Origin of the sequence: Microcoleus sp. B3-D2, from assembly GCF_036705345.1 — a bacterium.
In the GTDB taxonomy this organism is placed as follows: Bacteria; Cyanobacteriota; Cyanobacteriia; order Cyanobacteriales; family Microcoleaceae; genus Microcoleus.
Genome location: NZ_JAUBUG010000024.1, coordinates 1 through 57,671 on the forward strand (window position 1 = coordinate 1; position 57,671 = coordinate 57,671).

Here is a 57,671-nt window from a genome sequence, read left to right on the forward strand (position 1 = left end):
TGCCGCAAACACACAGATGGCGATTGAGCACTTGAGGCGCTCAATCGCCATCATAACGGGGGTGGCTAACCCGGATTGGGTATGAGTGCAGTTTTTTTTGCCATCATAACGGGGGTAGCTAACCCGGATTTGGTATTATTAATTACTACTCACCAATTCCCCGTTAGAGATAATTAAATCTAACTCTTAACTTTTTAGATAATATTGTTCTGCTTCCGACCAATTCAGTTTAAGCAACGAATCATTTCCCCAGGTCAGTTTGAGACTCGGCTTAATTGCTGTCACGCCCAAAGCGCTAATAATCTGCGCTGCTACAACTTTCGCCAGTAGGGGCGGTACAGAATTTCCGACTTGGCGAAAACCGTGCCATTTTGTAACGTGAAATCTAAACCAGTCAGGATAGGAATGCAGTCGCGCAGCTTCCCTGACAGTAATGCACCGAGGGGTGCTCGGGTGAATCGGTCTCGGCGAAGTATAAGCCCCCCTAGCCCGGTCGGTTCCAGCCCTGAGAGTGTTGCAAACTCCCTGGGGATGAAGCTTATAAAAACGGCTGATCGGCTCTTTTTCGCCGTGTTTAGCAGCATGAAATCTTTCTATACATTCCAGAGAGTGTTGAGTTCGCAAACTACAAGAGAGAATTTGCCGATCGTACTCGCGATCGTAGGAATAATCATCATCCAAACCATCCATTCCGCGCATTATACTCGCATAAGTGCTGCACTTTCCGTACTCCGCCATCACCCAATCTCGGTGCAGCAACTCGCTGTACTTTTCCACTTCCGGCAAATCTCCGATCGCATCCCAAACTGTAGGGACAGCAGGTAAATTAACTTTTTTATAGCGTTTAGGAATTTTAACTTTCGGCAGTATAGTAGTTGGCTGAGGGTATTTTGGCAGCTCATAATCTTTTTTGCAGCCAATCAGAAATAAGCGTTTGCGAGCTTGCGGCACTCCGTAGTGAACCGCGTTGAGAACTTGATAGTTTTCTTCTACTTGATAGCCTGCTTCCAGGAAAGAGCTAATTAAAATATTCAGGAGTTCTTTGTGTTCTCCTGACGCAATTCCCGGAACATTTTCCATTACGAAAAACTTGGGTTTTAGCTCCAAAACTAAGCGCTGAAAGTGAAATATTAGAGAATTTCGCGGGTCGTCCACATCGCGCTTTCCCATCATCGAGAATCCTTGACAGGGCGAACCGCTGATTACTACGTCTATCTCGCGCCGCCCGATCGCCGATTTTTTCCTAATTTCCGAACCCGTAAGCTGTGCGACATCTTTGCACAGAATAGAACACAGGGGGAAATTAAACTGGTGTGTGGCGCAGTGAATTGGGTCAATTTCGACTGAGGCAAGTACATCAAAACCTGCTTGTTCAAAGCCCAGGGTCATGCCGCCCGCGCCTGCAAATAAATCAACAGCGATCGGTCGCTTTTTCCGATTGCTTGGCATAACATTTCAATAACAAAGTTGCTTTAAGATAAATTAAGGAAATTAACCGCGTTTCTGGCAATAAATCTGGGGTTTGTCAAGGAGCCATCTACAAAGAAACCGGGTTTATACATAACCTTTCAATACCAAAATTGCTTTAAGAAGCTGTATTTAATTTGACGTTTTTCATTATTTCCGCAGCGGCCCGATCGCACACACCCACATCTCCGAGACTTTCGCGCATTTCCCGATAACCTGCCAAAGTTTGCTGGCGTCGATCGGCATTTTGCAGCAATTCCAGTGCGTGGTTCACTATATTTTCCGCAGTAGCGTCGTCTTGCAGCAACTCAGGGACGATCGGCTTCATTTGCACCAAATTCGGCGGAGACATAAAAGGAATCGAAAATTTCAGCACGTGGCGAGCAATAATCGCCGTAATCGGACTGACGCGGTAGGCGACAACTTGCGGAACGTCGAGCAAAGCCAGCTCCAGATTAACAGTACCAGATTTAGCGATCGCCAGATCGGCAGCAGCCAAGATTTCCAGAGTTTGATTTTCTAACAAAGTAGCCCGCAAACCGTAATTCTCGATCGCCTGTGCGATTTTGCTGCGGAAAGCTTTGTTAGCAAGCGGAATCAAAAAATGAACTTCCGGCAATTTAGCTTGAATAATTTGAGCTGCCTCAAATATAACCGGCATCAGGTACTTCAGTTCTTGGTGTCTGGAAGCGGGAATTAGGGCGATCGACACCTGTTCCGGCCCAATTCCCAAAGTTTTGCGGGCAACTTCCCGGCTGGGCGCAGATTGCATTCTATCCACCAAAGGATGACCAACCCAACTCACTTGGGCTCCTTTTTTTCGATAATAACAAGCTTCTTCGGGGAAAATTGCCAAAAGTTGGTCGCTAATATTGACAATCAGATCGGTATTGCGACGAGAAATCGACCAAACCCATTCTTGAGGTGCGATGTACCAAACCACCGGCAAATCAGGCAAACAGCGGCGGATATAGCTGCCAATACCGAGATTTGGAGTCAAATAATCAATCAATACAACAGCATCGGGGCGGAAGTTTTTGAGATATTGTTTAGCTTTTTGCTGAACTTTGATCGTTGGCCAGATATACGGCACTGATTCTATCAGGCCCATAGAACCAATGCCCACAGTATCGCCTAAAATAGTAGCCCCAGCTTCTGCCATACGAGGGCCGCCCAATCCTGTTATTTCTAGCTCAAAACCAGCGGCGACAGCGTGACGTTTTAAGGCTGCAACTAACAAAGCTCCTTGCAAATCGCCAGAAACCTCACCAGTGCTGATAAAAATTTTCATAAAATCCTCGATATCATCAGTAAGGTGCCCCGGAGCAAAACTTTTTTAGCTGCGTCAAGGCTTGAAACTGACACACCCTACAGCTAACTGCTCATTGGTTTGTAGTGAGGACTTCAGTCCTCTCTGACGCGACTTTTAGCTAATAAGGACTAAAGTCCTTACTACAAACAATAGGTTTATTCTACCTCATTTACTTTTTGCCAGGAATCAAACCGCGCCGCCCTTTGGTTATAGACTGCTGCACAAATCTCCGCAGGTGCTGCAAGTGGGCGTTTTCTGGTAACAAATCCAACTGTTCCAAAGCTTGATTGAGAGTGTAGCCAGAATGGTATAAAATACGAAAAGTTTTCTTCAAAACTAGCAAATCTTCTTCTGTCAAACCAGCGCGTTGGAGACCGACTTTGTTGATTGCTCGCACTCTCGAAGGATTACCTTCGACTAGCATATAAGGAGGTACGTCTCGATCGATCCTGCTCAAGCCGCCCACCATAGACAAGCGGCCGATGTGGACAAACTGGTGAACGCCCAAAACACCGCTCAAGCGGGCTTGAGACTCGATTTTAACGTGTCCGGCTAAGGCTACAGCATTGGCGATAATTACTCGATCGGCGATCGCGCAATTGTGTCCCACATGAACATAAGCCATCAATAGATTATGATTGCCAATTGTCGTACTTTCCCCGGCTCCAGTAGCGCGGTTAATTGTCACGTATTCCCGAATTTGATTGCTGTCGCCAATTTTCACCCTAGTCGGAGAACCCTCGTATTTCAAATCTTGAGGTTCCAAACCAATCGCCGCACCGGGGAAAATTTGATTGCGAGCGCCTATTTCTGTTAGCCCGTCGATAATTGCATGAGCGCCAATCTTAGTATCCGGCCCGATTTTCACTCTTTCCCCAATTACAGCATAAGCTCCCACTTGTACAGTCGGGTGAAGTTCAGCGCCGGGATGAATCACAGCAGTTGGGTGAATCAAAGTAAGCATTTGTCAATTTTTTTGCTGGTAAGTGGGAAGGAAGTTCGGCTAAGCGCAGTGTAAGGAATTGAACGGATTTAACGGATGGATGTTGACAGAAGACGGAAGAAGGAAGAGGGAATTTTAGAAATTTTAAGATTGCGTCGTTCCGACGAACACTTAGCAGTTTTAATTTAAATTCAAAACTCACAAGTCACAATTACCCGCAAGCCCTCACCACTTCCCCAATTTAATCTACCATCGAAAACGTCAATTCTCCTTCACAAACTTTTTGTCCGTCTACTTCAGCCAGAGCCTGCATTTTTGCGAAGCGGCGGCGTTTTACCCACAGCAATTCTACAGTCATCCGCAACTGATCGCCCGGTAAAACCTGACGACGAAACTTCACTTGATCGATTCCGGTAAACATCCACAATCCTTGCTTGATGTCGGGCAACTGAGCGAGAACAATACCGCCAACTTGAGCCATAGCTTCAACAATTAATACCCCAGGCATAATTGGCCTTCCGGGAAAATGCCCTTGAAAATGTGGTTCGTTGAAAGTCACATTTTTAATTCCTATAGCCTTCTCCGACGGCACGTAATCAACAATCTTGTCAACCAGTGCAAAAGGATAGCGATGAGGCAAGAATTTCTGAATTTCTTCGAGAGTAAAAGTAGATTTAACCGCGGGAGAATCCTCACCGTTTTCAGTGGGGAGGGATTCAGAATTCGCAGTATTGAGGGTGTTAACTTCAGTCAGCGTGGACATTGCTTGAAGACTTTTGAGTGTAGTATGGCAGAAGGAATATGCAATCTTAACAGAGCACGTGTTTTTTCCTAACTTTTATCTAGCGTAGCTAGAGCTTCCGATTTCAGGGCTTGGGCGAGTTGGACGTGCAGATTGTGACTGGCTTTGTAAGCCAAGTAGTGAGCTTTTGGCCAAGTTCCGAGCAGACTGAGGTCGCCTACTAAGTCTAGGATTTTATGGCGCACCGGTTCGTTTGTAAATCTCAAAGGCGGGTTGAGCCACCCGGATCGATCGCAAACTAGGGCGTTCTCTAGGGTACCACCTTTGATCAAACCTGCTTGTCGCAATTGGTCAACTTGGCGAGCAAGTCCAAAAGTGCGGGCTGGGGCGATCGCCGTCGCAAAACTTTCTGCCTCTGGCGACCAACTGTACCATTGATTGCCGATCGCCTGTTCCTCAAAATCAATTCCGTAACTAAATCGAGTTTCGGCTGAGGGTAAAGCCGCTGCAAAAGCATCCCCGTGACGCACCCAAATAGGCTGTTCTAGGACGCAGGAGGAAGTGGGGTATTGCTTCGATTCTTGAGGAACTAAGCCGGTATGGGCGATCGCCTCTACCCAAACCAGAGCCGAACCGTCCAGCAGCGGCACTTCCGGCCCATCAACCTCTATTCGAGCATTATCCGCTCCCATCCCCGCCAAAGCGCCTAATAAATGCTCTACAGTGCGAATTCGATCGCCAGCAGCATTTGCCAGTTCAGTAGAAAGTGCAGTCTGACAAACCGCCTCAACTGTTGCAGGAATTCTGCGATCGGCCGACAAGTCAATTCTGACAAAATAGCGACCTTCTCCAACAGCAGCAGGCAAAACTCGGACGCGAGTTTGTTCGCCGCTGTGCAAACCAATTCCCGACAGTTCAAATTCAGATTTTAGGGTGTGAATAGTCATTTGGAAGAAGGAAGAAGGAACAAGGAAGTTAACCGTAGTTAACTCCTTAACCACATCCTAAGATGTGCTTAACGCCCTCGACTACAGCCACCACAGCCGCGATATCTAAAAGTGACTGGAATGGCACTATTATCGAGGTGATGCTAGCTCCAATTGCAAGACCTCCTAGAACCTTTGCTACTACGGCGGGTATTGTAATTAACATAGCTGGCACATTAGCTGTAGCAGCAAAGGTTAAAAGTCCCCCCATTAGAGCAATGATCGCGATTAACTCCGACGGTCCGACAGTATGACAAGAGCTAGTTTCTGCTATTTGAGTAAATTGCAATAACAGCATCGGAAAAAATGGATTCATATTGGGTTGGTGGTAATGCGTACTCTACGATTCTAGCAAACGCAAGAGCGTCAGAGTCCCCTAGCCACGCGAGGCAGAGCCTCTAGACATCGGTTCCCAAGCAGAGCCCGGGAACCAGTTCAATCACCAATTACCCATTACTCCTAACTAATGACTAATGACCACTGACTAATGACTCTTCGTTAATTAGAACCGCTCGCCAATCCCAAAGTGAATTTGATTGTCGCCGGTGTCGTTGATACCGTAATCGATCCGGATCGGTCCTAAAGGAGATTGAATCCGCACGCCGAGGCCGTAACCGTAACCGCTACCCGGCTTTCCGCGGATACCGGCAGGGTCGCCCGGGACATCTTTGCCCGTGCCCAAGTCGGTGCCAGCATCCAAAAATAGCGCTCCGCCGATAAACGAAATAATCGGGAAACGGTACTCAACGCTGGCTTCTAGGAAACTGCGACCAGCTCCCAGGTCGCCTTCGTCGTATCCGCGCACCGAGTTGGCGCCGCCTAAGGCGAAGGCTTCGTAGGGAGGCAAATCTCCGAATATGGTGCCGCCTCTAAAACTGAATGCCAGGGTTTGAGGGCCGGGGGTAAAGTTAGTGTACTTGACTGGTAGGTACAGGCTGTAGCTGGCCCGCAGGCGGTTTAACAGGATGCTGCCGGAACCTACAGGAATCGACTGTTCCATCCCAAACCTGAGCAGGGAACCGCTAGTGGGGCGGAGGGGGTCGTTGCGCCGATCGCGCACAGCGCCTGCTTGCAATGTTGTCAAGTCATCCGAACCCGAATTGCTAAAACTTAACAGGTTGCCGAGTTCGTCCCGGGATTCGCGCCTGCCTTTGCGATCGGTAATTGAGACTCGCTGGTACTGCAAGCCGACTGAAGCTGTCCACTCAGCATCGGCAAAAGGATTGCGCGACAGGGGACGGGTGAAATTGATGCCGGCACCGGTGCGATTGATGCGGGGTCGATCCTCGTTGGGCAATCTGACTTCCCGTTCGCCGCCGTCAAAAATCACGCTGATCGATCGTCTTCTAAACGCATTAATCGTATAAGAAGTCCGGTAAGGATCGCCCGCAATCCAGGGGTCAGTAAAACTCAGGTCAAACAGATTTTGGCGTTCCCCGATTTGTACTTCAGCGCCCAACTTCTGGTTCCTACCGCCCAAGTTTTGCTGCTGGTAACTCAGCGTACCGAACAAACCCGTCGCGGAACTCAAACCCGCACCAGCCGCCAGAGAACCGGTATTTTTCTCGATGACGTTGACAATTACCCTTGCCTTGCGGGGGTCAGTCGTTCCCGGTTCCAAGGCAAGTCGCACGTCTTCAAAAATTCCCAAACCAAACACCCGTCTCAAATCTCTTTCCGCCTTGGTGCGGTTAAAGATGTCTCCGGGCTTGAGTTCTACTTCGCGGGTGACGACAAAGCGACGGGTGTTGCCTCCGATCGGCTGACCCGTGGCATCTGTTGCCTCTCCCTCCTTGTTCAGGAAGCGGACATCAACCGATTCGATCTGGCCTTCTGCCACTACCAGGGTTACTGTGCCGTCGTCTCCTACTTGCGGGGCATCAGTGATTTGGCCCAAAACATAGCCGTTCTCTTGATACCACGCATTAATTTTTTTCACTCCCTCCTCAAAGCGGCGGAGGTTGAGAATTTTGCCGTATTGATCGCGGAAGCTTTCGTCAATTACGCTTTGGGGCAGCACTTGCTGACCGGTGATTGTCACTCCCCGCAGCACCGGATTTGGCTGCACAATAAAAGTCACCCGGACGCCCAATGGGGTGTCTTCGGGTACTGCCCGCACGTTTCTGAAAAAGCCTGTGGCAAAAATGGCGTTGATGTCTTGTTGCAGTTGGCTGCGGTTGGTCGTGCGTCCCGGTTGGGTGCTGATGACTCGGTAAATTTCGCTTTCCAGCTCGTCCGTCGCCCCGGTGACTGTCACTTCTGCAACTAGCACTTGCGGTTCTGCCGCCCCGGCGGGTGCGGGGGTTTGTCTGGGCTGCGGTGCTGGGCCAGGGGGTAATGGGGGAACGGTGTTAGCCGGCGGTCCCGTCGGGGCCGGTCTGGGGGTAACTTGGGCGTTTTGAGCGATCGCCCCTGATTCCTCTGGTTTCCCTAGCTCTGCTGCGATCCAGGCGGGCGTTACAGCCGATTCCTCGGGGGGGAGCGAGCTGTCCTGTTGCGCCTCTGGCAGGGCGTTTTGGCTGCTAGAGGCGGAGGAGGGGTTGGATGCTAGCTCGGGTTTGAGTTGAAGGATCAGAGGTGAAACCGGCGAAGGCGGTTCTGTGACTCGATCTGGGGGTTGGTCCTTGGGTTCTCCTCTGCCAGGGGCCTCAGCTATTTTTAGGGCTTCCCCTTTGCCGGTTTTAGCGGCTTTGCGGTTTTGAGGAGGGTTTTGGGTTAATTCTGGAATGGGGCGATCGGGTAATTCGATCGACGGGGCAGGCGGAACGGCAGCCAAAGCTTCCTCTGCTGATTCAGAGTAGGATGTTTGGCCGCTTGCCGAATTTGATAACCCGAATGTTGCTGAGGCAGTAAAAACTGCCACCAATACAGCAGATAAACGCATTTTTGTTCACTTTTTTGGGCAATCCACACACCACATTAGTCATTAGTCATTAGTCATTAGTCATTAGTTATATAAGTCGGTTGAATTTCGCGCTGACCGCTAATTGATGACTGTTGACCGCTGATTGCTGACATCGAAAGCAGAAGGGTGACAAACTGTGCAATTCTAGCGCATTACCAAGGCCTCTAGACTTTCTGAGCGAGAACGCGTTGGAGAACTTGTTGGTAAGCGGTTTCTACCGATCCTAAGTCGCGGCGGAATCGGTCTTTGTCCATAACACGGGCGTCGGGGTCGGCTTCTGCGTTGTCCCAGAGGCGGCAGGTGTCGGGACTGATTTCGTCGGCGAGGATCAGATTTTGATGTTGGTCGATACCGAATTCTAGTTTGAAGTCTACCAGGGTGATGCCGCACTGGCTGAAAAATTCTTTGAGTATTTCGTTAATTTCGCGGGCGGCGATTTCTAGTTGGTCTACTTGTTGGGGGGTGGCTAGCTGCATTAGCAGCAGCCTGTCGCGGGTCAGCAGCGGGTCTCCCAAATCGTCGTTTTTGTAATAAAACTCCACCAGCGGCGGATTGATAATTGTGCCGAGGGCGAGTCCGGTTTGCTTGCAAAGGCTGCCAGCGGCAATGTTTCTGACTACGACTTCCAACGGCAAGATTTGGACGCGACAGACTCGCATTTGGTTGGGGGCCGGCGTGTCGATGAAGTGGGTGGGGATGCCTTTGGCTTCTAGCATCCGAAACAGGTGGGCGGATACGGCGCAGTTGATTTCGCCTTTGCCGACGATGCTGCCGCGTTTCTGGGCGTTAAAGGCTGTAGCGTCGTCTTTGAAGTGGGTCAGCAAAATTTCGCTGTCTTCGGTGGAGTAGAGGATTTTGGCTTTGCCTTCGTAGAGTTTGCGATCGGCTGACATGGCGATTAATAATGTAGATGAGTTTTAGATTTTACCGTAGCTCGATCGGGCGTTATTGGCGAGTTTTTGGATCTCGGCTGCGCCCCTCAGAGCATGAGGGGCGAGTACACCTGCAGGTAGATCCCGCGAGCGGCCCAGGCATAAATGATTCTTGACAAAGGACAATAGAGATTAAACCTGCTGGGTTCGCGATCCGTGCGGGCTAAACCTCGCCAACGAGACTGGCGCTTAAAAAACATCTGCAAAGTGGCTCATTTATGGAAGACAAAAAAATTCATATTCTCTTGGTAGAAGATGATGAGGTTGATGTGATGAACGTCCGGCGAGCATTCAAAAAAAATAACATCGTCAACCCCCTCTACATTGCTGCCAATGGATTAGAAGCTCTATCTATATTGCGTGGAGAAGGAAAAATAGATCCTCCAATGCCTCAAGCGCGCCGGTTGATTTTGCTGGACTTGAATATGCCGAGAATGAGCGGGATCGAGTTTTTGCAAGAATTGCGACTGGATGAATGTTTGAGGTCGATTCCGGTAATCGTCCTCACGACTTCTAATGAAGATAGAGATAAAGTAAAAGCTTATAATTTGAATGTAGCTGGCTATATTCTTAAACCTGTTACTTTTTCTAACTTTGTGGAAGTGATGGCTACCCTAAACAGATACTGGATGCTGAGTGAAATTCCCTAAAATAGGGGAAATTTAATAAAAAATATATTTTTTAATGTGGCTTGGTGATTTTTCAGGAATGCAGTTGTTTTAATTCTTTTTTCCAGACTGCAGCTTTTTCGGAGTAATCCACAATTCGGTTGTTATGGACAAAATTCTCACAATTCTGATAGTTGATGACGATGCAGTCGATCGAATGGCGATCAAACGCTCGCTCAAGTCCGCTGGTGTTTCGGCAGAAGTTACTGAGGCAGAAGACTGCGCGGATGCCCTGACCAAACTCTCGGTTAGCAAAAATTCTACCCAGGCTACCGCAAAACTCTCCAAACACAATAAATCTCAACCTTTAAGGGAGGTTGAGGAGACAGAAAAGGGGCTGTTATTAAATCAAATATTTGAGTGCAAATTTGACTGCGTATTGCTAGACTACGGATTGCCGGACGGAGACGGACTGAGTTTGGTAAAACATCTACGAGAAGCTGGGCTGAAAGTTCCCTTAATTGTGCTCACAGGTCAAGGCGACGAACAAATCGCTGTGGAATTGATGAAGGCAGGAGCTTCTGATTATATTGCTAAAAATAAGCTTTCTCCCGAAAGTTTGTCCCGCAGTTTGTCCAATGCCATGCGCGTTTACCGCGCAGAATTTCAGGCGTTTCATACCAGTCAAAAACTCAAGGAAAGTGAAGAACGATACAGGTTAGTTTTAGAGGGAGTGAACGACGGAATTTGGGATTGGGATTTAAGTAAAAATGAGGTTTATTGGAACGATCGCCTTTTGGAAATTATCGGTTTGTCGCGAAAGCAATTTGGCAGGACTATGGACGCTCTATACAACCGCCTGCACCCCGATGACAAGGAGGGAATCGTCGCGGCGATCGCCGCTCACTTGGAACAAGAAATAGACTATAATGTAGAATTCCGGCTGCTACACTCGAACGGTCTTTACCGCTACTGCACTTCTCAGGGAAAAGCTCAACGGAATTCCCAAGGAAAACCGCTGCGGATGGCCGGTATGATTAGCGACATTACTGAGCGGAAACAGGCGGAAGATGCTCTGGAAAGGGAACGGCAGCAACTGAGACAAATTATTACTTGCGTGCCTGTAGCAATGGCGATGTTCGATACACAAATGCGCTATATGGCTAACTCTAAAAAATGGGTTAGTCAATTTAATTTGGACTTGCCGTCCCTGAATAATCTCAGCCATTACGAATTGTTTCCAGATACGCCGAATCGCTGGAAAGTAATGTACCAACAAGCGCTCAAAGGTCAGGTAGTTTCTGTGAGCGAAGATGCCTGGGAACGAGCAGACGGATCTGTTCTGTACCTGCGGTGGGCGGCTCACCCTTGGTACGATCCAGACGAGAAAGTCGGGGGAATTGTGATGGTTGCCGACAAGATTAATGAGTTGGTGGAAGGGCGGGAAACTGCCTTAGAAGCGAGCCGGGTGAAGTCGCAATTCTTGGCCAACATGAGTCACGAAATTCGCACTCCGATGAATGGGGTTTTGGCAATGGCTCAGTTGCTGCTGCGCGCTCCACTGGAACCGAAACAGCGGGATTGCGCTCAGACTATTTACCGCAGTGCTGAACATTTGCTGAACGTTATTAATGATATCCTCGATTTCTCTAAGATTGAAGCTGGAGAAATGCGGCTGGAAAAGGGTAATTTTGACTTGGATAGGTGCGTTGAGTCGGTGATAGAAATGGTAGCGCATTTGGCCGAAGAAAAAGGTATTGAATTGAATATTTTAGTTGACAGCTCGGTGCCGAGGAAGTTGGTGGGCGACTCGGGCAGATTGAAGCAAGTTTTGCTGAATTTGACGGGTAATGCGATAAAATTTACCGATCGCGGTCAAGTTCTAGTTCACGTAACTGTGAAACAGGGCAACCGACGGGCAGACGGTAGACAAGAAGCAAGATTGCTATTTTCGGTGCGGGATACTGGCATTGGAATTTCGGCAGAAGGGCAAACAAAGCTGTTCCAATCTTTTTCTCAGGTAGACGATTCTCCTACTAGGCCTTACGGCGGGACGGGTTTGGGGTTGGCTATTTGCAAGCAGTTAGTGGAGATGATGTCCGGCGAGATTGGAGTTCGCAGTTTGCTAGGCAGCGGTTCGACTTTTTGGTTTACTGTACCTTTGGAAAAACAGTTGCCAGTTGAGCCTCACGATCCTGAAGTTGCGGGCAAGAAACTGTTAGTAGTCTCTGGAAGCGCTTTAAGGAGGGCAGCGGTGCGATCGCTCGCTCAAAGTTGGGGTGCGCGCTGCGACGAGGCAGAAACTGCTGCTGAGGCTTTGAGTTGGTTGAACAATGCCCTGGGCGGGATTTCTCAGAATTCGGGAGAGGGGGGAAAAAGCTGGGATGTGGTGCTTGTGGACTTGCAAATGCCGGAGTTGGATGCGGAGGAATTTGCTAGGAAAGTGCGATCGACCTCTATAGTTGGTTCGTTAATCGCCATGACTGCTTTGCGGGAACAGCCGAAGGCTGAATCGCTTTGCCGTCAGGGCTTTAACAGATATTTGATCGAGCCAGTGCGGCCAAGCCACCTGCTTGAGGCAATGCTTGCGCCGGTGAAGGGAACGGGAGATTTTGGGAGAGTGGAGGCTGCTAATACTTGCAAGTTGCCACCAGTTAATTCTCAATATGTTACTTCCGATTCGCCGTCATCGCTGAGAATTTTGGTGGCGGAAGACCACCCGATCAATCAACAAGTTCTTGTTGAACAGTTGGCAGTTTTAGGCTATCAGGCTGACTGCGTGGTCAACGGTCAAGAAGCGCTGGAGTTGCTCGCAAAAAAAAGCTATGATTTAGTGCTGATGGACTGTCAAATGCCGGTACTTGACGGTTACAAAACGGCGCAAAAGCTGAGGGAGATCGAAGGAAGCGATCGGCATACTTTTGTGATGGCTTTAACTGCTCATGCTATGCCGGGGGAACGAGAAAAGTGTCTGGCGGCGGGGATGGATGATTATCTCAGCAAACCTGTAGATTTAGATGCTTTGGCGGCGGCCCTGAAAAAGTATGAAGCTCTAAATGTTCAGGGTGAAAATAAGTATGGAGTTAAAAGTATTAATTCGGAAAATAAATCTCAATTAGCAACAAATTATACAGAAGTTGTGGAAAAAGCGCAGGTTGTGGCTGGGCAGGCACCAAGGGCGATCGCACTTCAAACTTGGGAACATAGAGACTACGACGGACTGTTCGACAAGAGCAGATTGGAGCAACTCGGACGAGTTAATATTAAATTGCCCGAGCGGCTTTTGCAAGCTTTTGTGGCAGACGCCCAAGCTGATATGGCTGCTGCCAAAATAGCTGTAGAAGCTAAAGATTGGCAAGCTGTGGAATATCAAGCACACCGTCTCAAGGGAACTTCGGCTAATGTGGGAGTTGCTCTGATGTCGGATTTGGCCGCACAATTGGAGCATCAAGCGCGAGGCTTTCAATCTGAACCACCAGGGGGGGAATTGTTAAATATTGAGAGGGTTGAGAACATATTAGTGAGTTTGTCCAGTCATTTAGCCCGTGTTCAAGAATTTGTGGAAACTCGAATGTTTGGTTAATATCTTACTCGCTCGGAGTCGATATTAGTCGGCGATTAAAAGCCCCATTACAAAAACGAAGTCCCTCTCTAAGAGACTAAGAAATAAAGCGGTACGGTACGGAGTGTGCATCCTACATATAGAAATTCTACGAAAATTTTGTTTGTTTCTTTACTCCGTTTCCTCTGCGTTCTCTGCGGTTAATTAAAAAAATAATTAATTTAGCTATGAATTACGATACCAGTACAAACACTATTTTAGATAGCGATTCATTAGAAAATGATGAAAAACGGCTAACGCCTTTGATGATTTTTGCTCGGGAAGTTTTATTGTATGAAAATGAGGCTATCTCTGAGCAAGATTCGGCTGTAAATGCTGTGCCGTCCCCGCGCGATGAAATAACTAATTTATGTGTTGACAATCTCCTAGCAAAAGTGGCTCGCTGCTGTCGGGAAAGCAAGGTGGGAAAAAAATTACCGACGGCTTTTTACGTTCACGTTTCGGCTTTGCAGACACTCAACCCTGTCCTCGGAATCTACGAAAATTGTGCCAGACGCAATCTCGAAAATATTGATGAAGCAACTTTAGTTAAAATTTCACTTTATCAACCTAAAATATCTTATCTTTTTTACCCTGATTTCGATACAGATGCTCATCCTGCTTTGCAAACCAGCCTCCAAATTAATCTAGCAACAGGGGAAGTTAAATATTTCGATTACAGCAACAGCGAAAATCCCCCGGTTTTGCACCGTAAGGAAACTTTTGTAGCTGCAGATTATCCCAATTACGAAAAGTTTGCGCGGCTGACTCGCTGCGAGGAAAAGTGGGGGCTGCTTGACAATACTAGCGTTATCGGCACTCGCGAGGGTTGGCTCAAATATTTGGGATATTGCGGTGTAGAAATCCAAGATCATACTGTTGTCGAGCGTTTGAAACAGGAGAATAGCGAGGTATCAATTCCTAAGATCGAGCGGCACAAAGCTGCAATGGTACGCAATTCCCTTTCTAAACCCCTGCGTCTGGTTTTAGAAGCGGATTTAGCGATGGACGGGGCGACTTTTTTTGATTACGGTTGCGGTTACGGCGGGGATGTTAAATATATTGCACAAGAGGGTTATGCTATTTCTGGTTGGGACCCATACTATCAGCCGGATACTCCGCGAATTTGTGCTGATATTGTGAATATTGGTTATGTGATTAATGTCATTGAATCTTTGGCGGAACGACGAGAAGCTTTGCTGAATGCTTGGGGATTGACTAAAAAATTATTAGTGGTAGCAGCTCAGGTTTTGATTGACGATCGCCAACAAGGTCAAATTGCTTATGGGGATGGGGTGATTACTTCTCGAAATACTTTTCAAAAGTATTACGAACAGGAAGAGTTGAAGGTTTATATTGACCAAGTTTTGAGTGTGGATGCAATTCCTGTTGCTTTGGGGATTTATTTTGTGTTTCGGGATGCAGCGGAGGGTGAAGGTTTTCGCGCTTCTCGGTTTCGATCGCACTTATCGACTCCCAGAGTGCGATCGCAAGTTAAGCGGTTTGAGGATTATGCGGAAATGCTGGCTCCTTTGATGGCTTTTGTGAGCGATCGGGGCCGGCTTCCAGTTAAAGGCGAACTAGCGGAAGAATCGGCGATTAAGGAGGAATTTCACAGTTTTAATCGCGCTTGGAGAGTCATTTTGCAAGCAACGGATGCGGATGATTGGGAGAAAATTGCCGACAAGCGCCGCCAAGATTTGCTGGTATATCTCGCTCTCAACGGTTTGGGCGATCGACCTTCAATGCGCCGACTCCCGGCTCAAATCCGCCATGACATCAAAGGTTTGTTTGACAATTATCAAAAAGCTTGCACCTTGGCAGATTTAATGCTATATAGTCTGAGCAAACCTGATATTGTTGCGGATTGCTGCGAAGATAGTGCGATCGGCTACAAACAGCCCGGTTCCCTTTCAGTTCATGTCTCTGCATTAGAAGAACTAGACCCTTTACTCCGGCTCTACGAAGGCTGCGCCAACCGCACAATTGGCAGACTTGACGGCGCCACAATCATCAAATTTTACGCTCGCAAACCTCAAATTTCCTATTTATTTTATCCCGATTTTGACACTAACCCGCATCCAGCCCTCCACACGGCTATGCACATACATTTGCGCGACCTTTCTGTCAGCTATCAAGACTATTCAGATTTGTACAATCCGCCAATTTTAGTGAGAAAAGAAGCTTTTGTTAGTCCTAATTATCCCCATTACGAAAAGTTTGCGAAACTCACCCGCCAAGAGGAAAAGTTAGGCATTCTCGATAGTGGCGCAGTTAAGAAACATCGGGAGTGGGTTAAGTGTTTAGAGGAAAACTGCGTTAAAATTAAGGATCATAAGTTGTTTTGGCGATCGAATGCTGACCCAGAAAGGTTGAAAATGCTGCAAAAAGCTGCGGCGGAACGTCAGCAGAAAAAGATTGAGTTTAATGCAGGAAAGAGTGAACAAACCGCAGAGGACGCAGAGGAGGGAAAAGAAGATGGACAAAAGGTTCAGATTGAAGCAGTTGAGCGTGGTTAGAATTGCTATAATCACCGGAGCGATCGTTAGAGTCGATAAAAAGTAGCAGGCAAAGAGAGTCAGCACCCCGCTTTAATTTTAGGCGGTTAAGACCGCTATCTCGCTTTCCTCTGAACTCTCGCATAGACTGAGTTTCCAGCTTCGGAGGTTTTCTCATGAAAATAATTTGGGAAAGAATTGATAATTGGCTGGCAGCCAATGCACCTCAAGTGCTGAAAACTCTCAGACCTGGCGCTACTGATGAGGAGATTTATCGGGCAGAAGCATTCTTTGGTGTAGAGTTTCCCGAAGATTTCAAGCTGTCTTACCGCGTGCATAACGGTCAGGATGAAGAATCTTATTCCCTGTTCCCCCACTTGGAGTTCCTCTCTCTCCAAAGCGCGATCGAAATATCTGAAAAATGGCAGGATTGTTCAGACGATAATTTTAGGTGCGATCGTGACGACATTTTTGAAGGAATCTGGAACGGTTGGTGGAACCAGAATTGGATTCCATTCACAATGGAAGGCAATGGTGCTTGCGAATGCGTAGATTTAGCCCCAGCAGCAGGCGGAAATGTTGGACAAGTCATTATTGTAGAGTGGCAGGAGGCTACTAGAGGGCTTATTGCACCTAGTTTTCGAGTTTATCTGGAAACCTTTGCAGATGCACTAGAACGAGGAGAATATCGGTTCTCTGAGGATGGTTATGGGTTAGTCGATCTAGTTGACTTTGAAATACTCGATCGTGCAGTTGGTAATGGTTGATACCGCCCATAGACTGCACCCAATGTCCTCCAGAGAGGTAGGACTTACGCAGGTACACTACATATAGCGTGCCTGCGTAAGTTCTGTTAAGCAAACTTAATCTTCAAATAATCATCCTCCATCTTCGCTCCCGAAGGTTGCAGCGCCGCTAAAGCTTGCGGCAACACCAAATTACGGCGGTGATTCCCAATCCGAACATTCAACTCATCTCCCGTTTTGCTCAACTGGATCTGATCCTTAGCAATTCCGGGCAAATACAGCTCAAGACTATATTGATTGTTTTCCTGCACAATCTTAATCGTATTTTCTTTGTAATAAACTTGACTGGGATCTTCGTCTTTGTAAAGCGTTTCTTTCAACCGTTCCAAAGCTGCCAAACCGCACATTTCTTCTGAATAAAGTGGCACCTCCTTAACTGGCAGCGGCATGAAATCTGAGTGAATTTCCTGACGGTACTGTTCCTGGCTTTCTTTCCACCGTTTGAAAAATGGGTCAGTTACTTCTGCAGGAATAATCCGGTTAGCTACTACTAAATCTGTGGCTACATTGTACAAACTCAAATAGGCATGAGCCCGCAGAGACTCTTTAATTACCATTTTTTCGGGATTGGTAACTAACCTTACCGAAGTCACGGTATTGTCAGTTAAAACCTTTTCCAAAGCTTCAATTTGTTCGTAAAATTCGTAAGGTGCATCCATCACCTCTTTGTCTGGTAAAGAAAAACCCGCAATTGGTCTAAAAATAGGTTCAACTAAAGGCCGAAGGGCGGCTGATATGCCTTGCAGCGGTTTGTAAAATTTTCTCATGTACCAGCCGCCAACTTCCGGCAAACTTAGCAGTCTCAATGCTGTGCCCGTCGGAGCCGAATCGATAATTAAAACATCAAATTCGCCTTCGTCGTAATGCCGCTTCATTCGCACTAAACCGAAGATTTCATCCATTCCTGGCAAAATTGCCAATTCTTCAGCTTGCACTCCTTCGAGTCCCTGCGCTCGCAAAACTTGAGTAATGTAGCGCTTAACTGCTCCCCAATTGCCTTCTAATTCCCTGAGAGCGTCTAATTCTGCTCCCCACAAATTCGGTTTCACCAGCCGCGAATCGTGTCCGAGTTCCATGTCAAAGCTGTCAGCTAAGGAGTGAGCGGGATCTGTACTCAGCACTAGGGTTTTGTATCCCAATTCGGCACAGCGCAGCCCAGTCGCAGCGGCTACAGAGGTTTTGCCGACGCCGCCTTTTCCGGTCATTAATATTAAGCGCATTGATTGTTTAGCTCGCCTGAAAATTCTTTACTTCTTTATTGTAACGTTCTGTAACAGAGATTAATTTAGTGGGCGCTTAATTTTGGCGATCGCCCACCGCTGAACACAGCGCCTTTCCTGTGACTCACGAAATTGCTGCAAAGTCAAGATCAGTTAAAATTATTTATCTCAGATATCAATTGCAACAAATAAAAATCCATCAGCGTTCATCTGTGTTTATCTGCTAAAATCGGCGGTTAAAAAAGGGATCTCGCTCTTCAAACACTATTTTTTATTGCTAAAAAACCTAACAAAAATTCTCAAACATTAGTTTTCAGAGGAAATACAAGCTGTTTGAGCACATCCAACCGCGAACAGTCCCAGTAATCGATGTGAGAAACAATTAAACCGTCACTGTTGACTTTCAGTTCGCTCCTACCGGCGATCGCCATTTTCGGCTTCCAAGGTAGCGGTGCGATCCAGCTCAGAGTCCAGCGAGTGTCTATAGTATCTCCCGACTGCGAAATCCCGTGCAAATCGAGATTTACATCCTGAAAAAAAGTCCCCATAAACCCGATCATTTTGCGGTAGCGATCGACTCCTGTAAATCGATTCACCGGATCCTCAAAATAAACATCTTTTGCATAGATGCTGTAAGTCTGATTATCGGGAAATCTTTGATAATCGTCTTTGAGAATTTCAATAATGTCCATTTCGAGCGATCGTTATTCTTATATTATTAGAATATAATTTTAACACAAGAAAGCGAAAATCCGCAATTGTCGTCCAAATTGTGATAATATATCGGGTTATTTCCTGCCTTGCCAACTTTCAACTTAACATCACAACTATGATTGACCTCTACACTTTTACCACCCCGAACGGTCGCAAAGTCTCGATCATGCTCGAAGAAATAGGTTTACCCTACAACGTGCACGTCATCGACATCACAAAAAACGACCAATTTAGCCCAGAGTTCATCGCAATCAACCCCAACAGCAAAATTCCGGCGATAGTCGATCGAGATAACGGCATCACCGTCTTCGAGTCCGGCGCTATTCTAATCTATCTTGCCGAAAAAAGCGGCAGATTTCTGCCCACAGACAAACAAAAATACTTTCAAGTTATAGAGTGGCTGATGTTTCAAATGGCCAGCGTCGGCCCGATGTTTGGTCAGCTAAACCACTTCAAACGCTTTGCACCCGAACAAATTCCCTATGCGATTGGGCGCTACGAAAAAGAAACCTTGCGCCTCTACGGAGTATTAGACACTCAACTAGCAAAATATGAATATATCTGCGGCGACTATTCTATCGCCGACATTGCTACCTATCCCTGGGTTGCTATTTACGAATTTCAAGGATTAAGCCTCGACAATCATCCCCACCTTAAACGTTGGGTAGAAACCTTGCAGAAGCGTCCCGCAGTTGAGCGCGGAATGGCTGTTCCATCATTATAAACCCCCCATCTAAATTGTATTTTCGGGAGGGCGGGACACCCCACAAGCAAGTTGACTTTTGTGGAACGGGCTTCTAGCCCGTTCTTAATAAACAGCGGGCGGGCTAGAAGCCCACCCCACAAAGCAAGTTTACTGGTTGTGGAACGGGCTTCTAGCCCGTTCAAAAAAAGCCCTCAAACTCAATCCGCGAAATGCTTAATAATCGCCTCAGCAAACTCCGAACACTTCAACTCAGGCACCGGCGGCTCCATCAACCTCGCCAAATCGTAAGTAACTTCACCGTTAGAAATTGCCGCTCCCAAACCCTTCTTAATCAAGTCTGCTGCTTCCTGCCATCCCATGTATTCTAACATCATCACCCCGGACAAAATCAGGGAACCGGGATTGACTTTATCCAAACCAGCGTGTTTCGGTGCAGTGCCGTGAGTCGCCTCAAAAACTGCACATTCATCACCAATATTCGCACCAGGGCCCATACCCAATCCACCCACAATGGCGGCGGCTGCATCGGATAAATAATCCCCGTTCAGATTCATTGTCGCCAAAATCGAATACTCGGCCGGTCTGGTTTGAATTTGTTGGAAAATACTGTCAGCAATTCGGTCGTTGACCATGATTTTTTCTTTCCACTGACCGCTGCCGTGACTCTCCCAAATTGCAAACAGAACGTCGGCTACTTCTTGACGAATTTTGGCTTGTTTTTCTGGGGTCAAAGCATCGTATCCCGGGTCTATTTGGCGAGCATTATCTTCTAAGGTAATGTCTGGATTTTTTTCTTTGTTGCCCAGAATCCAAGACTCTCTTTCCGTTACGCACAGTTCTCGAAATTCGGTGGTTGCTAATTCATAACCCCAATCTCGGAAAGCTCCTTCAGTATATTTCATGATGTTGCCTTTGTGCACCAAAGTCACTTGCTGCTTATCTTTTGGCAACCGTAAAGCGTGGGTAAGGGCGCGCCGTACTAAACGCTGAGAACCTGTTTTGCTAATGGGTTTAATGCCGATTCCAGAATCGAGGCGAATTTGTTTTTTGCCATGTTCTGGTGTTGCTGGAATTAACTCATTATTGAGGAATTCAATCAATTTTTTGCCGATTTCGCTGCCTTTGGCCCATTCAATTCCGAGGTAAATATCTTCTGTATTTTCCCGGTAAATAATTACATCTAGGAGTTCAGGAGTTTTGTGTAGCGATGGTGTTCCAGCATAATATTTGCAGGGCCGCACGCAGGCGTAAAGGTCGAAGATTTGCCGCAAAGCTACGTTTAGCGATCGAATGCCGCCCCCTACCGGCGTTGTCAGCGGCCCTTTGATGGCGACTCCGTATTCTTTGATGGCGTTTAAGGAATCCTGGGGCAGATATTGGTAAGTACCATAGACATCGCAGGCTTCGTCGCCTACATAGATTTTAAACCAGTTGATTTTTCGATCGCCACCGTAAGCCTTTTCTACCGCAGCATCCATGACTTTCTGGGATGCTGGCCACAAGTCAACGCCGGTACCGTCGCCGCGAATGAAGGGAATAATCGGGTCATTGGGGACGATCGGCAAACCGTCTTTGAAAGTAATTTTAGAACCTGTTGTCGGGGCTACAATCTTTTCGTACATATCTTAACAGCGCGGATAGGAATGTTCCCTATTTTGCCACGATTATCTGCCTAAACCTCAACCAATCTTAAATATTTGTATAAATTTAAGTTGGATTTTTGGGCGATCGGCTGCCCGTCACTGTGACTTTTGGGCAATCACCAATTTAAAAGTTAATTTAAAAAAGTAGCAAAGATAGCAGAAGTTTCTATCAAATCTCCCTCTCTATCTTTCAGCGCTACGGTTGAGAATATACTGGAAAGAAGTCACTGGATTTTAGATTTTAGATTTACTCCACCGATGAATCTGGGAGGTTGAACCTTAGTCTAAAATTTTTGGCTGAACACGACTCCTGTGGGAAAGTTGTATCCGTTTTTGGGCGGGGTCAAAATGGTTATTGTAGCCGCCGATGAACGCAAATAAACGCCGATTATTTTCACAAAATTTGCATTTATTTGCGATATTTTTCCTTCTGCATATTCTTCTTCACAACCCACAATATAAACCAAATGACAATAATCACCACAACTATTTTGGAAACCGGGCCCAGATAATCCTCTACAACGGTATAATTTTCCCCTAGTTTATATCCGGCAAAAGTCAGGAAACTTACCCATAAAAGAGTGCCTCCTGTTGAGTATAGTAAAAAAGGAATTAAAGGCATATTATTGATGCCAGCGGGCAGGGAAATCAGGGTGCGAACTCCCGGTACGAGGCGACACAAAAACACGGCTTTGTTGCCGTGTCTGTTAAACCATCTATTTGCTTTGTCAATATCAGCGCCGGATACTGTGATCCACTTGCCGTATTTGTCGGCTAAATTCCTCAAGCGTTCTTCGCTCAATAACTTACCCGCATAGTACCAGGGAAGCGCGCCCAGAATTGTACCAATTACTCCTGCTGCGATCGCCGGCGCTAACTGCATATCATCACCCTTTGATGCCGTGAATCCTGCCAGCGGCATAATCAATTCTGAGGGTATGGGCGGGAAAAGATTTTCTAAAAACATCAACAGGCCAATTCCGAGATAGCCCATCGACTGCATTGTGTTAGTTATCCATTCAACCATTTTGATTTAATAATTTGGTAAGAAGAAGTCAGTAGTCATTAGTCATGGCTCGTTCCTAAACTCTGCCTGGGAACGCATATCTAGAGGCTCTGCCTCGACTCCCCATGAGGGAGGCAGAGCCTCCTTGTATTCATTCCCCGGCACAGCGTGGGAACGATAAACGATGATTAAGTACCCGAAGTCCAAGAGTTTGTGTACTCAATTTGTTCGGCCGTCAAGGTATCAATGTGAATACCCATTGCTTCCAATTTGAGACGGGCAATTTCTTTGTCAACTTCCACGGGGATTGAGTGAATACCAGGCTCTAGTTTGCCTTTGTTCGTAACCAGATATTCGCAGGCTAAAGCTTGGTTAGCAAAGCTCATATCCATCACGGCGCTGGGGTGTCCTTCGGCTGCTGCCAAGTTGATCAAACGACCTTCGCCCAATACAATAACCGACTTGCCATTATTGAGGTGATATTCTTGAGTGAAAGACCGGACCGTTTTCACGTCGGTGCTTTTTGCGCCCAGGGATTTGAGGTCAATTTCAATGTCGAAGTGACCGGAATTGCAAACAATTGCGCCGTCTTTCATTGTCTCGAAATGTTCGGCACGAATGACGTGTTTGTTGCCGGTAACGGTAATGAATATATCTCCGACTGTTGCTGCTTCGTCCATCGGCATGACGCGGAAACCGTCCATCACTGCTTCGATCGCCCGAATCGGATCGATTTCGGTGACAATTACGTTAGCACCCATACCGCGGGCGCGCAGTGCCGTGCCTTTGCCGCACCAACCGTAACCTGCAACCACAATATTTTTACCGGCTAACAAAATATTGGTAGCGCGGATAATGCCGTCTAGCGTAGATTGACCCGTGCCGTAGCGGTTGTCAAAGAAGTGCTTGGTGTCGGCGTCGTTGACGTTCATTGCGGGGAAAGTCAGCACGCCGTCTTTCAACATGGCCCGCAGGCGCACGATGCCTGTGGTAGTTTCTTCGGTAGTTCCGATTAAGTCGGAAATTTGGTCCGGGCGGTGCTGGATCAGTGCGGCTACCACGTCGCTGCCGTCGTCGATGATAATATTGGGGCGGTGGTCTAGGGCTGTGTAGACGTGACGTTCGTAGGTAGCCGCGTCTTCTCCTTTGAGGGCGAAGACGGAAATGCCGTAGTCTTCAACTAAGCAAGCCGCTACGTCATCTTGAGTGCTCAAGGGGTTGCTGGCGATCAGTACGGCGTCGCCACCGCCGAGTTTGATGGCGATCGCCAAATGAGCGGTTTCTGTGGTTACGTGGCAGCAAGCAGCCAAGCGAATGCCAGCGAAAGGCTTTTCTTTAGCGAAGCGTTCTTGAATTTGCCGCAAAACGGGCATTTCCCGGCCGGCCCACTCGATGCGTTGCTTTCCCAAGGGGGCGAGGGACAAGTCTTTGACTTCGTGTTTAATCTTGACGGATGTAGCAACCATGTATGTTATTTCTCAGAAATCATCAAACTTTGTTAGTTTTAGCAGATTAAGTCATCGGCGGGCAAGTGCTGTGATTTTACTCGCTCGGGCTCGGCGCTGCTAATCTTAAATTTTGATTGTGTTTTAATGATTAGCGAACGAGTCGATGGAGTCACCCCCACAGTGAGAGTCAAACATTCCTGTGGGCCGATCGAGCTCAATCTTTTGTGTTAGCGTGGCGTTCTGGAATTATTTGACACTCTCACTTGGGCTGCTGGCAGTTTGAGCGCCTGCGTGATTGCGTTCCCAGCTTGGCGGCCTGCAGATATCATCAGTTGGTTAGGACTTGGTTCAGTAGCGATTAGTTTCGCGTTCCAAGAAATCTTCAAATACTTTTTAGGGGAAATATTGTTGCTGTTGCACGAACCGTTTCAAGTAGGCGATCGGATGATTGTAGAAGGCTTTGAAGGTACTGTTGAAAAGATTTTGCGGCGTTCAACTCAAATTATTAGCGATCGGGGAGAGCGAGTTATGGTGCCGAAGGCGATCGTATTTACCAATTCAGTGCGGGTACTAACAATTATTCCACACAGGCGAACCAACCGGCGTTTAATTTTAGCCTACGAGATCGGCCTTCCTGAGCAATTAAAACCTTGGTTAAAGCTATTTCCGAAGTCGAAGGCGTTTTGTCCCAAACAACTCCAAAAGTTGATACTTCAGGCATTAACCAAGGTTCTTTGCATCTTATTGTCCCCTATTGGAAGCTGCGGGAACAAGCACAGGTGCGACGGACAAAAACCGTGGTTGTGGTGGCGATTAAAGTAGCGTGCGTCCGGGCGGACATTAAAATTCTTCAATCCGTAGCGGTGACTTTGTACGATCAAACACTTTACCGTGAGTGAGTTTTGAATTTTGAGTTGGGAGAGGGGGAGAGTGGGATAGTCGGAGAGTGGGAAAAATCCTGTTTCTCCCGTCGGACTTCTTCACTCTTGACTTGTTCCCTCCACATCCCTCAGTTAAATCTGTTAAATCCCGTACACTGCGGCGTGGTCGAACTTCCCTCTGACTTCTCCCTTCTGACTTTTCCAATCAAGCAAAAGGCGAGCCTATTTCTCATTAGCGCGCCTCCTAATTGAATTTTATTTTGTCAAACGTAATTGGGGAGATTGTTCCGGTTGAAAAATATCAGGAAGTAGTCTTGCTAGCGCGGCGGCGGCGCGCTGCAACCAAGCCACCCAAACCGAGAGCCAAACCAGTCATTGTCATCGGTTCTGGAACTGCTTCTGCAGTCACTGTGAAGTCTTGGAAGTCTGCGTCGCTGCCGTTACCGCGATCGTCGAAGCCAATTAGCGTGCCTCCGTTAAACAGAGAACCCAATCCGTTTGTGAATTGTCCGGCTGCTTGGAATGTGGCAGTTGTTTCTTTGTCGAGCTCGCCCCACAGGGAGGATGACGGGCCAAATATTGTTTGCTGGCTGCCGGTAGGGGCGACATTCAGGTTCAGCCCCGATGTCGAGTAGACCATGCCGTTATCGCTTGATAGTCCCAAGGTGTAAACTTTATTGGCCAGGAATGTGAAGACTGCTGAGCCTGAACCCAAGACTGTATTGCCTAATGTTCCTTTCCAGTCGCTAGCGCCACCGTTGTCTGAGGATTTAGTTTCGGAAAACAGGTTAACAACGTGGGTCAGTCCGAAGCCGTTCACTTCGTAAATTGCCAAAGAGGAAGTGAAGGCGCCGTGAGATTCGTTGAATTTAAATTGGACATCTTGATTTTGTCCGAATGTGATCCCGTTGGTACCAAAGGAGGCGGCTTGAGCTGGAGCTCCGGCGCCAAACAGAGCTGTGGCGGCTGCGGTAGCTGTGAGGGCGGATAATAGTTTGGTATTCATAACCTGTTCCTTTTGTGCGAGAGTCTTAATAATTTCATTATGCGATACTTTTTTTGTATTTGGGGCACTTTAGGTAAAGTTTGACACATTCTTTATCAAGCCTTTACATAACCTTCACAAATTCTGTCTCTCGCCTCGGCTCGCGGGCGATCGCTCCCTAAAAATACACACCCAATAATTATAAAAATTGTGGCTTGAAACCTTGCAGGTGCGGGCATGGGAGCGCGGGTAAGCCCAAGTGATTTAGAGCGGGCTTTTGCTAATTTTTTATTATATTCTGAAGTCTAAATCCTCAACAGCCAACACTTAAGTATAAATACGGTAAAATTCGTGTGTACTGATAGTTAAAGGAGTTTTCTATTAACCAGAAACTGGGAATATTTGTTTTTTGGGACTTGTATAGGGGAGTTAAAGTAGTTTATCTATCGGGTAAATTACCTACAAAATGCGATCGTTGGGTCTACGTATTTTGGTTGAATTCAATAGATCCCGTGGCGTGAGATATCCCAAAGAGGCGATCGAGGAGATGCAATTTCTGCAGATTGAAGCGGTAAAAGACCGGATTGCCCCTCAACAAAGATTGTATAGAGAAGCTGTGGCCGAGTCCTTGCTCCCGATCGCCCGCATCAAAACAGACCGCTGTAGCGTTCCTCTGCCCAAGGTTCGCCCCGCTGGTGATAGCCGTTGCGTTCCCAAAAACCGAGTTCTTCGGTTTCTGTAAACTCCAGGCCGTTAATCCATTTAGCGCTTTTCCAAGCGTACAAGTGGGGAACTACGAGTCGCATGGGGCCGCCGTGGTCTGCGGATAGAGGTTCGCCGAAGACGGTGTGGGCGAAAAAGTTTTCTTCTCGGAGGAAGTCGGCGATCGCAATATTAGTAGTGTAGCCGCCGTAGCAGTGTTCCAGGACGTGCAGAGCTTTCGGATTGACTTCTATGTAGTTCATAAAATCTGTGACTTTGACTCCCGTCCACTGCACGTCGAGTTTTGACCACCGGGTGACGCAGTGAAAATCCGCAGTAAAGTTACTTTGGGGCATCGCCTGGAAGTCCGACCAAGTGAAGGTTTTGGGTTTTGCCAATCCCCAGACTTTAAATTCCCAACTCTCAATACTGACGGAGGGTGTATCGCCGTAGGTCAGCACGGGAAACCCGTTGGCGAGGTATTGACCCGGAGGGACGCGATCGCTATTTTCTAATTCTGGCTTGCGAAAAAATTTGCCCAGCATTGATTCACGCTCTACAGTAACTGACTGCAATCCTGAGTATAACGTGCAGAGATGGGCGCATCGCAATTCATCTCAAGGTAGAAAGCAAAAGCACTTCTGTAGAAAGAAAAATCCCTAAATTCTACCTGATGCCAACCTAATTCTGCCTTCGGAGATAGCCGAAGCTAAAAATTACCAACTATTATGATTCCAGCGTAAGTAGCTAGGCGCTTTAAAACGCAATTATGTAAACGATTGTAAAGTATCCAAATGCCCTAAGCGTGGCTAAGTCAGCCCTGTTTACATACTGTTATATAGCTGAGTTTAATTCCGCCTATATACTTATTAAGTATCTAATCTTACATTTTATCGCAATTCATGGTGCATTTCCCAATTTTTGATGTATTGTTACAATATGCTCAGATGCCATATGTAAAAAAAATTGATGGGGTAAAAATCATGATCGCAAGTTGCTTAATTCCGTTGACGTTGTGCTTGATTGCTGGGTGGGTGACTGCCGGGACCGACAGTAGAACGCTAGACGGAATTCCGGCTCCCATAGCTGCAATTATTGGAGTGTGTTCGTTAATTTGGTTTGTGGCGGCGTGTCCTTGGCCTGTTGAACTCGCTCTAGTCTTGGCGGTGGTGGTTTTCGGCAAAGCTTATTTGCAAAAAATCTTGAAAGTCGGCTGAATTTTCAGGGCTAGCGCTCCTATGATTTGCGGGAGCGCGATCGAGTGCTGCTACTTTGTTAAAATTTTTTGCGATTTGTCTGGCTAGGTTCTCAGAGGGGGTCGCAAAGGCGGAACCAACCCTAGAATTGGTGAAATTCAATTTAGATATTTCGGTTAAAAATTAGAACATAAAAATCGACAGAGAAACCCGGTCGATCTTAGATCGACCGGGTTTCTGAGGGCCTGAAATTTTGACACATCCCGCACCACTTGCTGAGGACTTAGACACTCGGAACCCAAGAAACCGGGTTTCTGAGTCCAGGAGTGTTGCTGTATGTGCGTAAAATGGCAAGCTGTTAAATTGGCAAGCGATTGATATCTTTATTAGAACCAATTACTACCATCGCGTCGCCCTTTCTCAAGCGTTCGCTTGGCTCCGGATTAATCTCGAACTTTTCGGCGCGCCCGACTGCTAGCAAGTTCAAACCATACTTGCGCCGGAGCTCCAATTCGGAGATGGTTTTACCGTCAAACTTTTCAGGAACGAGCAACTCAACGATGCTGTGATCTGGGTCGAGGTCAAAGCGTTCTAAAATGCTGGGTTTTGTAAGAAGGCGAGCCACAGAGCAGCCCATTTCTCGTTCTGGAAAAACTACATGATCTGCACCGACTTTTTTCAACAGTTTTAAGTGAGTTTCCGAAGAAGCTTTGGCTATTACGTGACTTACCCCGCCTTCCTTAAGATTTAGGGTGGTGGTAATGCTTTCTGCTAGGTAATTGCCGATCGCCACAATCACTGTTTCAAATTCAAATATACCTGCTTCCGCAAGAGCGCTAGGCTCAGTAGAATCTAACTGCACAACGTGAGCAGCAATGCGCTCGGTCAAAGCTTGAGTTACTTTTTTTTCATCGGTGTCAACTCCCAAGACTTCGTAACCCAAGCCGTGCAGAGTCGAACACACAGCTTTGCCGAAGCGTCCCAAACCAATAACTGCAAACTGCTTGTTGTCGGCGCGCAAAGTCCGAAAAAAATTTAAAGATGACAGGTTCACTGAATATCCAGCGCTGAGCGTCTTGCTGTTTAAATTTTAGCAGAGACAGCGCCGCCTCCTTTTGGTTTTTAGGTAAGTCGTAAAAGTTGATTTGGGTTGTCACCCATTGTTTAGATTATCAGCAAGTAGGCAGGATTTTTTTATCCCACTAACAAACTTTCCTCAGCATACTTAAAAGACCTGGGTTTTGGGTCGCCGAATGCAGCACTCACCAGCAGCAGCACCCCAACCCGACCTATGTACATTGTAGCAATCAAAATCAACTTACCGATCGGTGAAAGCGTGGGTGTAATCCCAGTGGAAAGACCGACCGTGCCAAAAGCTGAAACTGCTTCATACAGCGCTGCGATAAATTCTACTTGGGGATTGGTCAGCTCGATTAAAATTGCAGATGTGAACGCGACCAACAGGGAACCGAAGACTACGCTAATGGTTTTCAGAATCATTGGTGGCGGGATTTGACGCTGATAGCACTCCACATCTTCCTGGCCTTCGATAACTGCTGTGGTACAGCAAAACAATAGCCTAAAAGTTGTGGTTTTGATTCCGCCGCCGGTGCTGCCAGGACTGGCGCCGATAAACATCAGCGCGATGGTCAGAAATAGCGAGGCTTCGGTCATTTGGCCAATGCTAATTGTATTGAACCCCGCCGTGCGGGGAGTAACAGATTGAAACCAAGCTGCCATCAGTTTTTGAGGAAAAGTTAGAGAGCCGAAAGTGTCTGGGTTGTCGTATTCCAGCACCAAAAAGGCTAGCGTTCCTAAAATTAAAAGGACAGCCGTTGTAGTAGTAACAACTTTGAAGTTCAGGGAAAAAACTGTGCAGATAGGGCTTTTGTTGAAGCGATCGCGCAGCCACAGGTACATTTCCATAATTACTTGATAGCCGATTCCCCCAAATATGATTAAACCGCTGACTGTGAAGTTAACCATAGGCGAAGTGATGTAGCCGATCAAATTATCTGAATAGATGCTAAAACCCGCGTTGTTAAAGGAATTAACGCTGTGAAATATAGCAGACCACACACCCTGTTTAAATCCGTATTGGGGGACGAAAACCGTCATCAGCAAAAACACTCCTGTTAATTCAAACAAAAGCGTTGTTGCTAGAATTGACTGAATGAGTTGTACTACACCGGCTAGCCCGGGTTTGTCGAGAGATTGTTGCAGGGCAACTTTGTCTTTCAAGCCAAAGCGGCGGCCCAATAACAGCAGCAAGAAAGTCGTGGCTGTCATGTAGCCCAAGCCTCCTATTTGCACCAGTAAAACTAGGCACAGTTGCCCCCAAAAAGAGTAATATTTTCCGACATCCACAACCGACAAGCCCGTGACGCACACAGAGGAAGTAGAGGTAAACAGTGCTGTTATTGGATCGCTCCAAGTTCCATCAATTGTGGAAAAGGGCATCATCAGTAATAGAGCACCTATGAGGATGACAGCGAAAAAGCCCAAAGCAATGGTTCGCGAGACAGTCATTCGATTTTAGGTTTTAGATTTTAGATTTGAGAGGGAACCACAAATCGATTTTAGATTTGAGGTTTTAGAGGGAACCCACAAATCGATTTTAGATTTGAGGTTTTAGAGGAAGCCCACAAATCGATCCTCGGGCTTCAAATAAGGATATCTCTGTCTGGCGAATGCCGGAGACCGATCGAACTAAATGACCAAATTCTATGACAACAGCGGGAAAATAACGGTAGAATTCCTTTAATAACTTGCGATCCGGCGATGACATCAACACTTTACCAGCAAATTCAGCAACTTTACGACGCTTCTAGCGGTTTGTGGGAGCAGGTGTGGGGCGAACATATGCACCACGGTTACTACGGCCCGGATGGCAATTTGAAAAAAGAGCGCCGACAGGCTCAGATAGATTTGATAGAAGAACTGCTGGCTTGGGCTGGAGTGCCGTCAGAGAAGGCACTCTGTGAACCTTACCGCATTCTCGATGTCGGTTGCGGGATCGGCGGCAGCACGCTGTATTTGACCGAAAAGTTTAGCTCTATCCCTCAAAATAATTTAAAGTTGGATGGCGGGGGGGATCAAGATTATAGCCGATCGCCCGAACAAAATAAAACGGGCCCTAGCGTTACAGCTACCGGGATTACTCTGAGTCCGGTACAGGCCAACAGAGCGACCGAACGCGCTAAAATTGCTGGGCTAGAAAGCAATGTGAACTTTTTGGTGGCCGATGCTTTGAATATGCCTTTTCCGGACGAGTCCTTCGACTTGGTTTGGTCGCTCGAAAGTGGCGAACATATGCCCGACAAAATTAAGTTTTTGCAGGAATGCTGCCGCGTGCTCAAGCCGGGAGGAACTTTGATTTTGGCAACTTGGTGTCACCGCCCGGTGGGAGAAACGGCGGGAGAATTAACTGATGAAGAGAGAAAGGAATTGGCAGAAATTTACCGGGTTTATGCTTTGCCTTATGTGATTTCTTTGCCGGAATACGAGGAAATTGTTCGCAGTTTGCCTTTGACAAGTATTCGCACCGCTGATTGGTCAAAAGCTGTTGCTCCTTTTTGGGATGTGGTGATCGATTCTGCTTTGACTCCGAGCGCGATTTGGGGTTTGCTCACGAGCGGTTGGACGACAATTCAAGCAGCACTTGCTCTCGGATTGATGAGCCGTGGATATCAGAGCGGGTTGATTCGTTTTGGGATGATTTGTGCTGTAAAATAGCAGGCATATATCAGAGAAGTTTTGAGTGTTGAGTTGATGAGTAAGGTGTGCATTGCACACCTTAGAAAATATTATTTGTGTGGTGCGGGTGTGAGATTTATGGGCAATGATTCGATTGGCAAGTCTTGGATTGATAAAAATGGCTCGGCTCAGCAAAGCTGGCTGAGGGCATTTTGGGAGTTTTCTCGACCGCACACAATTGTGGGTACTAGCTTGAGTGTATTGGCGTTGTACGCGATCGCCCAAAGTGCGCGGCTGTTTGTGAATCCTGTATTGGGGCCCCTAGCTTGTGCCTGGTTGGCTTGCATTTGCGGCAATATTTATATTGTGGGATTGAACCAGTTAGAAGATGTTGAAATTGATAAAATAAATAAGCCGTATTTGCCGATCGCCTCGGGAGTTTTTTCTCGGAAAACCGGGGAATTAATTGTAATTGCAACGGGAATTATAGCAATTTTGACTGCGGTTTTGCAAGGCCCGTTTTTGCTGGCTACCGTTGGCGTTAGTTTGGCGATCGGGACTGCTTATTCTCTGCCACCAATTCGGCTGAAACGGTTTCCTTTTTGGGCGGCGCTGTGCATTTTTACGGTGCGTGGCGCGATCGTAAATTTAGGGTTATTTTTGCACTTTAATTGGGTGTTGGATTTGGGAAGAGCGAAAAGCGCTTTTTCTGGCTGGAATTTGGAGAGTATGTCTTTTGGGATGCCTGCGGAAGTTTGGGTGCTGACGGTTTTTGTTGTGGTGTTTACGTTTGCGATCGCCATTTTTAAAGATATCCCCGACATGGAAGGGGACAAGCAATACAATATTACTACGTTTACGATTGAGCTGGGCAAGCCGGCCGTCTTTAATTTATCTCGCTGGGTGTTGACGGTTTGTTATTTGGGCGCGACTTTAGCCGGAGCGATCGTATTGTCTAATGTTAATTTAGTGTTTCTGACAGTTTCTCATTTGGCGGCTTTGGGTTTGATGTGGTTTTGGAGCGCGAAAGTTGATTTGGACGATAAAATAGAAATTGCTGCATTTTATCAGTTTATCTGGAAGTTGTTTTTCTTAGAATATCTGATTTTTCCCGCAGCTTGTTTGTTGGGGTAGAAGGGGGAGTTCGGCAACGGATTCTGTAACGGATGTAACGGATGTAACGGATGTAACGGATGTCAGGAAGAAGGAAGAAGCAAGGGGGAAGAAGGAAGGGGGAAGAAGGAAGAAGGAAGGAAGAGTTAACAAATTAGAACAATTTGGCAATTACCAGTTAGCGAACTCCCAAACAACAAAGACAACTATGGCTTCTCAAAAAAAAAATCGGAAATCTGCCTGCAAACTGGGTACCGAAGACTCTTTGAAATTAGCTTGGGAACATCACCAAGCGGGCCGTTTGTTAGAAGCTGAAAATTTGTACCGGCAAATAATAGAAGTGCAGCCGGAATCAGCAAACGTGCTGTGTTTGTTGGGAATCGCGGCGAGACAGCAGGGAAAAATTGCCGAAGCGATCGACTTTTATGAACAAGCGATCGCCCAAAACCCAGATTTTGTAGAAGCACATTTAAATAAGGCTAATGTTTTGCTGGATGTAGGGGAATATCAAAGGGCGATCGCCAGTTACGAACAAGTCATCAAAATGCAGCCCAATTCCGCACTCGCTTACAATAATTTGGGGTGGGCAAAACAGCAATTAGGCGAAATAGACGCGGCTATTTTATATTACCAAACAGCGCTGCAACTCGACCCCAACCTGCACGAAACAGCGCACAACTTAGGACATTTATTTAAACAAAAAAATCAATTAGACGAGGCAATCGCCTGTTACCTCCACGCTTTAAAAATCAATCCCAACTTGACATATTCTCTGATGGGCTTGGGAACAGTTTTGCAGCAGCAAGGTAAATTAGCGGAAGCTTTCAACTGCTACCAGCAAGCGGTAAAACTTGACCCCAACAATCCCGAAGCTCACAACAATGTAGGAGCATTTTACCACGAACAAGGTAATGTAAAAACCGCAATATCCTACTACAGACAAGCATTAAAGTTAAAGCCAGACTTCGTGGAGGCAATTAACAATCTCGGACACGCTTTGGTCGATTTAGGAGAGTTTCAAGAGGCTTTTTATTGTCACAGTCGAGCCTTGGAATTGCAGCCTGACAACGCCACCGCCCACCTGGAATTAAGTTTAACTTTGCTATTGTTCGGAGATTTTCAGCGCGGTTTTGCTGAATACGAGTGGCGGTGGCGCACTCCGCAACTACAACCGAGGCAATTTAAACAGCCGATTTGGGATGGTTCGGATTTGCAGGGGAAAACTATTTTACTCCACGTCGAGCAAGGCTTTGGCGATTCTCTTCAGTTTATTCGCTACGCCCCAATTCTTCGGCGCCGAGGCGCTAAAGTGATGGTGGCTTGCTATCCAGAACTGATGCGGTTGTTTGCGACAGTTCCTGGTATTGAATATTTATCAGTTAGTCTGGAAGGTTTGCCAGAATTTGACGTTCACGCACCTCTGATGAGTTTGCCGCGAATTGTGGGGACAACTCTTGAAACAATACCGGCAAATGTTCCTTATTTAGCTCCGCCTGCTGAGTGCAAATTTGCACTTTCTTCTGATGCCAAATTGAAGGTAGGGATTGTTTGGGCGGGGAGTCCGCAGCGCCGGAAAGACAACCAGCGTTCTTGCAGTTTGAGCGATTTTATTCGATTTTTGGATGTTCCGGGAATTGCTTTTTATAGTTTACAAAAAAACTTGTCCGAGAGCGATCGCACTTTGTTGAACCAACACTTAGTGCCAGATTTAACTCCGCATTTGAACGACTTTGCTGATACCGCTTCGGCTATATCTCAACTGGATTTAGTGATTAGTGTCGATACGGCTGTGGCGCACTTAGCTGGTGCTTTAGGAAAACCGGTTTGGGTGCTGCTTTCTTTTGCTCCTGACTGGCGTTGGCTGCTGGATCGTGAAGATAATCCTTGGTATCCAACTGCGAGGCTTTTCCGCCAAAGTCAGCCGGAAAGTTGGCAAGAATTGTTTGAGGAAGTACAGGCGGCTTTGAGTTTATTTGCGATCGCCAATACTGCTAGTTATTCCGAGGATTCTGCCCACGACCAGCTTGACTTCGTTTCCCTCGCAATGACTGCTAATAATACGCCTGACCTCGATTCTGTGGCTCTCAAAATGACAGGTACAAGCGTGGTTAAAGAGAGTAAACAAATATTTGTGATGGCGAGCGAAGGGTTAGCAGAAGGCTCCGCAGCTAAGCAATCGCAGGGGATTGAGACATCGATTGCGATCGGAACGGCTGGCGAGGATTTAGCTGTTTTAGAGGATTTATTGCGGCAAGCAGAACATTTAATGGAAACAGGTGAGAAGGAAGAGGCGCTCGCCCTTTACGAACAGGTTATATCTATTGAGCCAAATTGCGTTCAAGCGCGGATTAATTTTGGTTTTCTCAAGCAAGAAAATGGCGAATTGGAAGCCGCTATCCCCCATTACCGAGAAGCTTTAGCCATCGATCCAAATATTCCTCAAACAGCTTACAACCTGGCAAAGATTTTTGAGGAACAAGGTCAAGTGGAAGAGGCGATCGCACATTACGAGCAAGCTCTTGTAGCTCAACCGGATTTCGTACCTGCACTGATTAATTTAGCGGTGGCGCGGCAAGAAAAAGGCGAACTTGTAAGGGCGATCGAGCTGTACCGGCGAGCGCTGGAAATTCATCCGCATAGCTGGGAAGCTTACAACAATCTCGCCACAGTGTTGCAAGAACAGGGCGATTTAGAAGATGCGCTGGAGTATTATCACAAAGCTCTAGAATTGCTGCCGGACTTTGTAGAAGCTATCAACAATTTAGGCAGGACATTTCTGGAAAAAGGCGCGGTAGAAGATGCGATATCCTGCTACAGACGAGCGATTCATTTAAGTCCAAATCATGCTAGCGCTCACCTGAATTTATCCTTGGCTTTGCTGTTGGTGGGAGATTTGGAAAATGGTTTCGCCGAATACGAGTGGCGCTGGCAAATTAAAGAATTTCACACTGGTCATTCCTGTTTTTTGGCGGGATCGGATAATACAGTTTCGGCGAGAGAATACCGGCCGCTGTGGGACGGTTCTGATTTGGTGGGAAAGACTATTTTGCTGCACGCCGAACAAGGTTTAGGTGATTCGCTTCAGTTTATTCGCTACGCTGCGATCGTCAAAAATAAAGGCGGTAGGGTCATTGTGGGCTGTTACCCGCAATTGCACCGTTTATTTGCAACGGTTGACGGCATTGATTTGCTAATAGTTAAAGGCGAGCCACTGCCGGAATTTGACGTGCAAGCGCCGATGTTGAGTTTGCCCTATATTATCGGTACAAAGCTGGAAACAATACCAGCAAATACTGCTTATTTATCTCCGCCTGCGGGTGCTGAATTTACGCTTCTGCCCGATCGCACTTTGAAAGTTGGCATTGTCTGGGCGGGGAATCCAAAACACCGCAAAAACAAGCAGCGTTCGTGCAGTTTAAGCCAGTTTCTGCCGCTTTTGGACGTTTCGGGGGTAAGTTTTTACAGCTTGCAGAAAGAGGTTTCCGAGGCAGATCGCGCGCTGTTGAATCAAACGTCGATCGTAGATTTGAGCCCGTATTTTGGCGATTTGGCCGATACTGCGGCTGCGATCGCCAAACTGGATTTAGTCATTAGTGTCGATACCGCTGTCGCCCATTTGGCGGGCGCTTTGGGCAAACCGGTGTGGATTTTGCTGGCGTTTTCGCCGGATTGGCGGTGGCTGCTGGAACGGGAAGATAGTCCTTGGTATCCGACGGCGCGGCTGTTTCGCCAGCATCAGCGGGGCGACTGGGAGGACGTTTTCGATCGGGTTGCGGAAGCTCTAGGCCCGGTTGCTGCAGGATTTGTGCCCTCGGATGCGGCGGATGCAGAGTTTCGGTTGGGCGTGGATTTGCAGCAGCAAGCCGATTTTGGCGGTGCGATCGAATGTTATGAGCGAGCGATCGCGCTCGATCCTAATTACGCAGCCGCGCACAGCAATTTAGGCGTTGTCAAACAGCAAGCGGGCAGGCTCCCAGAGGCGATCGCGCACTACCGACAAGCGCTAGCAATCGACGGGAATTTGGCGGAAACTGCGAGCAATTTGGGCAGCGCGCTCGCAGAAGCAGGGGAGAGTGAAGAGGCGATCGCACAATATGAGCGGGCGCTTTCTTTGAACCCGAATTGCGCGGAAGCGCTGATTAATTTGGGCCTGTTGCGGGAAGAGCAAGGGGATGTGGCAGAGGCTATAAGCTGCTACGAGCAAGCGATTCAAGTCAATCCTAATTGCGCGGCGGCTTATTTGAATTTGGGAATTGCTTTGGAGGCACAAGGGGAGGAAGCGGGCGCGAATTACGAACAGGCGATCGCCAATTACGAACGGGCGATCGCGATCGAGCCAAATTATGTGGAGGCCCTGCACAACTTAGCATACGCCTCGATCCGACAGGGCAAAATTGACCGCGCGATCGCATACTACGAGCGATCGACTGCACTGCAACCGGATTTAGCAGAAACTCTAATCGGTTTGGGGAGTTCACTGCAACAGCAAGACAAGTTAGATGAGGCTCTAGCCGTTTGCCAGCAAGCGATTCAGCAATTGCCAGCCAGTGCACAGGCTCGCTGCAATCTGGGAATTGTCCTGCAGAAACAGGGCAAAATTGAAGATGCGATCGGTTGCTATGAGCAAGCTTTGAGCCTGAAACCCGACTTTCCTGAAGCTTTGAACAATCTCGGCAAAGCTTTTGAGGAAGCGGGAAAAATGGCAGAGGCGATCGATTGTTACCGTCGGGCGATCGAACTCAAACCCGGTTATATTAATCCCCTCACCAATTTGGGAAGTGCTTTGCACGATCGCGGCCAATTTGCAGATGCTGTCACCTGCTACAGCCAAGCAGTTAAATTCAATGTCGGCCATCCTGAATCTCACCTAAATTTAGGTTTAGCGTTGCTGCTGGCGGGAGACTTTCAGCGCGGTTTTTACGAGTACGAATGGCGGCTCCTAGTTAAAGAAAAACAGTTCCGCTCCCACAACTTTATTCAGCCGCTTTGGGATGGCAAAGATTTGCAGGGAAAAACTATTTTGCTTTGCCCGGAACAGGGTTTAGGCGATGCAATTCAGTTTATCCGCTACGCAGATTTAGTCAAGCAAAAAGGCGGCCGGGTAATTGTTTGGTGTTTACCCCACTTGGAGCGGTTGTTTGCACAAGTTTCGGGAATCGATGGGTTAATAGTTAATCCAGAGGATGCGCCGGATTTTCAGGTTCACGCGCAGCTAATGAGTTTGCCACACCTTCTGGGAACAACTTTAGAAACTATACCGGCCAAAGTTCCTTATTTAGCTCCGCCGCCCGGTTGGGAATTTACTCTCAGCCAAACTCCTAATTTGAAAGTGGGGATTGTGTGGTCTGGAAATCCTAAAAATTCCCACAATAAGGTGCGATCGTTACCCCTGAATTTATTGACCAAAGTGTTAGATATTCCCGGAGCAGATTTTTACAGTTTGCAAAAGGAAATGACAGCAGACGATCGCGCTTTGTTAGAGCAAATGCCAGTAACAGATTTAAGCTCTTATTTGCACGACTTGGCGGATACTGCGGCGGCAATCTCCGCTCTGGATTTAGTGATTTCTGTAGATACTTGTGTGGCACACTTGGCTGGTGCTTTGGGCAAACCAGTGTGGATTTTGCTCTGTTTTGTGCCGGATTGGCGGTGGATGTTGCAACGCGAAGATAGTCCTTGGTATCCCACGGCGTGGCTGTTTCGCCAGTCAACAGCGGGAGATTGGGAAGGAGTTTTAGAAGAAGCTGCTTTGGCGCTGAGAGAAAGAATTTGTCAGCATAAACCAGCTATACCGCCAAGAGAAACTCAAACCAATATTGAATTATATCAAAAACAGTTCAATCAGGGAAATATTCTCAAGTCGCAAGGAAGATTGGCCGAGGCGATCGCTTATTTTAAAAATGCTTTGGTTTTGCAGCCGAATTCAATAGAGGCTACGACTAATTTGGCAGTGACGCTGCACCAAACAGGTGATTTAGCCGAAGCTGCCACCTATTATCAGCGCGCGATTGAAATAGATCCAAACTGCGCTCAATCCCACAATAACTTGGGTATTTTGCTGCAAGATCAAGGCAATATAATGGCTGCTATATCTTGCTTTCAAAAGGCGATCGCCCTGAATCCGGTTTACGTCAAAGCTCTCAACAATCTCGGCGCGATACTCCAGCAGCAGGGCGAGTTGCAGAGTGCGATCGCGTTTTTTCATCAAGCACTTTCTGTCAATTCCAATTACGTGCCCGCGCTGATAAATTTGGGTGTGGCGATGGAAAGACAATCTCAGCTAGACGAGGCTGAACGGCTTTACGAGCGTGCAATAGGAGTAGAACCAAACAATCCTACAGGACACTATCACCTGGGAACGTTATGCTTGGGGGCGGGAAAAATAGAACAGGCAATTTCTAGCTTAGAACGAGCCATATCTTTGAACCATAATTATGTAGAAGCTATTACTAATTTAGGCAGTGCAGTTGAACAATTAGGAGACGTAAATCGAGCAATTTCGTGTTACAAAAAAGCAATAGAAATTGATGTTAATTGTGTAAAAGCTCACTTCAATTTAAGCTTAGTCTTGCTGTTGACTGGGGACTTGCCGCGCGGTTTAGCAGAATACGAGTGGCGCTGGCAAACAGAACAGGCGAAAAAATTGCCGCGGTTGAATTTTGACCGACCAGTTTGGGATGGTTCAGATTTGAACGGACAAACTATTTTGCTCCGATCCGAACAAGGTTTGGGCGATGCCATTCAATTTGTGCGATACGCGGCAATTGTGCAGCAAAAAGGTGGTAAAGTAATCATTTCGTGCTATCAAGAACTGAAGGGTTTATTTAAGCAGATTCCTGGCATCGCACAAGTGGCGGTTCGGATGGATGAATTGCCGGATTTCCAAGTACAAGCACCGCTGATGAGTTTGCCTCATATTCTGGGAACAAATTTAGAAAATATACCGGCAAATGTTCCTTATTTAGCTGCGCCGCCGAATTGGCAATTTTCCCTAACTTCCGTGAAGCACAGCTATCCCGTAGGGAATCGCAATTTCAAAGTTGGGATTGCGTGGGCGGGAAGTTCAGAACATTTGAAGGATTCTCAGCGGTCGAGCGATTTAAGCTATTTCCTGACATTGTTAGATATTTGCGGTGTAAGTTTTTACAGTCTTCAGAAAGAAATTTCGGCTGACACTCGTAGTTTGTTAACTCAAATTCCCGTGATAGATTTGAGCGACAATTTGAACGATTTTGCCGATACTGCGGCGGTGATATCGCAACTAGATTTAGTAATTTGCGTGGATACTGCTGTGGCGCACTTAGCTGGTGCTTTGGGTAAACCCGTATGGATTTTGCTGTGTTTTATGCCGGATTGGCGGTGGATGTTGGAACGCGAAGATAGCCCTTGGTATCCGACGGCGCGACTGTTTCGGCAGCAAACACCGGGCGATTGGGAGGAAGTATTCGATCGCATAAAAACAGCCTTGCTAGAGAGGGCGGGCACGGGGGCACCGCCCCTACAATCTACTCGTTCCCAGGCTGTGCCTGGTAAGGAAGATACCGAAGCTTCGCCTCGATTTTCTTTATCGCCCGCACAGGTACAATTTCACATAGCAAATGCCTTAGAAAAACAAGGTAAAAAAGCAGAGGCAGCCGCTCGTTACGAACAAGTAATTGCCGCATCACCCAGCCACGCCGAAGCCCACAGTTATTTAGGTTATCTCAAACAGGAAAACGGGCAAATAGCCGAGGCTATTGCTCATTACCAAAAATCGCTAAAAATCAATTCTAACCAGGCTGAAACTAACTTATATTTGGGTTATGCCCTCGAAGAACAGGGACAAGTCGTAGAGGCGATCGACTTCTACAATAAAGCAATTCAACTACGTCCCAACTCGCCAAATTGGCGCTTGAGACTAGCATTAGCTTTGCTTTTAACTGGGAATTTTGATGCTGGTTTTGCAGAGTACGAATCGCGCTGGCAAACTCAACAATTGGATCAGCGCTCTTTTGAGAAACCGCTTTGGGACGGCTCGGATTTGCAGGGAAAAACAATTTTATTGCACCCCGAACAAGGTTTTGGGGATACGATACAGTTTATCCGCTACGCTCCTTTAGTTAAGCAAAAAGGTGGCAAAGTTATTGTGGCTTGTCATGTCTTGCTGAAGCGTTTGTTTGAAGGAATTGCAGGAGTAGATCGAGTAGGAGTCAGGCCGAGCGATTTGATAGATTTTCAAGTGCAAGCCCCGCTGCTAAGTTTGCCGCGAATTCTGGGAACGACTTTGGAAAATATACCGGCGAATATTCCTTATTTAGCTCCGCCACAGGATTTTAAATTTTCCCTAGAGCCGAACAATAAACTAAAAGTAGGTATTGTGTGGGCGGGCGGCCCGCTGCACCGCAACAATCATCGGCGATCGTGTAAATTGAGCGATTTTCTGAAATTTGTAGAGGTTCCGGGAGTGAGTTTTTACAGTCTTCAGAAAGATTTGTCAGCGGGCGGTTCCCTACAGGATAGCTGCGCTTCACGCACTTTATTAAAGCAACACCAAATTGAAGATTTAAGCGAACATTGCGTCGATTTTGCCGACACCGCAGCAATTATTTCGCAACTCGATTTAGTAATTTGCGTAGATACTTCTGTCGCGCACTTGGCCGGTGCTTTGGGCAAACCCGTGTGGATTTTGCTGCCTTTTGTTCCCGATTGGCGCTGGATGCTGGAACGCGAAGATAGCCCTTGGTATCCCACTGCGCGGTTGTTTAGGCAGCAAAAAGCCGATGATTGGGATGGAGTTTGCGATCGTATAAAAGCAGCCTTGCTAGAGAGGGCGGGCACGGGGGCACCGCCCCTACAATCTACTCGTTCCCAGCCTCAGCCTGCTAACGCAGATTCTTATGCTCCGCCTCAAATCCAACCCCCAGAAACTCCCCCACAAATTACAGGAATCGGCATCAGTTGGCCGATCAGCATCACCAGCGGTTGGGGAATTTACGGCGTGAATTTAACACTACAACTGCTGCAAAATCCAGCCTGGCAAGTTGCGCTTTTAGCACCGCCATCCATCACCTCAGAAGCGATGAATCCGCTGCATAAATCCCTGTTATTACCTGTAATTGAAAAGCAAAAAAGTTTTCAGGAATTAGTAGCAGCCAATTCCGACAAACAAATCAGTTGTAATTTTCCCGTACTTTACGCTTTGGGGAATAATTTAGCATCCTCTGGAGTTGACAATCAAATTACCAGCGCTTGTCAAATAGGAGTCATATTTTTTGAAGACACGCGAATCACAGCAGAAGCACTAGAAACAGCCAAAAAATATAGCGCGATTGTCGCAGGTTCCAACTGGAATGCGGATGTTTTGAAAAGCTGTGGCTTGACTAATGTGGCGATGGTACATCAAGGAATTGACCCAACAATTTTCCATCCTGCACCTAAATCTAATCTATTTGGCGATCGCTTCGTCATTTTCTCCGGCGGCAAACTGGAATATCGCAAAGGTCAAGATATTGTAATTGCCGCTTTCAAACGATTTCGCGCCAAACATCCAGAGGCTTTGTTACTAACAACATGGCACAATTTTTGGCCTCAGTATATGTTAGGAATCGAACAAACCGGAAACGTTGCGGGACTTCCCAATATCAACGGCGACGGAAGTTTAGGAATTTCCCAATGGTTAGTGGCTAACGGTTTGCCAGTTGACTCTTTTATCGACATCGGCTTAATTCCCAATCACCTCGCTGGACAAATTTTGCGAGAAGCCGACTGCGCTGTTTTTACCAACCGCTGCGAAGGCGGCACTAATTTAGTGGCGATGGAAAGTATGGCTTGCGGAATTCCGACTATTCTATCAGCAAATACTGGTCATTTAGACTTGATTTACAGCCACATTTGTTATCCTTTATGGAGTCAAGGACGAGTTAAACTGACGGCTCCTTTTTCCGGTGTAGAAGGTTGGGGAGAGTCTGAGGTTGCAGAAGTTGTCGAGGCTTTGGAACAAGTTTATACTAATCGCGAAGAATCAAAACGTCGCGGTTTAGCTGCGGCTAATTTTATGCTGGATTGGACTTGGGAAAAACAGGTTAAGCGTTTTTTGGATGTGATTGCCGATATGTAGATAACACTAAAGTCTATACTACAAACTTTCGGAAAATTGTTCGTAGTATAGACTTTAGTCCTTATAAAAAAGATTAATTTGCGATTGATTCCAATAGTTTGTTAGCACTGTTTACACTTTCAATATCGTATAGTTCTGGATTGTAAGAAACAATTTGTGCTACCAATTTATGATGGTAACTTTGAGCAGTTTCATTCCTAGAACCATGAACGCTACGATAATTAAGAACTATTTCTCTGGTTCCCAAAAAAGGAATGCTATGTTTGTGACAATTAACCCAAAATTCCCAATCCTCATAACCTTCTTTCATCTCTGCTTTGTAACCGTTGACCAAATTCCAAACTGATTTGTGATACAATGAAGACGTGCAAATCATATTAAATTGTTTGATCTTTTTGGGTGAATATAAATCATAACTGGGTATTGTGTGATTTTCATTGCCGCCAAAAAGTTGATAAGAACCAAATGCTATGCAAGGTACTTTGGATTTTAGACATATTTCTAAAAGACAACTCAAGGCATTTGGAGCTAAGATATCATCGGCATCTAAGGGCATTATGTATTGGCCGTTTGCTGCCGCTATGCCAGTATTTCTAGCCATTGATATCCCTTGATTAGCTTGTTCTATTAGCCTAATTTGATGCTGGGGATTTGCTGCAATTGCATTTTTTGCTACTGTACTGGTAGTATCTAAGCTGCCGTCATTGACAATGATAATTTCCCAATTTTTGTAAGTTTGGTTAATCACGCTAGTTACTGCTTCCACCAAAAAATGAGATTGATTGTAGCAGGGAATAATCACAGATACCAAAGGTCGATCTGCCAATTGTGGCGATGCTGTAACTTGTTTGACACTTTCTGATTGTAAATTATGTGCCGAATTTCTAGCAGCTTGCAAGCTGTAAAAATAAATCTTGGGATGGACAATGGCTAATTGATTCAGATCGGTATTTTGATATTCATTTACTAACCTCGGATATCCCGACAAGTATTCTTGTCTAACAAAAATTAAGATATTCTGAGCGTACCAAGGCTCTACTTTGTCATTGTTCCATATCTTTTTTCTCAAGCAGTCAATAACTGCATAGCCGTTTTTCTGAAAGTAATAAACCCAATATTGTGGCCACTGTTCGTTAACGTGTTCGACGCCTCCTTGAAATGGTATCGCAGCAGAAAACAGAATCACCGGTGCTAGTTGAGTGAGAGAATTAACAAAGTTTTCGGCACAGGTAGCCGGCAAATGTGCGGCAACTTCCAGAGAAATTGCTAAGTCAAATTTTCTGTTTATTTGCAGCGGTTGCTTTAAATCGGCGGATTGGAACTGATTTAAAGGAATTTGTAAAATAGTGCGATCGACATAATCACCATCTATTCCCAAAAAATCAGCAATTCCCAACGTGTGGAACGCAGCTAACCAACTTCCCGTACCGCAGCCCACATCTACCACACTTTTAGGTAAAATGGGTTGCAGCAAGTCTAACAGCAGGGGAATAATTTCCCTAGCAGAACTGCGAGTTCCTTCTCTGATTAATTGGTGAAAATCTCTTGTATAAGATGACTGTTGGTTTTGATTAATTTGGCTGGCTGTTTGAGAATTAATTGTCTCTAAACTGCTAATATTGTAACCGTGCAAATGTGCTGGCAACTGCCAGGAAATATTGGGGTCGGGTTGATGTTTTACTGGCTCGACATTGCCCCGCCAAGCAGCCCCCATAATTTGCATTGTTTGATATACTACTGTTTGCCATCCCCTTTGCTTCAAGTAATCTAAACCTTTACCAACATCGGGAGCGGTTAAGTCGTGAAATAAAATTATTGCATCTTCCTCAGCCAATTTTTCACACGCAATGGCATCATTTAACGGCCCATCACCTCCGTGTTCTCCGTCAATAAAAATTAATGACCATTTGCGGTTGAATTGAGCGGAAAATTCTTCTACTCTTTGGGGGCTGTAGCCTGGTATTAGCTCGACTGAGGTTTGAACTCCCGACGCATTGAGAGCGCCTTGAATTGAATCGATTACGCTTTGTCTGATGTCTTCTCTTTCTAACAGCGGATCGACGACATCTAACTCAACTCCTGCGAGGGCTAAGTGACAGGCAGACCACCCTAGCCAGCAGCCTATTTCTAAGGCCTTTTTACCTTTGAATTGCAGAGCTGTATTGTAAAGGATGTGCGCTTCGTCGCGATTCAAAAACCCGATAAATGGATAGCGCTTATCTGCATACCAATTATGCGGAATTTCCCGGCGCAAGTAATGCCAGTTACTCGCATTTGGATCGGCAATAATCATATTGGGGAAATAGGAGTCAGGTATAATTATTTGGAACCCAGGGGAAACATAATCGCCTGGTTGTAATAAATTATTTTTGTTAATTTTAGGTGCTGGCTCAGTCATTTTGGGTTCTTGAAATATTGTTATTGCTGCCTGTTTTTTAGGTTGATAACGGACGCTCATTTCCAGTATATCGCCGTCAGTTGCCATCAATTGTACTCGATCCAACTGCTGGCGGCCAGCTAAATGCAAAATGCCGATCGCCTCCTGCGGCAAGTACGGCTCCACAAAACAGCCTCGCTGCTTGTCCCAAACCGGAAAACCGTTGAATATCCAATTGCACCAAGCTGGGAGCATTTCAGTCAGATTGAACAATTCGCCACTGTAAACAGCGAGGTTGAGGGCAAATTGGTCTGTCATGACACAGCCGGATCTTTGCAATCCTTGATTGAGTTTTTCAGCCCATATTTCCCAGTGCAAAGCATCTTTTCGGAGTGCGAAAACTCCGGCATTTAATATCGGATAACTGTAGAATTTCTTAGCAATTTCTTCACCAAAGTTAGCTTCGTATTGTTGATAAACCCACTGCCAAAATTGAGGAAGTTGTCCGTACTGCTGCAAGCTCGCCCTGTGAACTTCGGGAATAATTGCCAGCCCCCGGCGCGATGCTCCTGCAACCAACAAATTAATTGCTCTCCAGTCTTGAACCCAAGCATCCGCATCGATCCAAAGGTATATATCAAAATTGGGAAAGTATTTTCGCAAACAAGGTCTAACTAATAATCCTTTTAAATGTTGGGGAGCTTCATTTCTGCCCGGAAAGTCAAAGTCCCAATCGGGCTTTTGAATGATATTAACTTTTGTTTTGAGCCACTGCAACTGTTCGGGAGTACAGCCGAGATCGAAAAAGCCGATCGCCACATTTTCACCCTCTGGTTTTTCCCGCACCGATAAAATAGTGCCTCGCACCAATTCAAAGTAATTGGCATCGGCGGCCGTGATGATGATAATCTGCATAAATAGGTTTTATTATACAATAAACTGCTGAGTATAGCGTAGGGTGAGCCATTCACACCTTACTATTACTATAGGGTAGGGTTCGCGATCGGCAGCTTACTATACGCTAGCAATATTCATACAACTATACTATCGAGGAGGAATTGTGAAAAACCACAAAGGGAAAGTTTATCTAGTCGGTGCAGGGCCCGGAGATTGTAACTTGATGACAGTGCGATCGCACAAACTGCTATCCCAAGCCGAAGTCTTAATCTACGATGCTCTCATCGACATCCCGCAACTCGAATTAATCCCAGCAACGTGTCGGAAAATCGAAGTCGGTAAACGCGGCGGCAAACCTTCCACGCAGCAGCAAGAAATCAACCGCTTGCTGGTAGAACATTGCCAACTCGGAAAGCAAATCGTGCGGCTAAAAAGCGGCGATCCGTTTATTTTTGGTCGTTCCAGTTCCGAAATTCAAGCATTAATCACAGCGGGCTGCGAGTTTGAAGTAATACCCGGAATTTCCTCCGCCTTATCCGCACCTTTACTAGCAGGAATTCCCCTCACAGATCCGGTAATGAGTCGCTGTTTTGCAGTGATGAGCGCCCATGAACCGGACGCTTTGGAATGGGAAGCATTAGTGCAGATAGAAACTTTGGTAATATTGATGGGAGGACGCAATTTAAGCGAGATCGTCTGGCAATTGCAAAAGCACGGACGATCGACCGAAACTCCGATCGCCATTATCCGAGATTGTGGCCGCCCCGAACAGCAAATTTGGCTGGGCACTCTCTCCAACATGGTACAGCAAACAGCAGGTCAATCTCTATCGCCTTGTGTGATCGTAATTGGGGAAGTAGTCAGATTGCGCGAATATCTAATTCAGCCAGAAAGCACAAATATGATCGATACACCAGTCACCGCTAACAACAGCCAATTGCCGCTAGCCGGAAAAACCATTTTAGTCACGCGATCTGTTTCTCAGTCTGCTGAATTTAGCGATCGACTCCAGCAACAAGGAGCCCGCGTTATCGAAATGCCCGCCTTAGTAATTGGGCCGCCTTCGAGTTGGGAACCATTAGACAGCGCGATCGCACAATTGTCAAGCTTTCACTGGTTAATTCTCACTTCCCACAACGCTGTAGACTGCTTTTTTCAACGATTACAAGCAAAAGGCAAAGACGCCCGCAGCTTGTTTGGCATTAAAATAGCAGTTGTCGGTAAAAAAACAGCAGAAAGTTTGCGATCGCACTCTCTACAACCAGACTTTATTCCCCCCAACTTTGTCGCCGATTCCCTAGTCGAAAACTTCCCCGATAACTTGCAAAACTGCCAAATCCTATTTCCGAGAGTAGAAAGCGGCGGCAGAGAAGTTTTAGTTAAAGAATTCACCGCCAAAGGAGCGCAAGTAATAGAAGTGCCAGCTTACCAATCTTGCTGTCCCGAAACAATCGATCCGATCGCCCTATCCGCACTCCAAAATCAAGCCGTAAATATCATAACATTTGCCAGTTCCAAAACCGTACATAACTTTTGCAATCTCATACAACAAAGCCCAAAATTGTCCCTGTCTAAGGATTGGTTGGAAAGCGTTTGCATCGCATCCATCGGCCCGGAAACTTCCAAAAGCTGCCAAAATTTATTGGGTAAGTTAGATGTGGAAGCCAAAGAATATACCTTAGATGGATTGACTGAGGCGATCGTGGAATGGGTGGCAGGATATCAAAGATTGATCGGCGATTGAAACCGCTACTATACAAAAAAAGTCCGGGCAGAGGGGGACTAATAAATATTTGGTATAATTCCTGAAGGCGAGATACCCGACTTCTTCAAGAAGTCAGGTATCTAAATCAACCAAGCTACAATAAGTTGTAAACTGGTTGTAAGATTTTTAGAAAAAAATAGGACTGCAAAAGACCAACTTCTTTAATAACTAGACGAAGTACCAGAACCCGTGCTGCTGAAAGTGCTTGAATTTGTTCGTTCCTTAAAGACTGAGGAACAGCAAAAACTAGAATCCAAAGCATGGCAGGCATATCTAGATTTAGAACGCCAAAGAAATGACGTTTACCGTAGCCTTGCCAACTCCTAATTTTCTCAGCACAAGTAGGTTTTTAAGTATTCACGCCATACAGATAGAGAGATTTGGTGCCACTCCCGGTGTCATAGACGAAGGCTTGTTGGAGTCGGCTTTGGATCAGCCACAAGCAACTTTTGGCGGTAATTTTTTGCATCCCACAATTAGCGAACAAGCCGCCTATCTCTATCAGATAGCGATGAATCATCCCTTTATTGACGGAAATAAACGAACGGCTTTTGCGGTAACAGATACCTTGTTGCGTTTAAATGCTTGCACTCGGAATTTGACGGACGAGCGAGCATAGGATTTAGTCATGCGAGTCGCAGGGGGAACCATGACTAAGGAAGAATTAAGTACCGAGTTTGAGTCATGTATTATTTAGTTTTAATAAGTAAGTTGGGCAGGGTACTACATTGAGATTAAGTAAGGTGCGCCCATCAACACCCTACATTGAAATAGCGAATCGCGGAACAAAAAAGCGAGTAAAATTATCACTAAAGAACAAAGCCGAGATCCTTTGCGTCAAATCAGTAATAAAACTAAACACAAAAAAGCACAAACCAACCCCGATCGCCCTTTCTTCCCGAAATCCCGCTACCCAACTACTAATTAGCAATAGCCATGAATATAAATTTTTCTCGTTACGACACCTTAACCACCCTGCTAGCAGGAACTACGGCAGCCTTAACCATAGTCATCAGCCAACCCGCGATCGCCAAAACGCCCCAAGAAGTCGCCAGCATTGCCGGGCCGCTGACAGTACAAATTAACAGTTCCCTAGGAGACGGTTCTGGCGTAATTATTGCCAAAAAAGGCAAAACTTACACAGTTTTAACAGTCAACCACGTCGTAGAAAAAGCAGACGTGAAATACACCGTTCGCACGTCTAAAGGCAAAAACTATCAAGCAACCTCCGTCACCCGTTTGCAAACCGCCGACACTGACCCGGATTTAGCCGTAGTCAAATTTGAAAGCCCCGAAGAATATCCAGTCGCCACGATCGCAGATTCCGATCAAGCCGTCATCGGCACTCAAATCTTCGTTTACGGCTATCCCGCTACGGGCGGACTTTTCGGCGCTGAACGAGAACCCGAACTCTCTCCCGGACTCGTTACCAGCCGCCCGGGCAACCGCCCGGAAGGTTACACTTTGCGGTATCAGGCAGTAACTTGGAGTGGCATGAGTGGCGGCCCAGTTTTTGACTCGGAAGGCCGAGTCATCGGTTTACACGGACAAGGGGAATTCGGTTTCGCGCAAACGAGTTCCGGCGAAGTCGCCCCGATTAAAACCGGATTTAACGCAGCAGTTCCCATCAATACATTTATCGGGAAGCTTGTGGCGGCGGGAATCAACAAATCCGAGTTGAAAGTAGACAATACTCCCCCAACCAGCGGCCCGGTATCCACCGCCAATCCGCAAGATGCCCAAGCTTATTATTTTCGAGGACTTTCGCTGTTAGATCAAGGAGATGCTTGGGAGGCGATCGCGGATTTCAACAGAGCACTCGCTTTCAAACCCAAATATACCCCTGAATTGTTTTTTAATATCGGTAATGCCCGCACTCTCATCACCGCCAGCTTGCCCGAACTCGATCCCACTCGCGGTTCCACTGCTATTCAAGCATACACGCGGGCGATCGCAGCCAATCCCGGTTTTGCCGACGCTTACTACAACCGAGCTTTAGCTTACCTGGACAACAAAGACCAACCGAAAGCAATTGCCGACTTTCAAAAAGCAGCAGAACTTTACAAGCAAGGCGGAAGAACCAGCGCCTATCAAGACGCACTCAACAGAATCAAACAATTGCAGTAGAATTAGAAGTTAAGAATTAAGAATTAAAAATGACTAATCCCATTTTTAATTCTTAATCAAGTTCCTACAAACAGCAGGTAAATAACAATGACTGCTATCACCTTAAACCTCAATTCCATTATCAAACTAACTTCAGAACAGTTTTATCAACTGTGCGAAGAAAACCCAGACTTGAAACTCGAACGCAACGCCAGCGGAGAATTAATTGTCATGCCCCCAACCGGAGGAGAAACGGGAAGAAGCAACTCAAAATTCAACTTACAGATTGGACTTTGGAACGAACAAACCCAACTCGGTGAAGCCTTTGATTCCTCCACAGGATTTACTCTGCCAAATAAAGCCGATCGCTCTCCCGATGCGTCTTGGGTAGAAAAATCGCGCTGGGAAGCTTTAACACCTCAACAAAGAGAAAAATTTATCCCGCTTTGTCCCGATTTTGCTGTGGAAATTCTCTCCCCAACTGACAGCTTGAAAAAGACTCAGGAAAAAATGCAAGAATATATGGAAAATGGCTGTCGTTTGGGTTGGCTGATTAACCGCAAAAAACGGGAAGTTGAAATTTATCGCCCCGGCCAAGATGTGGAAGTTTTACAATCTCCTCTCACCCTTTCTGGGGAAAATGTTTTGCCGGGATTTGTTCTCAATTTGCAAAAAATTTGGAATTAGCAGAATTCTATTTTGACTTATTATATCATCTTCAATAAAATAACCGTTACCATTTCGTAGTGAGTAATTCAAGTCAGATCGAGTTGGATTAGGACTCTCCGTCCTCACTACGAACCAATTTTGTTATTATCGTTCTAGGAGACATACTATTAGCTGGAAATTTGATAAAATTATAAGTAGCCATAAAATTAACTCGCTTGAATTATGGTTCAAACAATTCCAGTTACAAATGTCACATTTGAATAATTAAAAACACTTTTTGGCATTCAACTTGTCACATACGACCCATTTTTCAGAGAATGGCAAGACGAGTTGCCCTAAATCACAGACTTTCAAAAACGACACCTATATCAGATTAAAGCGGGTTACTTCAACTTGCTGGATTATCCGCAGATGCTGGAAAAAACCATCAGTTTGTCGATCGTTTCTCCGCTGTTATTTGCAGGCGAGTTTTATCTTCATCCTTTCTACATTAAGCCAGAAAAATCCGTCGAATTTTCCGAAGAAGATGAAGGCGTTATCATCAAAAGTAGCCTCGATATTTTAGTTTTAAAATAGCAGTTGTGGCTGATGGTAATAGAATTGAAGCGAGTTTCATTTTCGATCGAAGCGGGCTTGGCGCAAATCTTAGCTTATATGCTGGCAAATCCCAACCCGGTCAAACCTAGTTACAGCATACTTACTACAGTTTGTGACAGTCTTTATTCAAAATAAACCACATATTGGGTGTGTTAAAATAATACGTAGCGTAATTTTTTTATCCATCTATAAAAGAGAGAATTAACCCGCATTTGGTATTATTGATGAACCGTTGAAGCCCTTATTTAAGCGTGGGTTTATGGCTGCGGAGCCTTTAAGGTACCCGCAGCCATAAACCCAGCGGGTAAAGAAATTGGGAATTATGGGAGAGGTTTATTAGAGATATAGCCACTACTTAGAGCACTATAGCTTCTTTGTCCTTAAACTAGATAACTAAACTGGATTCGGGAGCATAGGTCGAATTAAATTCACAATTTGGTCATACTTAAAGTTATCCACACAATCAATTAGCGCACTGGAAAGGGTTGATTTAGATGCGGGAATTTGTTTGATTAGCTCGTTCATGACTTCAGGATCAACATAGTAGGCAGCTTTATACATTTGTTCTAACCACTGAGAGGACATCACGGCTATATCTTCTGGAGATAAAGAATCAACAAATAGTTTTTGGGAATCTTTTCCTACAACTGTGTAGATGTACTCTACTCCCAAGTGGTGAGCGAGTTTGTCAAAGACGAGCCTTTCCTGAAATGGCTTGCTCATAAAGTCGTCACAACCAGCCATAAGAGCTTTCTGTCGCACTTCTTCAAAAGCGCTGGCAGTTAAAGCAATAATGACAGTCTCTTGTCCATGAGGGTGTTCTCTAATGCGTTTAGTAGCTGTGTAGCCATCCACGATCGGCATTCGTAGATCCATCCAAATCAGGTGTGGAGACCAACTTTCCCACAGGGATAGTGCTTCAACTCCCTGTGTTGCTTCGCGCACCTCAAAACCGACTGAGGTAAGGAGTTTGACCAATAAGCGGCGATTTTCCTCTACATCTTCAACCACAAGGATGCGGTAAGTTGGTTGTCCTAGAGCTATACCAATCACTCTTTGTTTAGGCAATTCTGAGGCAAGGCAGACTGCTTGAGGTAAGTTTACCCCAAGTTCAAAGTAAAAAATGCTGCCCTGATTCAATGTGCTTTGAACCCGAATCTGACTACCCATGAGTTGGACAAATCTTTGACTGATAGCTAAACCTAGACCAGTACCTTGATTCAATTTATTCCCAGCTTCAGCTTGCACGAACGCCTTAAATAAGCTGTCAACTTCTGTTGGAGCAATCCCCACTCCAGTATCCTCAATTTCAAAACATAGGCGACAGGACGTTTGGTCGCTCTGTTCTGATTTCACTCGTAAGGTGACGCTTCCTTGATTAGTAAACTTAATCGCATTACCGAGCAGATTGACTAAGACTTGATACAGTTTTTTCTCATCGCTATGCACAAATTGGGGAAGATTCGGTTCTAGCTCGACAATTAGTTTCAATCCTTTCGACTGGGCTTTAATTTGCAACATTTCTTCAATAGAAATCAGCAAATTTTTTATGTCAAAGTCAGAAAGAGAGAGTGTCATGTGTCCGCTCTCAATTTTGGATAAATCTAAAATGTCGTTAATCAATTCCAATAAATGTGTGCCGCTACGATTGACGATCGCCAGATCTTGTTGGAGTTCGGGAGTCAGAACAGGATCGTAACTCATCAATTGTGTAAATCCCAAAATAGCATTGAGAGGAGTACGGAGTTCGTGGCTCATATTGGACAGGAACATACTTTTGGCTCGGTTTGCTGTTTCTGCTGCTTCTTTAGCTTGCTGAAGTTCCAACTCGGCTTGTTTGCGATCGCTAATGTCAATTAAATATCCCAAGATTTCCACCGGTCTACCTGCACGATCTCGAATTAGTCTGAGTTGACCGAGTATCCAGCGATAAACCCCATCTGAGCGACGAAGACGGTATTCATGGAAATAAAAATCATTGACGAATAGATTGGCTAAGCCATTAACTACTCGTTCTACATCATCTGGGTGTAAGTTATGCACCCAAAATTCAGAATCTTCTAAAAAAGCAATGCTTTCATAGCCCAATACATCTTTGATATTTTCGCTGATGAACGTTGCTCCATAATTGCCACCAGGTTTACTGCTAAAAATGACAACGGGGCTGTAGTCCAGGAGAAAGTTGAGGCGATTTGTAGTAGCTTGCAAAGCTTGCTCAGCTTGTTTCAGCTCTGTCACATCCTCCTGAACGGCAACATATACAGTTCCGTATTCAGGATGCTCAAACCTAGATGTATGAACTCTGCACCAAAAGAGAGTTCCATCTTTTTTCTTATTGTAGACTTCATATTTTGCTTCTCCGTTCTGATCAATTTGAGTGACAATATCTAGCACGCTTGCGTCTGGTGTAACCTCTTTATCGACATAATTCAAGACACCAACGGGTTGACCTGCGAGTTCGCCATCTGTGTAGCCAAACATAGCGTTAAATTTGGGATTGGTGTAGACGATCGTGAGATCTGAGGCTTTAATTAAACACACTCCACCTGCCATATTATGGATAATAAGACTCTGAAGCTCTAGGGTATTTTGAACTTCTTTTCGAGCGGTAAAGTCTTGGATTTGAGCAATAAAATGCAGTGGATTTCCCTGTTCATCTTGTACTAGCGAGCCATTAAGAAGAATCCAAATTATATGTCCTTGTTTATGGAAATACCGTTTTTCCATTTGGTAAGTTGAAATGGTTCCTGCTAATAGTTGATTTGCATAACTAATATCCCCGTCTAAATCGTCAGGATGGGTAATGTCTTGGAAAGTTAACGCTAACAACTCTTCTGAGGAGTAGCCAAGAATCTGACATAAGGCAGGATTGACTTTAATCCAGTGCCCATCAAGTGAAACGATCGCCTTTCCAATTGACGCATTTTCAAACGCATTGCGAAACTGCTCTTCACTGTTTCGTAAAGCCACCTCAATTTGTTTGCGTTCGTTTTCAGCCCGCTTGCGCTCATCGATCTCCTTCTCTAAGGCTTGAATCGCCACAATAAGTTGAGCAGGACTAGGTAAAGCTAAGGCTGATGGAATTAAAAACACTAGCTCAGATGCAGTATATAGAGAAATCAGAGCAGTAATAGCTTTAAGTCCTCCATAAAGCCAATAAGTAGGAAACCAAAGCGTCCAAATTTCCATGATATGAGTTGTACCACAGGCAATTATGAAGCCGCCAAACAGCAAAAATACTTTCTGAAATGGAGTATCTTGGCGCTGTCGCACAAAGTAGATTAGCATGATTGGGATGGAGTAGTAAGCTAAAGCGATTAAACCATCGGATAAAATATGTAATCCTACTAAGTTTGTTTGCCAGAGATAGCAGTGACCGTGAGGAATGAATCCTCCACTTTCAAAAAAATGTGTAATCATACCTAACCTGAATTATTAATGAGTGCTGAAGTGCCTAGCGATTGAGTTCTGCCATTGCCCGCTTCATCGTCGATGTCATACCGGGAAAACTACTTTTGAGTAGGGAGATGTCAAATTACCAACCCAGCAGCACGAGACATCCGATCGCAATGACGAGTAGACTTGCCCTTTAAGAAATGTGCTTGTTCATAAATCGGCTGCTAGGGTTGAAAAAATGTTCTCCTAATGTTAGCCGAAACGAAGAAGGGCAACCCCGGGGGGATTATCCCTACCTCAACAAGTCAGATTTTGTAGGGGCTGTGCCAGCGTGCCAGTCCTCGAACTCTGCGATTGCAGGACTTCTTTCTACGTCAAGTGAGTTAATAACCTAATAATTCAAGTATACTCTTGTTCATAGGGTTATATTCCTCTAGCATAAAAGTATGGAAAATAGTAGGAGTGTCCATAGAACTAGCGATCGGGTTAGCGATCCAGCTACAAACTACCGAGGCAATATATTAATTGTTGACGATCTGCCTGATAACCTGCGTCTTCTCAGCCGTACTTTGAGCGCACATGGTTATAAAGTTCGCAGTGCCACAACAGGCGAAATGGCGCTCCGAGCCGCCCAATTGCCAGGGACGGAACTAATCTTACTCGATATTAAATTGCCCGATTTGGATGGCTATGAAGTTTGTAAACAATTAAAATCTGACGAGCAAACTACAGGCATTCCGATAATTTTCTTGAGTGCTCTCAATGAAACTTTCAATAAGGTTGAGGGGCTTGCTGTTGGTGGGGTAGATTATATTGCTAAGCCGTTTCAAGTCGAAGAAGTATTAGCTCGTGTCGAAACTCACCTAACCATCCGACGGTTGCAACAAAGCCTCCAAGAGCAGAATTTACGTCTCTTGAGAGAAATGGAAGAACGCCAACGTCTCGAAGCGTCCCTCTTTGCCGAAAAAGAACTAGCTCAAGTGACGATCCAATCGATTGGTGATGCAGTTATTACTACCAATGCTCAAGGTAATGTGCGATATTTCAATCCTATCGCTGAGCAACTGACAGGCTGGAAGGCTCATGAGGCTCAGGGACTCCCCCTGTCTACAGTCTTTGAAATTGTCAATGAAGTAACGCGAAAGCCAGTAGAGAATCCGATCGCCAAAGCTCTGTTGGAGAAGCGAATTGTGGGCTTAGCTAACCATACTATTCTCATTGCGCGCGATGGGAGGGAGTATGCCATTAAGGACTCAGCAGCACCGATTCGAGACCGCCAAGGTCAAATTATTGGGGCAGTCATCGTCTTTCATGATGTTACCGAATCGCGCAATCTTGCTCGTCAACTCTCTTGGGAAGCCAGTCACGATGCTCTGACGGGTTTAATCAACCGTCGAGGATTTGAGCAGCGACTAATAGAGGCGATCGCCTCTGTTCAAGATAGCAATCTGCAGCACGCTCTCTGTTATTTAGATTTAGATAAGTTCAAAGCCGTTAACGATACCGCAGGTCATATTGCTGGCGATGAGCTACTGCGTCAAATCACTACACTTTTACAAAATGGAGTCCGCGCTAATGACACATTGGCTCGCTTGGGAGGGGATGAATTTGGTCTTTTGCTTACTAAATGTCCCCTCTCTAAAGCAGCTCAGATTGCGGAAAACCTCAAAGACCTAGTGCATCAGTTTCGGTTTATTTGGGATAGCAAAACCTTTATCATCGGCGTCAGTATTGGAGTTGTTGGCATTAACCAAGCCAGCCAAGATTTGATGGAGGTTATGGGGGCGGCTGATGCAGCTTGTTATGCTGCCAAAGGCCAAGGTCGCAACTGTGTTCATGTTTATCGTCGAGACGATGACGAACTAATATAATTAGACAACCTGGTGAGAGGCAGTTGATTTCCAAAATCAGCCGTGCGTTAGAAACCCATCGTTTTTGTCTCTACTTCCAAAAGATTTGCTCTATTACCTATAACCCCTCATTAGAGCCTTATGAAATTTTCTTAAGAATGCTAGACGAAAATGGAGAAAGCGTGGCTCCCAATGAGTTTATTCTCACCGCCGAGCGTTATGGCTTGATAACCAAGAGCGATTGTTGTTGGGTAATCGAAACTTTTTTATCGAATTATCATAATTTATTTGAACTAAATCTTTTTAGTAAAGACTTGTAGACGCTCAATATTTAGGGTTTGCTGAATAATCGATCGCAAACTAAGAACAGGAGCGATCGATATATTCAAGCAAAGTTAAATATAAGTTTTTTCTGTATCGAGTCCCCCCAATTATAATTGGGGATTATCTTCAACCCAAAAACAGGTGTTCTTTTTCCAAATAGACATAAAAACACACAAAAAAGCCGACGCCACCAGGTAGCAAGGTTCATTACCAAAAAACTAATTGCAATAACTGTACCAGATGTATTATCAAGTTTTGCCATCACTCGATTTAGACCGAATCTTCGTTTCCCTTGCCCAAACTTGCCCTCAATTGCATTTCTAATTCTCTCATCTTCCAACGCTTGCTTCTTTTTTGATTTACTCACCTTTGCTGGGGGTCTTCCTAGAGGGGGCCCACTGAGCCTAATTCCTCTTTATTTGCACCACGCTCGGTTTGATCTTGTACGATAAATGCGATCTGCATGAACTGACTCTGGATAATATCCTGTAAATCTATAATAAGCTTCTACTTGTTCTTTTAAGTCCCCTGATTCGTTAAAGTTATCCCAGCTCATCCGGTCTAAAAATACATATCCTTCAAAACAACTGGCTGATAGTTTGGCTCCAAACTCTACGCTTTTCCCGGCTTTTCCTCTGACTATAGGACGAATATGGGGTTGACTTAAACTTACTATTCTATCCTCAATACTCTGTTTATCGTTGTCAAATAACCACTGTTGTTGGCGAGCGACTTCTGTGAGGACTAGCAAAGTTTTATATTGCTTTTTATTCAGACCTTCTAGGGTCGCACCTAAATCGATTAGCTGTTCAATATGAGCTAGGTTTCTTTTGATGTACTGAAGTTGTTTTTTAATTGCCTGTCTTCTTTTGTTTCGGGTGGATCGTCTTTGTTTGGCTACTGCTAAGTAATCTTTTCGGGCGAGATTACGGTAGGTTCTTGGTTTTTTAGTGGTTTTTTCTTTAATTTGTTTATACAGAATGTCGAGGATTTTTTCTGTATGAACTCTGGCTCTGTTTAATAGTCCTAAGTCGGTCGGATAACTAATGTCGGCTGGGGCGCACGTTGCATCTACGATCAACTTACCGCGATTGGGTGACTCATTTTTGGCGTCCGAATCCTTTTTTTTTTCGGGTTTGACTGGCGTGATGGAGCGGATTTTTTCAACCATTCGTTCGTTGACTTTATTAATTAGGTTCGGACTAATTCTTTGGCGAAAATGAACTAATAAAGATGGGTCAAACGGTAGCTCATTACTGTAGCTTGATTGACCAATAAAGTATTGTAGATACGGGTTTTCACGGATATGTTCTACTGTTTCCCGATCGCTAATTCCGAGTTTTTCTTTGATGATTAATGCCCCCAACGCCATCCGAAAGGATTTGGCCGGTGCCCCCATTTCTGTGGGGAAGTTTTTAGCATATTCTGCTTCAAATTCTGACCACGGGATAAGTTCGGCCATTTTTACCCAACGGTTATCTGGT

The 57,671-nt window shown here is 45.9% G+C and carries 37 protein-coding genes and 1 pseudogene (1 of these 38 running past the window's edge); 18 read left to right on the forward strand and 20 right to left on the reverse strand.

Features of this window, described 5'->3' with window-relative positions:
- Nucleotides 1-186: 186 nt before the first annotated feature.
- The 8 genes from QUB14_RS11475 to purC all read right to left on the reverse strand — a co-directional run bounded on the left by QUB14_RS11475 (nucleotide 187) and on the right by purC (nucleotide 9,248).
- Entirely contained in the window at nucleotides 187-1,449 is a 1,263-nt protein-coding gene (locus QUB14_RS11475) for a DNA cytosine methyltransferase (RefSeq protein WP_333217061.1), read from the reverse strand.
- Nucleotides 1,450-1,585: 136 nt separating this feature from the next.
- Nucleotides 1,586-2,758 (reverse strand): lipid-A-disaccharide synthase, encoded by a 1,173-nt coding sequence (lpxB, locus tag QUB14_RS11480; RefSeq protein WP_333217063.1) that lies wholly within the window; start codon nucleotides 2,756-2,758, stop codon nucleotides 1,586-1,588.
- Nucleotides 2,759-2,948: 190 nt separating this feature from the next.
- Nucleotides 2,949-3,743, reverse strand: coding sequence for an acyl-ACP--UDP-N-acetylglucosamine O-acyltransferase (lpxA, locus tag QUB14_RS11485; RefSeq protein WP_190658339.1), 795 nt, complete (start codon nucleotides 3,741-3,743; stop codon nucleotides 2,949-2,951).
- 220 nt (nucleotides 3,744-3,963) lie between these two features.
- Nucleotides 3,964-4,485 (reverse strand): 3-hydroxyacyl-ACP dehydratase FabZ, encoded by a 522-nt coding sequence (gene fabZ, locus QUB14_RS11490; RefSeq protein ID WP_333217066.1) that lies wholly within the window; start codon nucleotides 4,483-4,485, stop codon nucleotides 3,964-3,966.
- Between the two features lie 68 nt (nucleotides 4,486-4,553).
- Entirely contained in the window at nucleotides 4,554-5,411 is an 858-nt protein-coding gene (lpxC, locus tag QUB14_RS11495) for a UDP-3-O-acyl-N-acetylglucosamine deacetylase (RefSeq protein ID WP_333217138.1), read from the reverse strand.
- Nucleotides 5,412-5,457: 46 nt separating this feature from the next.
- Entirely contained in the window at nucleotides 5,458-5,766 is a 309-nt protein-coding gene (locus tag QUB14_RS11500) for a hypothetical protein (RefSeq protein WP_333217068.1), read from the reverse strand.
- A gap of 186 nt (nucleotides 5,767-5,952) precedes the next feature.
- Nucleotides 5,953-8,334, reverse strand: a complete 2,382-nt coding sequence (locus QUB14_RS11505; protein WP_333217070.1) for a BamA/TamA family outer membrane protein — start codon at nucleotides 8,332-8,334, stop codon at nucleotides 5,953-5,955.
- 185 nt (nucleotides 8,335-8,519) lie between these two features.
- A complete protein-coding gene (purC, locus tag QUB14_RS11510; RefSeq protein WP_190658532.1) occupies nucleotides 8,520-9,248 on the reverse strand; it encodes a phosphoribosylaminoimidazolesuccinocarboxamide synthase in 729 nt (242 codons plus the stop codon).
- 257 nt (nucleotides 9,249-9,505) lie between these two features.
- Here purC and QUB14_RS11515 point away from each other — a divergent pair, with 257 nt between their 5' ends.
- The 4 genes from QUB14_RS11515 (at nucleotide 9,506) to QUB14_RS11530 (ending at nucleotide 16,761) form a co-directional block, all read left to right on the forward strand.
- Complete coding sequence (locus QUB14_RS11515) at nucleotides 9,506-9,937, forward strand: response regulator (RefSeq protein WP_190658331.1); 432 nt, start codon at nucleotides 9,506-9,508, stop codon at nucleotides 9,935-9,937.
- Nucleotides 9,938-10,061: 124 nt separating this feature from the next.
- Complete coding sequence (locus QUB14_RS11520) at nucleotides 10,062-13,478, forward strand: response regulator (protein ID WP_333217073.1); 3,417 nt, start codon at nucleotides 10,062-10,064, stop codon at nucleotides 13,476-13,478.
- A gap of 206 nt (nucleotides 13,479-13,684) precedes the next feature.
- Entirely contained in the window at nucleotides 13,685-16,015 is a 2,331-nt protein-coding gene (locus QUB14_RS11525; protein ID WP_333217075.1) for a DNA phosphorothioation-associated putative methyltransferase, read from the forward strand.
- A 155-nt stretch (nucleotides 16,016-16,170) separates the two neighbouring features.
- Nucleotides 16,171-16,761 (forward strand): SMI1/KNR4 family protein, encoded by a 591-nt coding sequence (locus tag QUB14_RS11530; protein ID WP_333217077.1) that lies wholly within the window; start codon nucleotides 16,171-16,173, stop codon nucleotides 16,759-16,761.
- An 86-nt stretch (nucleotides 16,762-16,847) separates the two neighbouring features.
- On the opposite strand, the gene QUB14_RS11535 is transcribed toward QUB14_RS11530, so the two are convergent.
- Both QUB14_RS11535 and QUB14_RS11540 read right to left on the reverse strand, forming a co-directional pair.
- Nucleotides 16,848-18,020: a TRC40/GET3/ArsA family transport-energizing ATPase gene (locus tag QUB14_RS11535; protein ID WP_172188640.1), complete on the reverse strand. Its 1,173-nt coding sequence runs from the start codon at nucleotides 18,018-18,020 to the stop codon at nucleotides 16,848-16,850.
- A 299-nt stretch (nucleotides 18,021-18,319) separates the two neighbouring features.
- Nucleotides 18,320-18,712, reverse strand: coding sequence for a DUF2358 domain-containing protein (locus tag QUB14_RS11540; protein WP_333217078.1), 393 nt, complete (start codon nucleotides 18,710-18,712; stop codon nucleotides 18,320-18,322).
- A gap of 137 nt (nucleotides 18,713-18,849) precedes the next feature.
- Between QUB14_RS11540 and QUB14_RS11545 the strand changes: the two genes are divergently transcribed.
- Nucleotides 18,850-19,458 (forward strand): glutathione S-transferase N-terminal domain-containing protein, encoded by a 609-nt coding sequence (locus QUB14_RS11545; RefSeq protein ID WP_333217080.1) that lies wholly within the window; start codon nucleotides 18,850-18,852, stop codon nucleotides 19,456-19,458.
- 179 nt (nucleotides 19,459-19,637) lie between these two features.
- Here QUB14_RS11545 and QUB14_RS11550 read toward each other — a convergent pair whose 3' ends face one another.
- The 3 genes from QUB14_RS11550 to ahcY form a co-directional block, all read right to left on the reverse strand.
- Nucleotides 19,638-21,062: an NADP-dependent isocitrate dehydrogenase gene (locus tag QUB14_RS11550; RefSeq protein WP_190658320.1), complete on the reverse strand. Its 1,425-nt coding sequence runs from the start codon at nucleotides 21,060-21,062 to the stop codon at nucleotides 19,638-19,640.
- Nucleotides 21,063-21,492: 430 nt separating this feature from the next.
- Nucleotides 21,493-22,110: a DedA family protein gene (locus QUB14_RS11555; protein ID WP_190658317.1), complete on the reverse strand. Its 618-nt coding sequence runs from the start codon at nucleotides 22,108-22,110 to the stop codon at nucleotides 21,493-21,495.
- 167 nt (nucleotides 22,111-22,277) lie between these two features.
- On the reverse strand, nucleotides 22,278-23,555 hold the full coding sequence (ahcY, locus tag QUB14_RS11560; protein WP_190658315.1) for an adenosylhomocysteinase: 1,278 nt from the start codon (nucleotides 23,553-23,555) through the stop codon (nucleotides 22,278-22,280).
- 273 nt (nucleotides 23,556-23,828) lie between these two features.
- Between ahcY and QUB14_RS11565 the strand changes: the two genes are divergently transcribed.
- On the forward strand, nucleotides 23,829-24,359 hold the full coding sequence (locus tag QUB14_RS11565) for a mechanosensitive ion channel domain-containing protein (protein WP_333217083.1): 531 nt from the start codon (nucleotides 23,829-23,831) through the stop codon (nucleotides 24,357-24,359).
- 360 nt (nucleotides 24,360-24,719) lie between these two features.
- On the opposite strand, the gene QUB14_RS11570 is transcribed toward QUB14_RS11565, so the two are convergent.
- Together QUB14_RS11570 and QUB14_RS11575 are read right to left on the reverse strand one after the other, a co-directional pair.
- Nucleotides 24,720-25,424, reverse strand: coding sequence for a PEP-CTERM sorting domain-containing protein (locus QUB14_RS11570; RefSeq protein WP_333217086.1), 705 nt, complete (start codon nucleotides 25,422-25,424; stop codon nucleotides 24,720-24,722).
- A 626-nt stretch (nucleotides 25,425-26,050) separates the two neighbouring features.
- Nucleotides 26,051-26,650 carry a sulfite oxidase-like oxidoreductase gene (locus tag QUB14_RS11575; protein ID WP_333217088.1) on the reverse strand — a complete coding sequence of 200 codons (600 nt, stop codon included), beginning with the start codon at nucleotides 26,648-26,650 and terminating at the stop codon, nucleotides 26,051-26,053.
- 402 nt (nucleotides 26,651-27,052) lie between these two features.
- Between QUB14_RS11575 and QUB14_RS11580 the strand changes: the two genes are divergently transcribed.
- Nucleotides 27,053-27,322: a hypothetical protein gene (locus tag QUB14_RS11580; RefSeq protein WP_190658305.1), complete on the forward strand. Its 270-nt coding sequence runs from the start codon at nucleotides 27,053-27,055 to the stop codon at nucleotides 27,320-27,322.
- A gap of 337 nt (nucleotides 27,323-27,659) precedes the next feature.
- On the opposite strand, the gene QUB14_RS11585 is transcribed toward QUB14_RS11580, so the two are convergent.
- Together QUB14_RS11585 and QUB14_RS11590 are read right to left on the reverse strand one after the other, a co-directional pair.
- Nucleotides 27,660-28,355, reverse strand: a complete 696-nt coding sequence (locus QUB14_RS11585) for a TrkA family potassium uptake protein (protein ID WP_333217090.1) — start codon at nucleotides 28,353-28,355, stop codon at nucleotides 27,660-27,662.
- A gap of 140 nt (nucleotides 28,356-28,495) precedes the next feature.
- A complete protein-coding gene (locus QUB14_RS11590) occupies nucleotides 28,496-29,830 on the reverse strand; it encodes a TrkH family potassium uptake protein (protein WP_333217093.1) in 1,335 nt (444 codons plus the stop codon).
- Between the two features lie 252 nt (nucleotides 29,831-30,082).
- Here QUB14_RS11590 and QUB14_RS11595 point away from each other — a divergent pair, with 252 nt between their 5' ends.
- The 3 genes from QUB14_RS11595 to QUB14_RS11605 all read left to right on the forward strand — a co-directional run bounded on the left by QUB14_RS11595 (nucleotide 30,083) and on the right by QUB14_RS11605 (nucleotide 42,206).
- Entirely contained in the window at nucleotides 30,083-31,036 is a 954-nt protein-coding gene (locus QUB14_RS11595; RefSeq protein WP_333217095.1) for a methyltransferase domain-containing protein, read from the forward strand.
- A 36-nt stretch (nucleotides 31,037-31,072) separates the two neighbouring features.
- Nucleotides 31,073-32,131, forward strand: a complete 1,059-nt coding sequence (locus QUB14_RS11600) for a homogentisate phytyltransferase (RefSeq protein ID WP_333217140.1) — start codon at nucleotides 31,073-31,075, stop codon at nucleotides 32,129-32,131.
- Nucleotides 32,132-32,318: 187 nt separating this feature from the next.
- Nucleotides 32,319-42,206 (forward strand): tetratricopeptide repeat protein, encoded by a 9,888-nt coding sequence (locus QUB14_RS11605; RefSeq protein WP_333217097.1) that lies wholly within the window; start codon nucleotides 32,319-32,321, stop codon nucleotides 42,204-42,206.
- A 73-nt stretch (nucleotides 42,207-42,279) separates the two neighbouring features.
- Here the strand turns inward: QUB14_RS11605 and QUB14_RS11610 are convergent, their stop codons facing one another.
- A complete protein-coding gene (locus QUB14_RS11610) occupies nucleotides 42,280-45,498 on the reverse strand; it encodes a glycosyltransferase (RefSeq protein WP_333217098.1) in 3,219 nt (1,072 codons plus the stop codon).
- A 145-nt stretch (nucleotides 45,499-45,643) separates the two neighbouring features.
- Here QUB14_RS11610 and cobA point away from each other — a divergent pair, with 145 nt between their 5' ends.
- From cobA to QUB14_RS11640, 6 genes are all read left to right on the forward strand, one after another.
- Complete coding sequence (gene cobA / locus QUB14_RS11615) at nucleotides 45,644-47,224, forward strand: uroporphyrinogen-III C-methyltransferase (RefSeq protein WP_333217100.1); 1,581 nt, start codon at nucleotides 45,644-45,646, stop codon at nucleotides 47,222-47,224.
- A 316-nt stretch (nucleotides 47,225-47,540) separates the two neighbouring features.
- Nucleotides 47,541-47,864: a type II toxin-antitoxin system death-on-curing family toxin gene (locus QUB14_RS11620; protein ID WP_333217102.1), complete on the forward strand. Its 324-nt coding sequence runs from the start codon at nucleotides 47,541-47,543 to the stop codon at nucleotides 47,862-47,864.
- 317 nt (nucleotides 47,865-48,181) lie between these two features.
- Nucleotides 48,182-49,372 (forward strand): tetratricopeptide repeat-containing serine protease family protein, encoded by a 1,191-nt coding sequence (locus tag QUB14_RS11625; RefSeq protein ID WP_333217105.1) that lies wholly within the window; start codon nucleotides 48,182-48,184, stop codon nucleotides 49,370-49,372.
- 87 nt (nucleotides 49,373-49,459) lie between these two features.
- Nucleotides 49,460-50,038 (forward strand): Uma2 family endonuclease, encoded by a 579-nt coding sequence (locus tag QUB14_RS11630; RefSeq protein WP_333217107.1) that lies wholly within the window; start codon nucleotides 49,460-49,462, stop codon nucleotides 50,036-50,038.
- 393 nt (nucleotides 50,039-50,431) lie between these two features.
- The gene (locus tag QUB14_RS11635; protein WP_333217109.1) at nucleotides 50,432-50,596 is read left to right on the forward strand and encodes a hypothetical protein; all 165 of its coding nucleotides are present in this window, start codon (nucleotides 50,432-50,434) and stop codon (nucleotides 50,594-50,596) included.
- Nucleotides 50,597-50,608: 12 nt separating this feature from the next.
- The gene (locus tag QUB14_RS11640; RefSeq protein WP_333297200.1) at nucleotides 50,609-50,752 is read left to right on the forward strand and encodes a hypothetical protein; all 144 of its coding nucleotides are present in this window, start codon (nucleotides 50,609-50,611) and stop codon (nucleotides 50,750-50,752) included.
- A gap of 258 nt (nucleotides 50,753-51,010) precedes the next feature.
- On the opposite strand, the gene QUB14_RS11645 is transcribed toward QUB14_RS11640, so the two are convergent.
- Entirely contained in the window at nucleotides 51,011-54,037 is a 3,027-nt protein-coding gene (locus QUB14_RS11645) for a PAS domain S-box protein (protein WP_333217111.1), read from the reverse strand.
- A 422-nt stretch (nucleotides 54,038-54,459) separates the two neighbouring features.
- On the opposite strand from QUB14_RS11645, the gene QUB14_RS11650 reads away from it, so the two are divergent.
- Together QUB14_RS11650 and QUB14_RS11655 are read left to right on the forward strand one after the other, a co-directional pair.
- A complete protein-coding gene (locus QUB14_RS11650) occupies nucleotides 54,460-55,884 on the forward strand; it encodes a diguanylate cyclase domain-containing protein (protein WP_333217113.1) in 1,425 nt (474 codons plus the stop codon).
- 23 nt (nucleotides 55,885-55,907) lie between these two features.
- Nucleotides 55,908-56,183 carry an EAL domain-containing protein gene (locus QUB14_RS11655; protein ID WP_333217115.1) on the forward strand — a complete coding sequence of 92 codons (276 nt, stop codon included), beginning with the start codon at nucleotides 55,908-55,910 and terminating at the stop codon, nucleotides 56,181-56,183.
- A 65-nt stretch (nucleotides 56,184-56,248) separates the two neighbouring features.
- On the opposite strand, the pseudogene QUB14_RS11660 reads toward QUB14_RS11655, so the two are convergent.
- Nucleotides 56,249-57,671 (reverse strand): annotated as a pseudogene (locus tag QUB14_RS11660) (IS5 family transposase) (it continues 71 nt past the right edge of the window).

Excerpts from the sequence above, each read along its gene's own strand:
- QUB14_RS11630 (WP_333217107.1), top strand. The coding sequence starts at position 49,460 with ATGACTGCTATCACCTTAAACCTCAATTCCATTATCAAACTAACTTCA.
- ahcY (WP_190658315.1), bottom strand. The coding sequence starts at position 23,555 with ATGGTTGCTACATCCGTCAAGATTAAACACGAAGTCAAAGACTTGTCC.
- QUB14_RS11600 (WP_333217140.1), top strand. The coding sequence starts at position 31,073 with ATGAGTAAGGTGTGCATTGCACACCTTAGAAAATATTATTTGTGTGGT.
- lpxC (WP_333217138.1), bottom strand. The coding sequence starts at position 5,411 with ATGACTATTCACACCCTAAAATCTGAATTTGAACTGTCGGGAATTGGT.
- QUB14_RS11530 (WP_333217077.1), top strand. The coding sequence starts at position 16,171 with ATGAAAATAATTTGGGAAAGAATTGATAATTGGCTGGCAGCCAATGCA.
- QUB14_RS11540 (WP_333217078.1), bottom strand. The coding sequence starts at position 18,712 with ATGGACATTATTGAAATTCTCAAAGACGATTATCAAAGATTTCCCGAT.
- QUB14_RS11550 (WP_190658320.1), bottom strand. The coding sequence starts at position 21,062 with ATGTACGAAAAGATTGTAGCCCCGACAACAGGTTCTAAAATTACTTTC.
- QUB14_RS11555 (WP_190658317.1), bottom strand. The coding sequence starts at position 22,110 with ATGGTTGAATGGATAACTAACACAATGCAGTCGATGGGCTATCTCGGA.
- QUB14_RS11610 (WP_333217098.1), bottom strand. The coding sequence starts at position 45,498 with ATGCAGATTATCATCATCACGGCCGCCGATGCCAATTACTTTGAATTG.
- QUB14_RS11620 (WP_333217102.1), top strand. The coding sequence starts at position 47,541 with ATGACGTTTACCGTAGCCTTGCCAACTCCTAATTTTCTCAGCACAAGT.
- QUB14_RS11605 (WP_333217097.1), top strand. The coding sequence starts at position 32,319 with ATGGCTTCTCAAAAAAAAAATCGGAAATCTGCCTGCAAACTGGGTACC.
- QUB14_RS11575 (WP_333217088.1), bottom strand. The coding sequence starts at position 26,650 with ATGCTGGGCAAATTTTTTCGCAAGCCAGAATTAGAAAATAGCGATCGC.
- QUB14_RS11650 (WP_333217113.1), top strand. The coding sequence starts at position 54,460 with ATGGAAAATAGTAGGAGTGTCCATAGAACTAGCGATCGGGTTAGCGAT.
- QUB14_RS11640 (WP_333297200.1), top strand. The coding sequence starts at position 50,609 with ATGGTAATAGAATTGAAGCGAGTTTCATTTTCGATCGAAGCGGGCTTG.
- lpxA (WP_190658339.1), bottom strand. The coding sequence starts at position 3,743 with ATGCTTACTTTGATTCACCCAACTGCTGTGATTCATCCCGGCGCTGAA.
- QUB14_RS11590 (WP_333217093.1), bottom strand. The coding sequence starts at position 29,830 with ATGACTGTCTCGCGAACCATTGCTTTGGGCTTTTTCGCTGTCATCCTC.
- QUB14_RS11570 (WP_333217086.1), bottom strand. The coding sequence starts at position 25,424 with ATGAATACCAAACTATTATCCGCCCTCACAGCTACCGCAGCCGCCACA.
- fabZ (WP_333217066.1), bottom strand. The coding sequence starts at position 4,485 with ATGTCCACGCTGACTGAAGTTAACACCCTCAATACTGCGAATTCTGAA.
- lpxB (WP_333217063.1), bottom strand. The coding sequence starts at position 2,758 with ATGAAAATTTTTATCAGCACTGGTGAGGTTTCTGGCGATTTGCAAGGA.
- purC (WP_190658532.1), bottom strand. The coding sequence starts at position 9,248 with ATGTCAGCCGATCGCAAACTCTACGAAGGCAAAGCCAAAATCCTCTAC.
- QUB14_RS11500 (WP_333217068.1), bottom strand. The coding sequence starts at position 5,766 with ATGAATCCATTTTTTCCGATGCTGTTATTGCAATTTACTCAAATAGCA.
- QUB14_RS11595 (WP_333217095.1), top strand. The coding sequence starts at position 30,083 with ATGACATCAACACTTTACCAGCAAATTCAGCAACTTTACGACGCTTCT.
- QUB14_RS11505 (WP_333217070.1), bottom strand. The coding sequence starts at position 8,334 with ATGCGTTTATCTGCTGTATTGGTGGCAGTTTTTACTGCCTCAGCAACA.
- QUB14_RS11625 (WP_333217105.1), top strand. The coding sequence starts at position 48,182 with ATGAATATAAATTTTTCTCGTTACGACACCTTAACCACCCTGCTAGCA.
- QUB14_RS11645 (WP_333217111.1), bottom strand. The coding sequence starts at position 54,037 with ATGATTACACATTTTTTTGAAAGTGGAGGATTCATTCCTCACGGTCAC.
- QUB14_RS11520 (WP_333217073.1), top strand. The coding sequence starts at position 10,062 with ATGGACAAAATTCTCACAATTCTGATAGTTGATGACGATGCAGTCGAT.
- QUB14_RS11635 (WP_333217109.1), top strand. The coding sequence starts at position 50,432 with ATGCTGGAAAAAACCATCAGTTTGTCGATCGTTTCTCCGCTGTTATTT.
- QUB14_RS11525 (WP_333217075.1), top strand. The coding sequence starts at position 13,685 with ATGAATTACGATACCAGTACAAACACTATTTTAGATAGCGATTCATTA.
- QUB14_RS11545 (WP_333217080.1), top strand. The coding sequence starts at position 18,850 with ATGATTGACCTCTACACTTTTACCACCCCGAACGGTCGCAAAGTCTCG.
- QUB14_RS11515 (WP_190658331.1), top strand. The coding sequence starts at position 9,506 with ATGGAAGACAAAAAAATTCATATTCTCTTGGTAGAAGATGATGAGGTT.
- QUB14_RS11475 (WP_333217061.1), bottom strand. The coding sequence starts at position 1,449 with ATGCCAAGCAATCGGAAAAAGCGACCGATCGCTGTTGATTTATTTGCA.
- QUB14_RS11580 (WP_190658305.1), top strand. The coding sequence starts at position 27,053 with ATGCCATATGTAAAAAAAATTGATGGGGTAAAAATCATGATCGCAAGT.
- QUB14_RS11535 (WP_172188640.1), bottom strand. The coding sequence starts at position 18,020 with ATGCGCTTAATATTAATGACCGGAAAAGGCGGCGTCGGCAAAACCTCT.